The 57,671-nt window shown below is 36.7% G+C and carries 51 protein-coding genes, 1 pseudogene and 1 riboswitch (1 of these 53 running past the window's edge); of the genes and pseudogenes, 12 read left to right on the top strand and 40 right to left on the bottom strand.

The window, feature by feature from the left end:
- Window positions 1-488: 488 nt before the first annotated feature.
- The 6 genes from serS to IV36_RS05850 form a co-directional block, all read right to left on the bottom strand.
- Complete coding sequence (gene serS, locus IV36_RS05825) at window positions 489-1,757, bottom strand: serine--tRNA ligase (protein WP_056991243.1); 1,269 nt, start codon at window positions 1,755-1,757, stop codon at window positions 489-491.
- Window positions 1,758-2,055: 298 nt separating this feature from the next.
- Window positions 2,056-3,519 (bottom strand): amino acid permease, encoded by a 1,464-nt coding sequence (locus tag IV36_RS05830; protein ID WP_056991245.1) that lies wholly within the window; start codon window positions 3,517-3,519, stop codon window positions 2,056-2,058.
- A 141-nt stretch (window positions 3,520-3,660) separates the two neighbouring features.
- Window positions 3,661-3,838, bottom strand: a riboswitch (Lysine riboswitch).
- Between the two features lie 74 nt (window positions 3,839-3,912).
- Window positions 3,913-5,595 (bottom strand): acetolactate synthase AlsS, encoded by a 1,683-nt coding sequence (alsS, locus tag IV36_RS05835; protein WP_056991246.1) that lies wholly within the window; start codon window positions 5,593-5,595, stop codon window positions 3,913-3,915.
- Between the two features lie 247 nt (window positions 5,596-5,842).
- Window positions 5,843-6,361: an Rrf2 family transcriptional regulator gene (locus tag IV36_RS05840; RefSeq protein ID WP_003689176.1), complete on the bottom strand. Its 519-nt coding sequence runs from the start codon at window positions 6,359-6,361 to the stop codon at window positions 5,843-5,845.
- Window positions 6,339-6,893 (bottom strand): GNAT family N-acetyltransferase, encoded by a 555-nt coding sequence (locus IV36_RS05845; protein ID WP_056991248.1) that lies wholly within the window; start codon window positions 6,891-6,893, stop codon window positions 6,339-6,341. The genes IV36_RS05840 and IV36_RS05845 overlap by 23 nt, the downstream gene beginning before the upstream one ends.
- Before the next feature lie 31 nt (window positions 6,894-6,924).
- Window positions 6,925-7,596 carry a zinc-ribbon domain-containing protein gene (locus tag IV36_RS05850; protein ID WP_056991249.1) on the bottom strand — a complete coding sequence of 224 codons (672 nt, stop codon included), beginning with the start codon at window positions 7,594-7,596 and terminating at the stop codon, window positions 6,925-6,927.
- A gap of 328 nt (window positions 7,597-7,924) precedes the next feature.
- On the opposite strand from IV36_RS05850, the gene IV36_RS05855 reads away from it, so the two are divergent.
- Complete coding sequence (locus tag IV36_RS05855) at window positions 7,925-8,965, top strand: LCP family glycopolymer transferase (RefSeq protein ID WP_056991250.1); 1,041 nt, start codon at window positions 7,925-7,927, stop codon at window positions 8,963-8,965.
- 162 nt (window positions 8,966-9,127) lie between these two features.
- Here IV36_RS05855 and IV36_RS05860 read toward each other — a convergent pair whose 3' ends face one another.
- The 18 genes from IV36_RS05860 to IV36_RS05945 form a co-directional block, all read right to left on the bottom strand.
- The gene (locus IV36_RS05860; protein WP_056991252.1) at window positions 9,128-9,784 is read right to left on the bottom strand and encodes an ABC transporter ATP-binding protein; all 657 of its coding nucleotides are present in this window, start codon (window positions 9,782-9,784) and stop codon (window positions 9,128-9,130) included.
- A gap of 10 nt (window positions 9,785-9,794) precedes the next feature.
- Window positions 9,795-11,231 carry an ABC transporter permease gene (locus tag IV36_RS05865; protein WP_056991254.1) on the bottom strand — a complete coding sequence of 479 codons (1,437 nt, stop codon included), beginning with the start codon at window positions 11,229-11,231 and terminating at the stop codon, window positions 9,795-9,797.
- 390 nt (window positions 11,232-11,621) lie between these two features.
- The gene (locus tag IV36_RS05870) at window positions 11,622-12,056 is read right to left on the bottom strand and encodes a threonine/serine exporter family protein (RefSeq protein WP_056991256.1); all 435 of its coding nucleotides are present in this window, start codon (window positions 12,054-12,056) and stop codon (window positions 11,622-11,624) included.
- Between the two features lie 12 nt (window positions 12,057-12,068).
- A complete protein-coding gene (locus tag IV36_RS05875; RefSeq protein ID WP_056991323.1) occupies window positions 12,069-12,776 on the bottom strand; it encodes a threonine/serine exporter family protein in 708 nt (235 codons plus the stop codon).
- A gap of 89 nt (window positions 12,777-12,865) precedes the next feature.
- A complete protein-coding gene (locus IV36_RS05880; RefSeq protein ID WP_056991258.1) occupies window positions 12,866-14,035 on the bottom strand; it encodes an MDR family MFS transporter in 1,170 nt (389 codons plus the stop codon).
- 66 nt (window positions 14,036-14,101) lie between these two features.
- The gene (locus IV36_RS05885) at window positions 14,102-14,302 is read right to left on the bottom strand and encodes a cold-shock protein (RefSeq protein ID WP_003689193.1); all 201 of its coding nucleotides are present in this window, start codon (window positions 14,300-14,302) and stop codon (window positions 14,102-14,104) included.
- A gap of 164 nt (window positions 14,303-14,466) precedes the next feature.
- Entirely contained in the window at window positions 14,467-15,114 is a 648-nt protein-coding gene (locus IV36_RS05890) for a metal-dependent transcriptional regulator (protein ID WP_056991260.1), read from the bottom strand.
- 111 nt (window positions 15,115-15,225) lie between these two features.
- Complete coding sequence (locus tag IV36_RS05895) at window positions 15,226-16,095, bottom strand: RluA family pseudouridine synthase (RefSeq protein WP_056991261.1); 870 nt, start codon at window positions 16,093-16,095, stop codon at window positions 15,226-15,228.
- Window positions 16,096-16,106: 11 nt separating this feature from the next.
- Window positions 16,107-16,985: a hypothetical protein gene (locus IV36_RS05900; RefSeq protein WP_056991263.1), complete on the bottom strand. Its 879-nt coding sequence runs from the start codon at window positions 16,983-16,985 to the stop codon at window positions 16,107-16,109.
- 74 nt (window positions 16,986-17,059) lie between these two features.
- On the bottom strand, window positions 17,060-17,851 hold the full coding sequence (locus IV36_RS05905) for a hypothetical protein (protein ID WP_056991265.1): 792 nt from the start codon (window positions 17,849-17,851) through the stop codon (window positions 17,060-17,062).
- Complete coding sequence (locus IV36_RS05910; RefSeq protein WP_056991267.1) at window positions 17,848-18,714, bottom strand: ATP-binding cassette domain-containing protein; 867 nt, start codon at window positions 18,712-18,714, stop codon at window positions 17,848-17,850. The genes IV36_RS05905 and IV36_RS05910 overlap by 4 nt, the downstream gene beginning before the upstream one ends.
- Before the next feature lie 5 nt (window positions 18,715-18,719).
- On the bottom strand, window positions 18,720-19,082 hold the full coding sequence (locus tag IV36_RS05915) for a GntR family transcriptional regulator (RefSeq protein WP_187328433.1): 363 nt from the start codon (window positions 19,080-19,082) through the stop codon (window positions 18,720-18,722).
- A 60-nt stretch (window positions 19,083-19,142) separates the two neighbouring features.
- Window positions 19,143-20,936 (bottom strand): FtsX-like permease family protein, encoded by a 1,794-nt coding sequence (locus IV36_RS05920; protein ID WP_056991271.1) that lies wholly within the window; start codon window positions 20,934-20,936, stop codon window positions 19,143-19,145.
- A 17-nt stretch (window positions 20,937-20,953) separates the two neighbouring features.
- Window positions 20,954-21,712 (bottom strand): ABC transporter ATP-binding protein, encoded by a 759-nt coding sequence (locus tag IV36_RS05925; protein ID WP_056991273.1) that lies wholly within the window; start codon window positions 21,710-21,712, stop codon window positions 20,954-20,956.
- 317 nt (window positions 21,713-22,029) lie between these two features.
- A complete protein-coding gene (locus IV36_RS05930) occupies window positions 22,030-24,081 on the bottom strand; it encodes a methyl-accepting chemotaxis protein (RefSeq protein ID WP_056991275.1) in 2,052 nt (683 codons plus the stop codon).
- 110 nt (window positions 24,082-24,191) lie between these two features.
- Entirely contained in the window at window positions 24,192-25,412 is a 1,221-nt protein-coding gene (locus IV36_RS05935) for an ABC transporter permease (RefSeq protein ID WP_056991276.1), read from the bottom strand.
- A gap of 1 nt (window position 25,413) precedes the next feature.
- Window positions 25,414-26,301 (bottom strand): ABC transporter ATP-binding protein, encoded by an 888-nt coding sequence (locus IV36_RS05940; protein WP_056991278.1) that lies wholly within the window; start codon window positions 26,299-26,301, stop codon window positions 25,414-25,416.
- A 67-nt stretch (window positions 26,302-26,368) separates the two neighbouring features.
- Window positions 26,369-27,259 carry a LysR family transcriptional regulator gene (locus IV36_RS05945; RefSeq protein WP_056991280.1) on the bottom strand — a complete coding sequence of 297 codons (891 nt, stop codon included), beginning with the start codon at window positions 27,257-27,259 and terminating at the stop codon, window positions 26,369-26,371.
- 139 nt (window positions 27,260-27,398) lie between these two features.
- Between IV36_RS05945 and IV36_RS05950 the strand changes: the two genes are divergently transcribed.
- The 9 genes and pseudogenes from IV36_RS05950 (at window position 27,399) to IV36_RS05990 (ending at window position 37,138) form a co-directional block, all read left to right on the top strand.
- Window positions 27,399-29,018, top strand: coding sequence for a malolactic enzyme (locus IV36_RS05950; RefSeq protein ID WP_056991282.1), 1,620 nt, complete (start codon window positions 27,399-27,401; stop codon window positions 29,016-29,018).
- A pseudogene (locus IV36_RS05955) lies at window positions 28,993-30,450 on the top strand (anion permease). The gene IV36_RS05950 and the pseudogene IV36_RS05955 overlap by 26 nt, the downstream one beginning before the upstream one ends.
- 334 nt (window positions 30,451-30,784) lie before the next feature.
- Window positions 30,785-31,513 (top strand): 5-oxoprolinase subunit PxpB, encoded by a 729-nt coding sequence (pxpB, locus tag IV36_RS05960; RefSeq protein WP_056991284.1) that lies wholly within the window; start codon window positions 30,785-30,787, stop codon window positions 31,511-31,513.
- A gap of 12 nt (window positions 31,514-31,525) precedes the next feature.
- The gene (locus IV36_RS05965; protein ID WP_056991286.1) at window positions 31,526-32,536 is read left to right on the top strand and encodes a 5-oxoprolinase subunit C family protein; all 1,011 of its coding nucleotides are present in this window, start codon (window positions 31,526-31,528) and stop codon (window positions 32,534-32,536) included.
- Window positions 32,537-32,550: 14 nt separating this feature from the next.
- Window positions 32,551-32,970, top strand: coding sequence for an acetyl-CoA carboxylase biotin carboxyl carrier protein (gene accB, locus IV36_RS05970; RefSeq protein ID WP_056991287.1), 420 nt, complete (start codon window positions 32,551-32,553; stop codon window positions 32,968-32,970).
- 10 nt (window positions 32,971-32,980) lie between these two features.
- Window positions 32,981-34,300 carry an acetyl-CoA carboxylase biotin carboxylase subunit gene (locus IV36_RS05975; protein ID WP_056991289.1) on the top strand — a complete coding sequence of 440 codons (1,320 nt, stop codon included), beginning with the start codon at window positions 32,981-32,983 and terminating at the stop codon, window positions 34,298-34,300.
- Between the two features lie 15 nt (window positions 34,301-34,315).
- A complete protein-coding gene (locus IV36_RS05980; RefSeq protein WP_056991291.1) occupies window positions 34,316-35,116 on the top strand; it encodes a putative hydro-lyase in 801 nt (266 codons plus the stop codon).
- 12 nt (window positions 35,117-35,128) lie between these two features.
- A complete protein-coding gene (locus IV36_RS05985; RefSeq protein ID WP_056991293.1) occupies window positions 35,129-35,878 on the top strand; it encodes a LamB/YcsF family protein in 750 nt (249 codons plus the stop codon).
- Window positions 35,879-35,908: 30 nt separating this feature from the next.
- Window positions 35,909-37,138 (top strand): NRAMP family divalent metal transporter, encoded by a 1,230-nt coding sequence (locus IV36_RS05990; RefSeq protein ID WP_056991294.1) that lies wholly within the window; start codon window positions 35,909-35,911, stop codon window positions 37,136-37,138.
- A 118-nt stretch (window positions 37,139-37,256) separates the two neighbouring features.
- Here IV36_RS05990 and IV36_RS05995 read toward each other — a convergent pair whose 3' ends face one another.
- The 9 genes from IV36_RS05995 to celB form a co-directional block, all read right to left on the bottom strand.
- Entirely contained in the window at window positions 37,257-37,742 is a 486-nt protein-coding gene (locus IV36_RS05995) for a glutathione peroxidase (RefSeq protein WP_056991295.1), read from the bottom strand.
- 83 nt (window positions 37,743-37,825) lie between these two features.
- A complete protein-coding gene (locus IV36_RS06000; RefSeq protein WP_056991324.1) occupies window positions 37,826-38,431 on the bottom strand; it encodes a response regulator transcription factor in 606 nt (201 codons plus the stop codon).
- Window positions 38,424-39,476: a sensor histidine kinase gene (locus IV36_RS06005; RefSeq protein WP_056991297.1), complete on the bottom strand. Its 1,053-nt coding sequence runs from the start codon at window positions 39,474-39,476 to the stop codon at window positions 38,424-38,426. The genes IV36_RS06000 and IV36_RS06005 overlap by 8 nt, the downstream gene beginning before the upstream one ends.
- A gap of 49 nt (window positions 39,477-39,525) precedes the next feature.
- Entirely contained in the window at window positions 39,526-40,290 is a 765-nt protein-coding gene (locus IV36_RS06010; RefSeq protein WP_056991299.1) for an ABC transporter permease, read from the bottom strand.
- 2 nt (window positions 40,291-40,292) lie between these two features.
- On the bottom strand, window positions 40,293-41,180 hold the full coding sequence (locus tag IV36_RS06015; RefSeq protein WP_056991301.1) for an ABC transporter ATP-binding protein: 888 nt from the start codon (window positions 41,178-41,180) through the stop codon (window positions 40,293-40,295).
- 96 nt (window positions 41,181-41,276) lie between these two features.
- A complete protein-coding gene (locus tag IV36_RS06020) occupies window positions 41,277-41,744 on the bottom strand; it encodes a GNAT family N-acetyltransferase (protein ID WP_056991303.1) in 468 nt (155 codons plus the stop codon).
- 60 nt (window positions 41,745-41,804) lie between these two features.
- Window positions 41,805-42,125: a PTS lactose/cellobiose transporter subunit IIA gene (locus IV36_RS06025; RefSeq protein ID WP_003689229.1), complete on the bottom strand. Its 321-nt coding sequence runs from the start codon at window positions 42,123-42,125 to the stop codon at window positions 41,805-41,807.
- A gap of 16 nt (window positions 42,126-42,141) precedes the next feature.
- The gene (locus IV36_RS06030) at window positions 42,142-43,590 is read right to left on the bottom strand and encodes a 6-phospho-beta-glucosidase (protein ID WP_056991305.1); all 1,449 of its coding nucleotides are present in this window, start codon (window positions 43,588-43,590) and stop codon (window positions 42,142-42,144) included.
- 233 nt (window positions 43,591-43,823) lie between these two features.
- Window positions 43,824-45,170, bottom strand: coding sequence for a PTS cellobiose transporter subunit IIC (gene celB / locus IV36_RS06035; protein ID WP_056991306.1), 1,347 nt, complete (start codon window positions 45,168-45,170; stop codon window positions 43,824-43,826).
- Between the two features lie 518 nt (window positions 45,171-45,688).
- Between celB and IV36_RS06040 the strand changes: the two genes are divergently transcribed.
- Entirely contained in the window at window positions 45,689-46,426 is a 738-nt protein-coding gene (locus tag IV36_RS06040) for a MurR/RpiR family transcriptional regulator (protein WP_082623723.1), read from the top strand.
- 175 nt (window positions 46,427-46,601) lie between these two features.
- Here the strand turns inward: IV36_RS06040 and IV36_RS06045 are convergent, their stop codons facing one another.
- The 3 genes from IV36_RS06045 to IV36_RS06055 all read right to left on the bottom strand — a co-directional run bounded on the left by IV36_RS06045 (window position 46,602) and on the right by IV36_RS06055 (window position 51,176).
- Window positions 46,602-47,993: an amino acid permease gene (locus IV36_RS06045; protein WP_056991307.1), complete on the bottom strand. Its 1,392-nt coding sequence runs from the start codon at window positions 47,991-47,993 to the stop codon at window positions 46,602-46,604.
- 253 nt (window positions 47,994-48,246) lie between these two features.
- Window positions 48,247-49,737, bottom strand: coding sequence for an amidase (locus tag IV36_RS06050; RefSeq protein ID WP_056991308.1), 1,491 nt, complete (start codon window positions 49,735-49,737; stop codon window positions 48,247-48,249).
- A 47-nt stretch (window positions 49,738-49,784) separates the two neighbouring features.
- Entirely contained in the window at window positions 49,785-51,176 is a 1,392-nt protein-coding gene (locus IV36_RS06055; protein WP_056991309.1) for an MFS transporter, read from the bottom strand.
- Between the two features lie 280 nt (window positions 51,177-51,456).
- Between IV36_RS06055 and IV36_RS06060 the strand changes: the two genes are divergently transcribed.
- A complete protein-coding gene (locus IV36_RS06060; RefSeq protein ID WP_056991310.1) occupies window positions 51,457-51,954 on the top strand; it encodes a cysteine hydrolase family protein in 498 nt (165 codons plus the stop codon).
- 123 nt (window positions 51,955-52,077) lie between these two features.
- On the opposite strand, the gene IV36_RS06065 is transcribed toward IV36_RS06060, so the two are convergent.
- The 4 genes from IV36_RS06065 to IV36_RS06080 all read right to left on the bottom strand — a co-directional run.
- Window positions 52,078-53,277 carry an MFS transporter gene (locus IV36_RS06065; RefSeq protein WP_056991311.1) on the bottom strand — a complete coding sequence of 400 codons (1,200 nt, stop codon included), beginning with the start codon at window positions 53,275-53,277 and terminating at the stop codon, window positions 52,078-52,080.
- Window positions 53,278-53,545: 268 nt separating this feature from the next.
- The gene (locus tag IV36_RS06070) at window positions 53,546-54,475 is read right to left on the bottom strand and encodes a helix-turn-helix domain-containing protein (RefSeq protein ID WP_056991312.1); all 930 of its coding nucleotides are present in this window, start codon (window positions 54,473-54,475) and stop codon (window positions 53,546-53,548) included.
- Window positions 54,476-54,506: 31 nt separating this feature from the next.
- Entirely contained in the window at window positions 54,507-56,249 is a 1,743-nt protein-coding gene (locus IV36_RS06075) for an ABC transporter ATP-binding protein (protein ID WP_056991313.1), read from the bottom strand.
- A gap of 11 nt (window positions 56,250-56,260) precedes the next feature.
- Window positions 56,261-57,671, bottom strand: partial view of an ABC transporter ATP-binding protein gene (locus IV36_RS06080; protein WP_056991314.1) — the 3' portion only. It continues 338 nt past the right edge of the window; only the last 1,411 of its 1,749 coding nucleotides appear in the window; its start codon lies beyond the right edge, outside the window; it ends in the stop codon at window positions 56,261-56,263.

Genomic DNA, 57,671 nt, shown 5'->3' on the forward strand with positions numbered 1-57,671 from the left:
AAGAGACCCTACACATTTGATTTGTCGAAACTTTGTTCAGTTTTCAAAGGTCTACTTCTAGATATGACACAAGAAATTATTATACACACTATTCATTAAAATGTCAATAAGTTTTTAACTCAAATTGAATTTCAAAATTAATAATTTATTAAAATAACCTCACTATGTACATCCTTATCAAGAATAAAAAGACAAGCAATCTCCTTGACAACAATGAATATCATACCAACTATTTTATATTGCGTCAACAACTTTTTTTATTTTTATTCTCAACACTTTATATTACCAAATAACCTGTATCTTCTATATCATTAAAACCGTCACATCAAAAAGGAGTCAGGCCAAAAGATAGCTTTTGACCTGACTCCACTATTTTATTTAGGTAGACCATGTTCCATAAGTAAGGGTGTTCTACCTAGCCTCGAATTTCACCTGACTAAGCCACACTCCGTACTAGTTTAGTTTAGACGACAAATTCCAAATTACGTCTACTTAATAACCTCTAGTCCATTCATATATGGACGAAGTACTTCTGGTACGGTAACTGAGCCATCCTCATTTTGGCAGTTCTCTATAATCGCCGCCACCGTTCTTCCAACAGCAAGTCCCGAGCCATTCAAGGTATGCACAAATTTCAGCTTGCCGTCTTCATCACGATACTGAATATGTGCCCTTCGTGCCTGAAAGTCTTCACAATTAGAACAGCTTGAAATTTCACGATATACATGCTGTGAAGGCATCCAAACTTCAACATCATGAGTCATTGCTGCAGAAAAGCCCATGTCACCAGTTGAAAGTGTAATCACATGATATGGAAGTCCCAGTTTATCAAGAATATTGCCAGCATTTAAAGTCATTTTTTCTAATTCATCATAAGAATCCTCTGGTTTACAATACTTAACCATTTCAACTTTGTTAAATTGATGCAGTCTTATCAATCCCCTTGTATCTCGACCAGCACTACCGGCTTCTGACCTGAAAGATGGTGATAGTGCAGTAAAGTATACTGGTAAATCTTCATCTGGAATAACTTCATCACGATAATAATTTGTCAAAGGTACTTCGGCGGTAGGAATTAAAGTTAGATCCTGTCCTTCAATCTGAAAAACATCTTCTTTGAATTTTGGGAATTGTCCTGTGCCAAACATTGAAGCTCCATTTACCAAATAAGGTGGCAATACTTCCGTATAACCTTCCTTTGCATGCTCGTCTAACATGAAATTGTAAATAGCACGTTCCAGTCTAGCACCCCATCCTTTGTAATATAAGAATCGACTACCCGAAACTTTTGCTCCACGTTCAAAATCTAAAATTCCGAGTTTCTCTCCTATATCCCAATGTGCCTTTGGTTCAAAGGCAAACTTACGAGGTGTTCCAACAACTTTGATCTCTACATTAGCTGCTTCATCTGGTCCAACAGGAATCGTCGGGTTTGGTAAATTGGGTAGTCTCGCTGCCATATCAAGAACTTTGTCATTCACCACATTAAGCTGCTCATCAAGTTGTTTTATCTCATTACCAACTTCCTTCATTTCAGCAATAGCTGCCCCTGCATCTTCTTTATTTCTCTTCGCTTGAGCAATCGCTTGTGATACTTCATTTCTTTTTTGTTTCAGCGTTTCTGTCTTAACGACCAATTCACGACGAATCTTATCTTGTTCAAGCAGTTCATCAATTGTTTCAGGTTTAACATTGCGTGTTGCCAATCTTGTTTTGACTTCATCTTCATTGAGACGAATCATCTTAATATCTAACATTTGTGCTTCTCCTCCAATTTTTAATTAAAAAAGCCTTCCCATCCCATAATTGGGACGAAAAGACTTCATTCGCGGTACCACCCAAGTTCGATTTCAAAAAAAATCGCACTCAACTAAAATAACGGTCTCCCGTGCAGCATTACCTGCCCACATAACGAACGCTGGAATTTCGACTTCATGGTTCTCACCAACCACCATGTCTCTGAAAGTCTACTTATAGGCGTACTCAAATGTTTTCTGATATTCTCATATATTATCTGTAGACAATAGTAATATTTTTTCAATAGAATTGCAACTATTATTCAACTTTTTTACTTGCAATATCATGCGGTGTCAAATCAACTTCCTGTAGTGGAATCATTTTTGTATGATACTTGATCTTATAATAGAGAAATAGAATCAAAAACAACGGAATACTCATGTAACTGACACCGATTGCCTGCCAGTCCCAGTTAGCAAATGACTTTAAATCTTGTCCGATTATCACCAGTACACACAAAACGAAAGAAAGTAAAGGGCCAAACGGAAACCACTTTGCACGATATCTCAAATTATCCAATGACATTCCTTGCACCTTAAAGGCTTTTCTAAAGCGATAATGTGAAATCGCAATTCCAAGCCAAGCGATAAATCCCGTTAACCCACTCGCACTCAGTAAGAACGAATATATTCTAGTACCATACACACTTGCAAAAAAAGTCAGCAATCCAACTGCAGTTGTTCCCAACAATGCATAGAAGGGAACTCCTCGTGTATTTAATTTATTAAATATTCGCGGAGCATTACCATGATGTGCTAGTGAAAAAAGCATTCTTGTAGAAGCATACATACCTGAATTTGCAGCAGAAATTACTGAAGTAAGGATTACTGCATTCATCACACTTGCAGCAGAAGCTAATCCTGCTCGCTTAAAAACAAGCGTAAATGGACTAATTGCAATATCACTCGCACTTGAGCCTAATAGGTTAGAACTTGTATATGGTATCAAACAAGCAATTACAAAAATCGAAAGAATATAGAATAATAGAATTCTCCAAAATACTTGTTTAATCGCCTTGGGAATGCTCTTTTCAGGTGTAGCCGACTCACCAGCCGTAATCCCAATTAGTTCTGTTCCTTGAAATGAAAAACCCGCTACTACAAAGACACTTAACAGAGTTGGAATTCCTCCAACAAATGGTGCTTTATGATAGACAAAATTTTCAAGTCCTACAGCATGACCACCCATAATGCCAATTATCGTTAAAAAACCAACTACTAAGAAAATAATAACTGTAACTACCTTGATCAGTGACATCCAATACTCAGCCTCTCCAAATGACAAAACTGAAAAAGCATTAATGGCAAATATAATTAACAGAGCAACCATACTGAATATCCATGTAGGAATATGGGGAAACCAAAATTTCATCACTAAGGCAACTGTACTGACATCAACCGCCAGAGTGATTGCCCAATTGAACCAATAATTCCATCCCATTGCAAAGCCAAATGCAGGGTCGACAAATCTACTGGAATATGTTGCAAATGACCCTGTGACCGGCAAGTATGTTGCCATCTCACCTAGGCTAGTCATCAAAAAATAGACCATCACGCCTATACCTATGTAGGCTGCTAAAGCCCCACCAGGTCCTGCAGTACTAATTGCAGAGCCACTTGCAACAAACAGACCAGTTCCAATACTTCCACCAAGGGCAATCATCGATAAATGTCTTGTCTTCAGCGTACGACTAACTTTTCTCGTAACTTTTTTTGCTTCCATTCTTCCTCCTAAATTTTCAAGAGGCAACCAAGCATGTGCTCCAGTCAACTAGCTTTTTAAACATAAATACAACATAAATAAAAAAGTCTTACCGCTAACAGCAGCAAGACTTTTATAATTCATAAGTGTCAATAAAAAGTCATACTCGATAGCTCTCCGTGCAAACCTGCACGACAGTCCCCAACCTCTTAAGCTGAATCCCAACAACCAGCTGTTAAAGCAGCTAATCATTTCGGCAAAATCTCCTTTCACTGCAGCTCATCAACGCTTCAACATCTCACTGCAGTTACTGATATCATTTGCAACCTCTTTTCGATATGACTCAATTATACGCCGTCCCAAATAAAAGACAACACCTATTAAAAATAAGTGTTGCCCTTTCTAAACTAATAATTAATGAATTTGATCTTCTAAAATTTGTGTACCTAATTCGTGATTAAAGCTGTAGTCAACTGGAATATCGACCACAACTGGGCCCTTTGTTGCAAACGCCTTATCTAGAACTGCTTTGAGTTCACTTGCCCTTGTAACTTTCATCCCAGTAGCACCAAAGCTTTCAGCATACTTGGCAAAATCGACTGGCCCAAATTTTACACCAGCATCCTGCCCATACTTAAGCTCCTCTTGGAATTTAACCATATCGAAATTACCATCGTTCCAAATAATGTGCACAATATTTAAGTTAAGGCGAACCGCCGTTTCTAAATCTTGACTAGAAAATAAGAAACCACCATCACCAGAAACTGAGACAATTTGCGTATTTGGTCGAACTAGAGCTGCTGCAATTGCCCATGGCAAAGCAACACCTAGTGTCTGCATACCATTACTGAATAATAAATGACGAGGAGCATAACTTCTAAAATGACGCGCCATCCAAATATAGAAACTACCTACGTCAACGGTCACTGTCATATCATCAGTTATGTGGCTTTGCATCTCACGAATGACACTTAATGGATGATTTAAAATTTGATCGTTTTTAACTGCTGGAGCTTCATCACGTTCTTCAAGCTTAACATGCAAATCTGCCAAGTACTTGCGTGATGTTTTGGGAACCTCGTAGCCCTTCATGTATGGTAACAAGAAATCTAATGTTTGCTCAATATTACCAATTAGCTCGCGCTCAGGTTGGAAATTCTTATCTATTTGAGATTCGATTGTATCAATAACTACAATGTTTGCATCCCCAGTAGCATTCCAGTTTCTTGGTTCATATTCAATTGGATCATAACCAATTGCAACAACTAAGTCACTCTTTTTAAGTAAACGGTCACCTGGCTGATTGCGGAATAACCCAACACGACCAAAGAAATCATTCTCCATATCACGGGGAATAATTCCTGCTCCTTGGAATGTTTCAACAACTGGTAAGTGTGTCTCTGCAATCAATGCTCGAATTGCCTTTGTTGCCTCTGGAGACGACGCACGCATCCCAACAAGCAAAACAGGCATTTGAGCCGCCTTGATTCTTTGTGCGAGTAATGTAGACTCAACTGGACTCGCTGGTCCTAACTTGGGTGCAATCAACGGTTTGATTACCTTTGTATTCACTTCAGAGTCAACAACATCTTGAGGTACAGAAACGAACCCTGCTCCCTGTTTTCCTGCCTCTGCTTCACGATAAGCGTTAGCAACAACTTCAGAAATATTGTCAGGATCTTGCACTTCAGCACTATATTTTGTAATTGGTGCAAACAAAGCTGCATTGTCCATACTTTGATGTGTTAAGCGAAGTAAATCAGTTCTTTGAACCTGTCCTGAAATAGCTAAAACTGGATCTCCTTCAGCTGTTGCAGTAACAAGACCAGTTGCAAGGTTACTTGCACCAGGCCCTGAAGTCGTCAATACGACACCTGGTTTGCCAGTAATACGACCAATACCTGCAGCCATAAATGCAGCATTTTGCTCATGACGAGTTAAAATTAGTTTTGGTGCTTTTGAATTAGTTGGATGTTCAAGTCTTTCAAACACACGGTCAATTTTTGCACCAGGGATACCAAATACATATTCAACATCATGATTTGCAAGACTGTCAATTAATGCGTCGGCACCATAATATTTTTCCTTGTCTTCCATTGTAGTAAAACTCCTTCTCAATCAAATCATATTGACTTGTCTACATCACTAGTAAATGATGCTAGTAAATTCAAGAATTATGATAGCATTAGGGGCTGTTAAATACTAGTTTGTTTTTTTCTTGTGAATAAAATAATTATTATTTATGTAAGCAATTACTTGTACTTATGGAATTATATAGATTAAAAAAATATGCTTTGTTAAAAATGTAACTTTGAAAAAAACCGCACCCAATTACCCTTTTATCTCAATATTTAATATCCTTCAACAGGTCTCCCAGTTCTTGATTTTTTGTCACATCAGGATCATTCCAATCAACAAGCTTAAATTGTCGATTATCAAAAGTTTCTATGATGATATCGTAAACCGTTTTTTCACTTAAATATTCACACCATCGTTTATCAGCTTCTTGAAAAATTTCATCAATCACGTGTGTTGCTTCATGCGATATTGGCAAGAAGTCCTTAAAAACCAAGTCAAGAAAGCCTAATTCAGGATATGTCTTTATGTTTCCCTCAGTCGCATTCACAATTTGGAGCAAAGTTATCTCTTTTGGATCCTTTGCCAAAGAAAATCCGCCGCTATTTCCAGAAACAGATGTTATTAAACCTGCAACTACTAATTTACGCATTATTTTTTGCAAATAAGTTTGCGAACCCTTTATCCTTTCGTGAATCATCTGCGATGACAGTGGTATATCTCTTTTTTGAGTTGCTAAAAGTGCAATAATACACGCTGCCTGCTCAAAGCCCTTGGTTAACTGCATATTCAACTTCTCCTTTTCTTAAAATTTTTTCATAAGCTATTACTTTATCGTTCATTAGTTGTGTATCAAAATATGGAACATCAATGATTGAAGAGACTGAAAATCCTACCTTTTCCAGCACACGCTGTGATGCAATATTCTGGTTAGTGACGTATGCCTCAATTACATCTATCTCCATTTTGTTATTCTTAATCCATTCAACTAGCAATATCAGTGCTTCAGACATATAACCCTTATTCCAATACTTATTATTGAGAGCATACCCTATTGCCACTCGTTTTTCAGTTTGTTTCGCAAAATCAAGTCCCTGTTCATATAAACAAACATTTCCAATAACTTTACCAGTTTTCAGAATTATTACCCAAGCTAGATCATTATCAAGTTCAGCGTAGAAATCCTTAGCTGCCGAATAATTCCCGCTTTGAATAAAGCCAGCTGCTTGAGCGACCTCTTTTTGAGAGCTGTACTCATATAAATCATCAACATCACCAAGTTGAACATGCCTTAATAGTATTTTATTTCCACTGATCATCACTAATTCTCCGATACTGGATATAGTTTATCTACTGCTTCTTATTGAAAGTATAACTCATATCACGCTTTGATTGGGGTAAAATTAGTAGTAAAAGTAACAAAAAGTCTCCAAACCCAAACAAAAATTTCATAAGTATCAAGATTCCTGGTAAACTGCAGTCATGAAGACGCCTTATTTGAGCAGTTGTAATTGAAATATAAATCAAAGTCATCCACAGGCTTATTGCGATTCGTTCTGTCAAATCTACAACGGCAGGATTAATTTCATTCACAATTACAAGTACTTCACCCAACACCAAGCCAAATACCAATGACAGTGCAAACATGCCCGCAATTGACCACCAAAAGTCAGCTCTTCCCATTCTTTTTTGCAATACAAACATGTCTTTAATCATTAATTTCGTAGAAACAAAAATTCCGGGTTTTTCACTTTCATTCAGTGATAATTTTTTCTCCTTTGTCTCATCCGAATTTGGCCGTACTTTTTCCGCTGCTGCTTTTTCTGAAAAACTTTTTACATCAATAAAGGCTTGATCCTTCCCACAATATACGCAATAATTTGCATTAACTGGTATATCTTTTTTACAAAATTTACATTTTTTTGCTTCAAACCCATCTTCAAAAATTGCCTGTTTTGTTCCACAATGATTGCAATAATGTTCATTTTCCTCAATACTGTATCCGCAACTTTGACATTTCATTAATTAAACCACCTTGCCCCTTCTTTGGCATACACATCAATTAATTCGTTTGTTTCACCATTTTTAATTTTACTACAGTTTTTATTTCTTATATTTTTAAATATTAACAAAAGTATTATCTTCATACCAAATCTTACCAAACATACATCATTTACACATGCTTTCCAATCAATAAATTGTTTTTAAACCGATGTCAGTACTTATTTATTCGTAATTGTTTCATATTTACACCAATATAAGCCCTTTTCTTATTATTTTCTTAATTGGTCATAACTATTATTCTCTGTTAAAATTATAACTGTTAATTCATCAGAGGAGATGAAATATTGTGGTCAAAGAGCCAGAAGTAAAGCGCTCAGAAGTAAACAAAAGAAAAAGGCAAGCTGCTAAACCACGGAAACATAAATATTTTACGGCATTTCTATTTGTTTTCGTTGTTCTGCTTGGAATTTTCTTTCTGTATCTAGGACATCTCTATAAGGATGCCCAAAAAATGACGACCAAAATATACAGCTCAAGCAAGATAACAAAAGCTCGAAATACTCAAAATTTATTAAAAGAAGGTAAACCTATTTCCATTCTACTGATGGGAACAGATACTGGAGCTGTTGGCCGGAGTTTCAAGGGCAGGACTGATACCATGATTGTCCTAACATTAAATCCGCAAAAAAAGAAAATGACAATCGTTAGTCTTCCACGTGATGCCCTTGTTGCAGTGACAGGATATAAGCAATATTATCCCAGTAAGTTAAATTCAGCGTATGATTATGGCGGCTCCGGTACCGCAGTTAAAACCGTTCAAAATTATTTAAATATCCCCATTGACTTCTATGCAACAATTAACATGGGTGGACTTGAAAACATGGTCAACGCTGTTGGTGGCATTACTATCAAGCCTATCTTGACTTTTTCATACGATGGACATTCATTCGTTAAAAATAAAAAAACGCATATGAATGGCAGTGCAGCTCTTGCATACGTTAGAATGCGTCATTCTGATCCATTAGGAGATTATGGACGGCAACAAAGACAGCGCCAAGTCTTAACGAAAGTTGCTCAGAATGGGACAAAATTAAAATCTCTCTTGAAAGAACGTTTCTTCAAAGAGATTCAGAAACAGCTAAAAACAGATATTACATTCAACGACATGATAATGCTGGCACTTAAATATCGCGTTGCAACACGTAATATGACTTCAGATCACTTGCAAGGCGAGGCTGATTTGGTATCAGGCATATCCTTTGAAGCAGTTCCAGAAACTGAAAAGCAACGAATTACAAACTTGATTCGCTCTTCACTTAATCTTGAAACTGCAACAACTGGTAATACTTTACTAAATTCAAGTAGCATAAATACGACTGAAAAATAACATACTGCCGCATATAAAAGGGACTGGATCAAAAGCAGAATTTTGATCTAGTCCCTTTATTATTCCGTGTAACGTGTACTATGACTCACATTATCCGTTTGATTTTAAGCTAGTGCTCAAGTTTTATCACCTTATATCACACTTTATTTTTAATAATACACTCTAAACCTGTTCGAATTTCTTTTGGCGAAGTTCAATGATCGAATCACACTTTTGAGCAACATCAAATTCATGAGTTACGATAACCACACATTTATTTTGTTCATGCGCAATTTGTTTGAACAACTCCAGTACATCATTTGTACTATTTTCGTCAAGATTACCTGTTGGTTCATCGGCCACTACGAATCTTGAATCACAACACATCGTACGTGCAATTGCCACTCTTTGCTGCTGCCCACCAGATAATTTCGTTACCTTTCTTTTGGCATTATCTTCATCAATGCCAATCTTATCAAGTAAGGACAAAGCATACTTTTTATCACCTGCATGCTTGGCACCAGTAATTGCCATTGCACATAATAAATTATCAAGCGCAGACATGTATGTTAATAGATTATATGATTGAAATACCATCGAGACGCATTTTTTTCGATAGTTCATCAAACCAATCTTCTTCAGTTCTTCTCCTTCAAATTCAACCGTACCGCTTTTAGGAGTGTCAAGCCCAGCAATCAACGACAAGAATGTTGTTTTACCAGAACCGCTCTTTCCGATTATCGCGTACAGCTTTCCAGCATCAAATTGTAAATTAATATCTTCAAAGAGCTTTTCATCAGCATTGTCATACCAATATGCCAAATTTTTTGTTGTAATCATATTCTGCCTCCTATAATATCAAAATTTTCTTTGGTTCTAATCGTAAGACATTGACGGTTCCTGCTAAAATGGCAATCAGGATAATTATTAATCCGAAGCCAAACAACTCAAATATTGACATCATATTGACTGATACTTCTAAGTTAGATAAGCTACTCTGTTGACTTCCAACACTCTGGCCTTGTTGTGTAGCACCTCCACCGCCTGGCATACCACCTTGGGTTGGTGCGCCACCTTGGCTTTGGCCTTGACCACTGCTAACCGTCATCGTGCTTGTTGTAGAAGATGTAGATTGCGAGACGAGTTCCTTAGACATGTAATTTCCAACAAATCCTCCACCAATTACCGCAATAATCGTCGAGAATATTAAGACAACAAACATTTCTGTGAAGAATTGAGAAATAACTTTCCATCTCTTCTCACCCATTGAAAGCAAAACTCCGATTTCGTATCTTCTTTCCCGAATCATTAAAATAACAATCAATGCAAGAATAATTGTACCTGCAATACTTACTAACCATACAATCTTGTTGGCAAATGATTTAACATTGTTTAGCGGTGTCAACAATGATTGATAAGTGCTGTCATCAGTTGTCAGTGAAAATTTGCTTGTGCTAATCAGTTTTTTAGCTTGTTTAATGAATGTACTTGCTTTGGCAGGATTATTCATTGTAAAGGTTACTGATTCTGCTTTACCAGTCGTTCCCTTAACTTTATTGACGTATTGTGCCGACGTGTAAATTGTGTTGCCTGGATCAGATTGTCCCATTCCGCCTGTGCTGGCAGTATTGGATGCTTTATATATCCCAACAACTTTCAAAGTACGAACCTTATCGTTCGTATCTTTAACTTTAATTGTTGAACCGACTTTTAAACTATTGTCCTTTGCTAATTCTTTTTCAATAACAACATTATTAGTATCAGCATCGCTGACTGTTAATCCGCGTCCAGAAACCAACTTTGCACTGCTGCTCGATAGGATAGTTGAAGTACTTGAAACTCCAGAAAGTGTAATGTCACCTTGACTAGAACTTGAACTTTGTGACTTGCTGTTCCCACCCATTGATGGTCCCTGATTACTTGAAGATGTCGTTATTGCAGTAAATGATTTTGCATTTACAGTTGTGCTATTCGTGACATTATAGCTTTTAACATAACTAGACTTAGCTATCTTTTTAGCTGTAGCAATGCTGACGCTTGGTAAACTCAAAGTTGTCGGCTTAGACTTGCTCTTTCTTGTCTTCTTGAAAGCTTGTTCTCTGTTAGCGGTCAATGTAACCGTAGCATTTGAACTTTCTTTAGCTGTTGCAATTGCACTCTTTGCCGCGTTTTGAATAATGATCCCAGATAATACAAATAATAATATTGCTGACATTACTAAGAGAAGTAATATCGATCTGCCTTTTTTCTCTTTAATGTTGAGAAAAGCTCTTTTGATAAAATTCATTCTTTCGCCTCCATGTTTAAAGTGCCATAACACAATTTTTTGGCAGCTTCCTCCATTTTTTGTCTTATGCCTTACTAGTTGTTTCAGAAATTGTTTTCCTGCACTTCATTAATATTAATTGGAAGTTGTGAATAATTTTAGAATATTTCCCGACAAAAGATTCCATTAAATTTGTTAATATCGTGAACTTCTTTTTCCAAATAAAAAGGAAGTGCGACATAAGTCAATAAAATTTGAATACTAATACGAAATCACTCATTACACATATTTTGCTGTAAGTCATTCGCAATTAAACAAAGAACTTTGACTTATGGAACACCTCTATACGAAGTAAATAAAGGAGCTGGGTCAGAATATAGCCCTTGACCCGGCTCCCTTATAAGTTAACATTTAATGCTTTACAGTAATTCTAAAGTATGTTCTAGCGGCCAATTCTGAGACGAAAAATCCCATAGCAATTGCTCCAGCAATCATCGCAACTTGTACCAAATTACTAATTGCCGCCAAGTCATTCCCAACGGCAAAATTGCGCACAGCCTTGTATGCCTGCCCACCAGGAACCAGTGGAACAAGGCTTGGAATATTGAACAAAATCATTGGCATTTTTAACCTACGAGCCATAAAGATTGAACTAAGCCCTATCGCTAAAGCAGCCACCGCATTAGCCAGCATTGTCCCCCCATTGGCCATCTTAATCACCAGATAGGTCACCCAGCCTAAGACCCCTACCCAACCGCAAGAATTAAGTGCTCTATGTGGAATATTAACAATAATGCCAAAACCAATTGTTGCTAAATAACTACAAATTATCTGTATTATCATCATATTGCACTCTCCTCATAAGAAACGGAAAACAAAAGCAATTCCCATGCCTATTGCGCAAGCACTTAGAAGTGCCTCCATCGCACGGGCCATTCCACTAAGAAAATGCCCAGCAAATACATCCCGAACCGCGTTGGTGATTGGTACTCCAGGTACCAGCGGCATTACACCACCAATAGTAATCATCCCAATCCGTGACCCTAATTGCAGCCGAACAAATAAAACAGCTATAACTCCTATAAGAAAAGACGCCAAAAATTCACTAACAAACCTGATTTTAAGTCGGTTATTAATTAGATAATAACAGCTGTATCCAAGCCCCCCTGCAAAAGCTGTCGCAATTATATCACGCCAAGATCCGCCATACATTATCATCAGAGTTACACTCACAATCACGGCGGCTATCAGTTGTAACCAAAAAGAAAAAAACGGTGTTGAAATATTTAGTTTTACCAAGTTGTTGCGGAATTCGTTCAACGAGATTTGTCCGTCCTGAAAAGCTCTCGAATTCTGATTAACTAAAGAAACCTTCTCTAGATCAATCGTCCTCTTTTGAATAGGTTCGACCTGCGCAGCTGCTTGCTTTGGAATTGACATTAAAATTCCTGTAGTTGTTTCAAAAATCTTTGGATTATCAATTCCTGCATTACGTGCAATTCGTGTTAGCGTATCATCGACCCTAGCCATATCTGCACCATTTTCAATCATGATCTTTCCTGCCATTAAAATTGTTTCAATAATAAGATCGTTTTTAGTCACAAACTTCACAACCTTTTTGGGAGAATTATCTAATACAATTATAAAAATTGCAATTACTTTTTTAAATTAAAATAAGTAATTATTAGGCTGATGATTGTAAATACCAATACCAATAAAACTATTGTTTCAAACAATAATCCATATGAAAACATTTCAACTATCACACCGCCTAATAAAGGACCGACCGCATGACCGGTTGAAGCTGCAATACTAACAAATCCTTGATATTTTCCTCTTTCAGAATCGCTACTCAGGTTTGCAACGATTGCTGGAATAACTGGGAATGCAATTACTTCACCAAATGTTACTATTATCATTGAAATCATAAAATGTAGATAGTCTTTCGCAAAAATCAAAGATGCAAAAGCAATCACAAACATTACATAACCTAGATATACTTTCTTGAAATCATTTATTCCGTACCTTTTGTCAAGAAAACTGATAATTGGCTGTCCAACTACCACAATTATTCCATTAACTGTCCATAAGTAACTGTACTTATTTAATCCAATTCCTAATGTTTGCATGTAAACAGACAGATTTGACTGCCACTGTGCGTACCCCATTTGAATCATTAAATACGTTAGCAATATTCCGCTGATGATAAGAATACTCCTGTTTGCTGTCTTTTGAGATATTTCTCCTTCAACTGAGCTTTTGTCCTTCTCAATTTTGATATTTTCAAACACGTATTTTGTCGAAGCAATTACAAAGAAAACTATGTACAATAAAAGTGTCACAACGAAAATATATCTAATGTTTAATTTGACGATGAAACCTACGATTAATGTTCCTAATACAACCCCAATATTCGCCATAAAATACATCATGTTGAACACATAACTTGCTTCGTGGTTCTTAATGGACGCGGCTAAAGCATTAATAATCGTATTTGCAATCGCTCCAGCGAAACCATTAACAATCAATAGTACTGGATATGCCGGCCATTTATTGAAAAAGACCAATAATAACAGTGCAGCAATCGAAACCGTAATTGAAAATAGCATCCAAAAACGTCCACGGCCTTGGTCATATATGTACCCACCGATATAACTTCCACCAATCATAATTAGTGACTCTATAAATAAAACCATTCCTGCAAGTGCCAAGGATTTACCCAAATAGTCGTGCATATATACGGTTGTGAGCGGCCAAATGAAACTTGTTCCAGTACTTGAAATCAGGTTTCCAATTAGCAGCCATCTTAATTTTAAATTTTTCATCTCTCTCCTAACAAAAAAAACCGAAGCGAGACTGCTGTCTCGCTTCGGTTGCTTTTCGACTTTAAATTAGTCTTTTGTAACGTTAACTGCTTGTGGTCCGCGGTCGCTTTCTTCAACATCGAAAGTAACATGTTGGCCTTCATCTAAAGTTTTGAAACCGTCGCCTTGGATAGCTGAGAAATGAACGAATACATCGCTACCATCTTCGCGAGTAATAAAACCAAAACCTTTGTCTGCATTAAACCACTTTACTGTACCTTGTTCCATGAATAAACTCCTCCTTGTGCCTATCAGGCACTATCTAATAATAGTTGTAATTCTTGATCGGCACAAATGGGGAAAGTTATTTGAAACATTCTAACCACGGTAACCTATACAAAAATACACCCTTAGTATATCATGCCATCTTAAAAAAAGATAGTGCAGTATCACTATTTTACAAAAATATAGTGTGCTGCTTTAAAGCTAACGCTCATTTCCTGCCCTGTTTCTGTAATCATAATCTTAATTGGTCCTTCAAAAGGAGAATGTCCTATTATTTTTAGCTCATCACCAATTTGCAGTTCAATATCATCTAAGTAAGTCAATAAATCATGATTATCAATGAAACGTTCGATTTTCACTACTTCTCCATCTTTTGCTTCAGCCAAAACGTTGTGTCCATCTTCCTTATAATCACCATTTTTATTTGGAATCACGCCGCCATGCGGACAATGTGTCGGATGATTTAAGAAAGCATCTAAATGCTCCATTAAGTTCTCACTAGCAATATGCTCGAGTACTTCAGCATCAGAATGAACATCTTGTAATTTATAGCCCAGTGCAGATACCAGAAATGTCTCCCATAAGCGATGTCTTCGTACTAATTCTTCTGCAACCTTAATGCCCTCTTTAGTTAAAGAAATTCCTGCGTAAGGTGTATGTACAGCCAAGCCATCTTTAACTAATTTTGCCACCATTTCAGTGACAGACCCAGCCGCAACATTCAGGCTTAATGAAATCTGCTTATTTGAGACCTTTTTTTGAGTCCCACCCAATTCAAAAATGATTTTTAAATAGTCTTCTTTTTTTGGTGTCAAACAGTTCCACTCCTTTAGCACCTTATAATTATGTTAATGCACTCATGCTACATTATAGCAAAAAAAAATTACCCTGCCAAAATAATATAAATATTTCCTTATCAAAGTACACTATTTTTTCAAAGCTTGCCGCATATCTTCAGGCAAATCACACTCAATCTCAATATATTTTTGTGTGAATGGATCTAAAAATTTTAGTTTAAATGCATGCAATGCTTGTCTCGTTATCCTATCTAGATTACCAGCATACAATTCATCTCCGAGTAAAGAATGACCAATTGAGTTAAAGTGCACTCTAATCTGATGTGTTCTCCCTGTATGGAGCTTCACCAATACTAGTGAATTATCACTGGTACGTTCTCTCACCCAATATTCGGTAACAGCTTTTTTCCCTCCAGCCATAACTTCTCTGCGTATGTTGGAACCCTTCCTTCCAATCGGCCTATTAATAATTGCATGTTCTGATGACAAATGGCCCTCAACAATTGCTAAATAATATTTTTCAAAGTCTTTGCGATCAATCTTATCGATCATTCCTTGGGCGACTTTATTCTTGGCAATTAAAACAATCCCGCTCGTAAAACGATCAAGTCTTGTAATAATATGTGGTACTAGGTCATCCGAACCGGATTCAACTAAGTAGCCTTTTACATAATTGACAAGTGTTGTTTCTCGATTACTTGGCCCAGGAACAGTCGTCATCCCAGCTGTCTTATTAACAATCAGCCAATTCTTGTCCTCATATAATATTGTGAGTTTGCCTTGAGCCGCCACTATGTCATCATTATTTTCATTTGGTAGTTTCAAGGTTACCACCTGACCACAAGGCACTATTGTTGTTATTTTACTAAGCCTTTCACCAACCAATACTTCTCCTTTTCCACGTCTGATTTGACTCAAAAGACGTTGGCTTATTCCATTAGCCAGTAACAGTTTCTTAACAGTCTGCTTAGCTTCGTTATTTACCCATGTATAATTCATTAACTAAATTCCTATCTTATTATCTTTCTTAGTAATCCCAAAATGAGGAGCACAAAACCAATTGCAATTAACAGCAGCCCATAGCTTTGGATCTGTTCAAATGTAATTTGCAACAAGGTCCCAATCAATCCGCTAGCCTGGTCTGCCATACTTGCAATTTTGTTTGGAATTTCTGAATTTCCAATTAAAAAGGCTACTGCGGCCAACACAATACCACTCCATATTGCCGAAATACCCAAATAATATGCAATTCTAAAAATATTTCGATCGTGAATTATTAATAATAATGATAGAACAATAAATGAAATAATCCCAATGATGAATATCAGGCTATTTGTCTTTTTGACATTTGCAATTACCTTTGCCAGCTTTGCCGCTGGCGTTGCACTTATTTTGCTGGTAATATAAGAACTCATCCCACTCAAAAATGTATTCTGAGCAGACTGATAAACAGCATTATCGGTAGAAATACCGGCACTTTCAGCTTTTTTTGTAAGATTTTGCTCAATTTGTTTCTTAATCAACGCACTATCAATTATCTCGCTTTTCCCAGCATAAATATTACGTGTAACACTTGCTAAGTCTGTTTTAACTTGACTCTCAGTAACTAGATTAGATGTTAAAGAAGATGGTATATTATTTTGAGATGCTAAAGCAGCCACAACACTATTTAGAGTGGTTGTAGCCTGCTTGACATAAACTGTTTTAGTAACCTCTGAAACAGCTACCTTGACGTTCAGTATTGTATTTTTCAGTGCATATGTACCAGCAATCATCATCAATGCTATACCGATAAAAAATACTAAGTACCGGCTCACACTCTTTCCTGGTTCATTTGTATACCGTTCTTTTCCAGTACGTCTGTATGTTTGTCCTGGTTCAATCAACATAAAACACCAACCTTTTAAAGTTATCTAAAATCCTACTATCAGTATAACCCAAAAAATCAGATTAAAAACAACATCTACTCATTCTTAATCTTAAAGTGTTTCATTACAGCATAACTTCCAAGTAGACAGACTATACCCGTTAGTATGGCCACAACAAATGGCATAGTTGGATTCCAGTCCCCTACCTTTACATTAGTTCCACCATACCCAATAATAAAATGAAGAAAAGAGTCAGCATTTTTGATAGCATTTCGCATATGGTCATTTTGTGCGGCCATCGAAATCCAATTAATAAAGACCACGCCCATTACAAAAAGCCCAATAAAGATATACACTTTAGCCTTTTTAGTGAATAAACTGAAAATACTACCTACCATGATTGCACCAATCATTACAACCGATGTTGAAATTAAAATAAAGCATAACCCCATAAAAGAATTCATTGCTGTACTGCCAAAATACTTGCCATACACCTGCATATACAGAGAGTTTCCTTGCCATGAATGGTGTGTGTATGGATTTAAAAGTGCTACGACAATTGCGATTAACTGTCCCAAAATACTAATAGCTAAAAAGGAAAGTATTCTTGCCTTCCAAAATGTCTTGCGTGATATTCCATTTTGAATTAATAATTTAAAATCATTGTAAGGAAAAAGTGCAATTCCTGAAATAAGAATGGCAAGAATTGGACCTACTTCAGTGTTTTTTAAAGCATTATTTACAGAAAGATTCTCAACATTAAATCCATTAAATACCCAGGGGAAGAATAGTGACGAAAAGATTAACCAAACTAACATATAGCCAAGTTTTCTAAGTGTATTCTTAAAAAAATAATTGGTAACACTAATTTCTTTTTTTGTCATCATTTCTTAGTCTCCTCCATATTAGTAAGATTAACGAAGAGTTTTTGCAAATCCATCCTCTCAACAGAAACAGTATCTGGCAAGATCCGATTATCATCCAAATTACCATAAACATAATTTCCATGAATGCTTCCCAGATTCTCTTTACCTATTATGTTGAGACCACGACAATAATCATCAACATCTTTTTGTGGTCCGGCTATCAAGTATGCCTTTTTTAATACATCTTCGACATCACCATCAATCACGATCTCCCCATGACAAAGAATAAAGACATGTTCGAGCATATTCGTGATTTCTTCAATGATATGCGTTGAGATTATAAACGTTTTTTGTGTTTTGACATAATTGTCAAGTAGCTCACGATAGAAAAGTTCACGATGATTTGCATCCAACCCTAAAATAGGTTCGTCTAAAAAAATATATCTTGCGGGGACAGCCAAAGCAATAATCAACTTAAAAATACTTCGATAGCCTGTTGATAATTTACCGAATTTTTGCTTTACATCTAAGCCAAACTTGTTAGCTAACTCATTAGCATAATCATAATTGAATGAACCATAAAAAAGTTCCGTCAATTTGAAGATTCTCTCAATCTTCGCTCCTTCAGGATAAAGATTACGTTCACTCATCAAATAAATTTGGCCTAATGCCTCATCATGGTCAAAAACACTTTTACCATCCAATAATACATCGCCAGAATCCGAAAATATTCTGTTGGCCATGATACTTAGCAAAGTACTCTTCCCTGCACCATTTCGTCCAAGGAGGCCATATATCTTTCCAGGTTCTAATTCTAAACTAACATCGGATAAGATTTTCTTTTTATTAAAACTTTTTTGAATATTCTTAACTTCAATTCCCATATCAATCAAAACCCCCGTTTGATTAAATCTAGTAGTTCTTCCTTCGATATCTGTAACCTTTTAGCCTCATCAACAACTTGAACAATCTTATCTTGATAAAATAATTCCCGTCGTTTCCTTACAAGTTTTTCGTATGCACCTTGAGCAACAAACATCCCAATCCCGCGCTTTTTTTCAACCAAGCCGTCACTTACCAATAGATTAATTCCCTTAAGCACTGTTGCAGGATTGATATGAAAATCCCGCGAAATTTCAGTGGTCGAAGGAATCTGCTCTTCTTCGGCATAGTTTTTAGTAAAAATAGCTTCCTCAATCTGACTGGCGACCTGCAAATAGATTGGTTCCGTGCTGTTAAAATTAAATTGCATCTTTTTCACCTCATCATCATCAACCGTAAACTCAAGGATACTAACTTTAGTCATTAATTGTCAAATCTTCTTTAGTACAATCCTTTGATACATGAAGAGCACTATGAAATAGTATAGTAGATATAATACGGCAAATATCGTAAATGGCAGCCAAATACCATAGTATGGATTAATCAGTATCCCCTTAAACAAGTTCAAGCCAATTAAAACATGTACAACACCTACAACTGCCGGTAAAACGAACAATATTCCAATTTCCTTAGCAATTGCTCCTTGCAGTAATGACTTACGCACGCCCAATTTAGCCAACATCGAATACCTTCTGACATCTTCAAATGCACCTGAGAGAATTTTAAACATCAAGCAGCTTGCTAACATTGCCAAAAAAGCAATTCCAAGGAAGATTCCCATAAACTCTAGTCCTGAATAAAGTGGCTTTACCACATAAATTTTTGCATCATAGTTTCCCTGAATCGCATCTGTCCTATCTTTCTGTTTACTTTTTGCATATTCAAGATTTGAGATTTGCGAAAGAATACTCTGTGCATCAGGTGTATCTTTTGCTCTAAAGAATAAAGCAGTCTGTTGTTGCCCCTGAATTGCAGTAAATTTTTGTGCATCTACGAGCACGACCTGCCTGTTAGGCTGTATGCTCTCTGTAAATTTTTGCAATGGATAGCTGTCTTTTTTGAGTTCAGCAACACTTAACTTTGCATAACTTGAAGTAAAACTTTTGCTATTAAATTTAACAGTTTGAAATGGCTGTTTTTCAAACTGTGTTTCTTCGAAATAAACAGCATTTCCCGAAACCTTATATGAATAACTTGATTGCTGTTCAATGTCTAATTTTTTGATTAGGGTCCGTTGTTTCGAAGTTGGCTGGAATAGGCCAAAGGTATATGCAGATTGTGCTTCTGCCGTCTTGTCTGTAATATTATTGAAACCAATACCCGTTGTTATCGCACCGAGTGCTAGTGCCAATAGCATTGTAACTACTGTTAAAATTTTGGTATAGTCGTGTACTCGAAACTCTAGTTGTCCCAAAGTAAATCCATTTAAGTTTTTCTTTGCTAAGTTTGTTTTACGCAACAAACTAATTCCAACTGTCACAATCGAATTAAAGACAAAAAATGTTCCAAAGGTAATTGTAAATAAACTAATCGGAATGGTCTTACTCCCATATTTAACTGCATTTTGGATTACCCCATATCCAATCGTGAGCAAAATAATACCAATTAGAGCTTGGATAAACTGCATCCACATAGGAAGCTGTTTTTTTGCAGCTTTTTGCTGACTCTTTAATAATTTGAGTGCAGGTTTCCTTGTCATTAAGAAAGTATTGTAAATTGCTGCCAAGAAGAATAGACCAAGATATAGGATGAAGGTCCAAAGAATTGCTTTCCACCAAATGGGTGCATAATATCTTGCAGTTAAGCCTAAAGACTTTATAACGATATTTTGCATTCCTGTACTCAACACAATGCCAACAATAACACCAACGACTGTCGATAAAAAACCAATCAACATTGTTTCTATCCAAATTAATTGTCCAATTTTCCCCTTGCGTGCTCCCAACATCATGAATAATCCATAATCTCTTTGCCGCATACTTAACAAGAAATTGTTTGCATAGTTAATATATACAAGCGTGATCAACGTTAATAAGATAGAACCAAAGGCAAATATATATCCTATCATGCTGACTATTGCACCATTTTCTTTCAAGTATCTTCCATTCGTTGAGAGTGTCTCAAACAAATAAAAAATGGAGCTTGAAATTACCAATCCTGAAAAAAGTACTAAGTAATCTTTCCAACGATTTTTAATACCATTTACCGCTAACTTTTGTAGCATTAATTCTCCCCCCCACTCTATTGCTCAAACGTTCCTAAAAGGTCTAAGACCTCTTGGTAGAAATTACTCCGATTTTGATTATCTTCTCTGATTAGTTCACGTTCAATCCTGCCATCTTTAATAAAAATTATTCTTTTGCAAAAACTTGCTGAAAAGGCATCATGGGTAACCATCAAAATTGAAGTTCCCATATTTTTATTGACTTCTGACATAAGCTCCAATAATTCGCGGGCAGACTTTGAATCAAGTGCCCCTGTTGGTTCATCACCAAATAAAATTGCTGGATTATGTACCAAAGCTCGCGCGCACGCAACTCTTTGCTTTTGCCCACCGGAAAGTTCACTTGGATACTTTTTTAATAGCTCAAAGATACCAAGTTCACTAGCAACCTTTGTTATAATCGCATCAATCCTCTTAGCTGAGACTCCTTGTAAAGATAGCGGCAAGCCTATATTTTCTGCAGCAGTTAAATTCTCAAGAAGGTTAAAGTCCTGAAAGATGAATCCAATTCTACTAGCACGAAAATCAGCAAGTGCATTTCCTTTTAACTTTGCTATTTCTTCGCCCTTTATCTTTACTGAACCACTAGTTGGCTTGTCAAAAGTTGCAAGCATGTTCAAAAGAGTTGTTTTTCCTGAACCAGAAGCTCCCATGATTCCAACAAATTCTCCATCTTTGACACTAAAATTAACTGCTTTTAATGCTTCATATTGTTTTTCATTCTTTTTACCATATATTTTTCTCAGATTATTGACTTCGATAATTGTTTCTTGCATCCTTATCTCCTCCATTTTTGTTAATCGGTTAATCACTTGTGTAACTAACCATATCACTAACGAACTGTTGAGTCAATCAAAAAAAGGGATTAGGTCAAAAATTGAATTTTGATCTAATCCCTTATTGATTCTAAATAACCAAAGTATATTTCATAAATTAAGCAGTTAAAAACAACTAGCAGGCTCTTTGCTCATGAGCAAAGAGCCTGCCACATTCGAAATCTAGCGACTTTATTACATTTCCTGCCTTTTTTAATCACAAGAAAATTATAAAATCTACCGCAAAAAAGACGTAGTACTTCATCATAATGAATATCCTATTTTATGATTTTGAACTTCTCGGCCAAATTCGTTTTTAATTTCTTTGAACTGTTCTGTAATTCTGCAACATTACCTGTAAATTCTTCCATTGTTGCCAAAACCTCCTCGGAATTGGCTGAAACTTCCTCAGTTCCGGCAGCATTCTCTTCGGTCGAGGCAGAAATACTTTCTAAATTACTTAAAACACGAGTTTGAATCTCTTCAATACTCTTACTTGCAGTTTCTACATCTTCAATCTTCTTAGCAACATCCTTATTTTTGTTAAAGACTTGCCTTGATGAATCAATTGCTTCCTTTATCAGAGCTGATTGCTTCTCTCCACCCGCTAAAGATTCATTGGTCTGTTGTGCCATCTCTGCAGACTGCTCAGTGATCATTCCGATTATTTTTTCAATTTCATTTGTTGATTCTTTGGTCTGTTCTGAGAGTTTCCTAATCTCACTAGCGACAACTGAGAACCCCTTTCCGGCTTCCCCAGCACTTGCAGCCTCGATCGAGGCATTTAGAGCCAGCAAGTTCGTCTGCTGTGAAATCCCATTTATTACACTTATTATTTTATCAATATTCTTAACATCTTCATTCATTTCGTTCATTGCATGATTTAATTTCTTCATTCTTGCCAATTCCTGGTTCCAATTACTATCGACATTTCCTGCAGCTTTGATACTCTCGCTATTCAAATCAGATGCCTCTGTCGATTTTTGAGTCATCTCAGTTACATTTCCCCGTAATTCTTGTACAACCTTAGATAAGCCTTTTACCTGTTCCACACTCTTTCCAGTTTCTTGTGCCTGAACACTGGTCACTTCCGCGATTCCCGTGATCGTTTTTGAAACTTCTTCTGTTGCCGTTTCAGTCTGTTGTGCCAAAGTAAACAATGTATCCGACTTTTGAGCAACATTGTCGCCTTCTTGCTGGATTTTTACGATAAGTTCAGAAATCGAATTAACCATCTTATTAAAGCTTGCACTTAAAATTTGAATTTCATTCCCCGATTCATCAGGTTTTATCATGGACTTTGTAGCTCTGAATAATTTAGCATTATTTAATTTTTTGTTATCAATTATTTCCAGCTCTCCATTCCCAGCCTTTTCAAAGTAGTCTTTTAAGTCACGGAAAACTTGCTTGATTATTTTTGTTGTCATAATCGATATCACAATAACGGCGACAACCATGATTAATGAAATAACGATTGAATTTCTTACTAGTGCACCTAACTCCAGATTCAATTCACTTGCTTTTGTTTGCGCAACAGCAAAGGTTTGGTTGCTATCTCCCTTATCAAAATAAGCTTCTTGAATTTTTGACTGTCCCTTAGGAAGTACGCTACCCTTTGTCTTCGAAGAACCCACGACTGCCTTAAATAGAGCTGTCTTCTTAATATTTTTACCAATTAACTTTTTATTTTTTGAAGCAACTACAATGCCATCATCCGAAACTAGCATCACGTTACCAGTACGTCCAACCTTCGTATTTTCTATACCACTCTGGACGATGCTGTATGAAACATTGAAAGATAACACTCCCACCTGTCCATATTTATTTTTTATAACCTTAGATACACTTGTCGTATATTGATTTGTCTTAGCCGTAGCAGTTAAAAAAGGTTTTGAAAAAAAAGTTGCACCATTTTTTGTTATAGCTCCTTTAAACCATGGTCGAACTGTTGGATCGAAATTACTCGTCAACTTGTTACTGTTAGCTACAAAATCACCATTTTTCTCTGAGAAGATAGCGCCTTCAATTATCTTATTACTATCTTCAGCACTTCTGATACTTTCCTTAATGGCCTTTAAATCGAATTTTTCTTTAAAAGCCTTTTGCTTTGCAATTCCATCTAAGGCATCACTAGCTTGTTTCGTTAATTCTTTTCGTGTACTTATCGCAGTATTAACCGCACCAGTTTTACTGGCATCGTTTCTTTGCACTAATAAGCTATATGTATTAACATACGAGCTCAGCAACATAACCAAGATTGGTGTGATTGTTACAAAAATTAAGACCGCTGCACACACACGCCCGATACTTTTATTTTTTCCCTTTGTCATTACTGCATTCCCCTCCAAAATTTTAGGTTTTTAGTTCTATTGTTTTGAATCGGAAAAAAAGCAGGACATTTAAGTATGTCCTGCTTTTTATTGCAATAAATCTAAAATATTTATTTAATTTTACTTGCTCGTTTGAAACTGTTGATAATACCAACATCGTCCGTCTGTAAAATCAATCCTGAATATAACCTGCCAACATATATTGCTAAGCCAAAAGTCGCAGCTAACAATACGAGTAATGATAATCCCACTTGAATAAAGCTGACATCACTGTATATCAAACGCATTGGCATAAAGAACGATGAGATAAATGGAATGAAGGATGCGACTTTTACAATAATGTTATTCGCATTTTGGCCAAATACCAATGATCCGATAAATCCAACCAGGACAACATAGAGCACTGGCTGGACCGCCTTTGAAGTATCTTCGGGACGAACAACGAGTGCCCCGCATAATGCTGCCAAAATTGTAAAAATAATTACCCCCAACAAAACATAAATCAAATTAACTGATAACAGATTGCTTACTACTTTACCAATCATTGTATTATATTCTGCGAACATTTTTTTGGAAATTTCCATTTTTGGTAAAATCAGATACATGGCTCCCCCGCCAACCAGATAAATCAAAAGATGCGTTGCAATTACAGCAAAAGTTCCAAGTATTTTACCGTAAAAATATCTCTGAGCCGGCATACTAGAAAACACCATTTCCATAATTTTTGTTCCTTTTTCGGATGCAATATCTTGCGCTACAGTTGTCGTATAGGTAATCAAGATAAAATACATCAGAAAAATTGTAATTGTGAATGAAATGGTTTTGATTGTTTCGTCAGACTCTCCTTTTTTAGATACCTGCTGCTCTAAAATTGCTTGTCTTGCGAGTGCTTTTAGTTGTCCCGATGTCAGTTGTGCCTCTAGGACATTTAGATTCTGCTGATTTACCTGCAGTACTTGCTGAAAATGAGTTTTTTGTGTAATACTGAGTTTTTCTTTTCCAACATATTTGGCTGACAATTGACTATTTTTTTGATTGACTACCAAATAGCCCTTTATTTTTTCTTTTTTTAATGCATTTTGAGCACTCTTTTGTGAATGATACTTAAGTGTCATTTCGTCTTTATCATACCTTAGCTGTTTAGCTATTTTCTTATTAGTTGAAACAATTGCAATCTGATCACTGCTACTCTCACCAAGTGTACTGCTTAAATAGCCAAATCCAAATGAGATAAAGATAAATATAAAGGGTGATATTACAAGCAAAATGAAACTCCAGCTCTTAACCTGTCTTCTATACGTCTCCATAAGAACTAATAAAATCTGTTTCATCTCACTTACCCGCCTTCATTTTAAATATTTCATTCAATGTTGGCGGTTGCTGATCAAAGGTTTTTACATAATGTCCGCCCGTAACTTCATTAAATATTTCTTTACCGTATTTTTCATCTTCAATATCTAAGCGATACGTTCCAAACTTAGTTTTCTCCACAGCTGTCACATGGGCCAAGTTTTGGAGCTCCTCTTGCGTCATTTCAGTTTGTACAAAAATTCTGGTACTTCCGAAACTAAGACGCAGTGCTTGAATCTCACCATCTAAAACTACTTGTCCAGCGCTGATCATTACAAGTTTGTCACAAAGTTCCTCAACATTAGTCATGTCGTGATCAGAAAAAATAATTGTCGCACCTCGCTTTTTTTCAGCTAAAATGACTTCCTTTAATAAATCAGTATTAACCGGATCTAGACCGCTAAAAGGTTCATCCAAAATGATCAGCATTGGTTGATGGATTAGTGTACATATTAATTGTACCTTTTGCTGATTTCCTTTAGACAAGCTTTTTATTTTATCATCTATTTTCCCCTTAACCTCAAGCTTATCCATCCATTTAAGCAATTCTTTTCGTGTGACATTTGCAGCCATCCCCTTTAAGCTTGCCAAAAATCTAACTTGTTGAAAGACCGTCAGCTTCGGCATTAGGCTTCTTTCTTCTGGTAAGTAGCCGATACTCTTATATGTTTTATCCGTGATTTGAGTATCGTCAAATACTATTGAGCCGTCAGACTTAACAAAATTCAAAATACTATGAAAAATCGTTGTTTTTCCTGCCCCATTCTTGCCAATCAGTCCAGTAATCTCACCTGAATCCGCAGAAAAGTTAATATCTTTCAAAACCTGTTTATTCCCAAAGTTCTTACTTAATTGGGTTATTTTTAACATCTACTTGCCCCTTATCTTCTATAAATATTATGTATTCCTAACACTATACCGATATTTAACTTTTTTTTCACTCGTTTTTAATAAGTGTTTCCCTAATATTGTCTAGAATAGACTGTTGCAACTTATTGAAAACATGCGACCGCCGATAAGCAATACTCGTTACGAACATAGGAACATCTGTATCCAACAATTCAACTTTGACAATATCTTCACGCGTGGGATTCACAACTGCTGTCAAGAATCCTATTCCAACCCCATCAGCAATCAGGTTCATCAAACTGTGTGTGCCATTCGACCTGAAAACAATGTGTGGTCGAAAATAGTTACGTGCAGCGAGCAAATCAAATGCATGATTATGCACAAATCCATTTTTGAACAACACAAAATCTTCACCTCTTAGATCTTTGAACCACACTTTTTTTCTTTGTGCCAATGGATGGTTTCTAGCTACAAATATCTCAAAAGGTTGGCGATCAAATTCCTCTGTCATAATTAATTCATCACTTAATGGATCAATTGAACCCAGCAATGCCATATCAATTTCGCCATTTTGTAGTGCTTTCAAAGTTGTTCTTGAGCCATACTCCATTGTCTGAATCTTGTCTAATAAACCAACTTTTTTTAAATTTTTAGCAACTCTAGGAAAATAATTGTTTTCAATAATAGGTGGCAGTCCCATTGACAGCATTTTTAACCGACTACTCGTAATTTCTTTTTGAGCCAAATTATAATGCAGCAGCATCCTCTTAGCATGATTTAATAATTGCTCCCCACTATCAGTTATCATTAATCCTCCTTGCGCACGATGCCTGATAATTAAGCGTGAATTAACTTCTTCTTCCAATCTCTTTAGTGCAAAAGTGATTGTGGGCTGGCTAACTCCAAATTCTTGCGCAACTTTTGAAAAATTTTTAATTTCTGTCAGCCTTATAAAATATTCAAGATCCCTCGTGTTCATAAAAAGTTCCTCCTCCCCTTGATAAAGCAGCATTCTAAAACTCATTATAAGAAATTATTATTAAAAAAATATTTTTTGACTATAAAAAACCAATAGATCTATTCTATGTATATCTTAACAAAAGGAAGGTCTAAATAACATGGGAATGAATATTTTAAATGATCCGTTCAAAAACAAAGGTACAGCTTTTACATTAGAAGAACGTAAAGAACTCGGCTTAGAAGGTCTCTTGCCTCCATATGTTCAGACACTTGACCAACAAGTTGCTCAAACATATGCACAATTCCAAACAAAACCAACTGATCTTGAAAAGCGCATGTTTTTAATGGAAATTTTCAATGAAAATCATGTACTCTTCTACAAACTTTTTAGTGAACATGTAGTTGAATTCATGCCAATTGTCTACGATCCAACGATTGCAGATACCATTGAAAACTACAGTGAATTATACGTACAGTCTCAAAATGCTACTTTCTTATCCATCGATAATCTCGATGCTATTGAAAACTCACTTAAAAATGCCGCTAATGGCCGCAACATTAGATTGATTGTTGTGACTGATGCCGAAGGAATACTTGGTATTGGCGATTGGGGAACAAATGGCGTTGATATTGCCGTTGGTAAGTTGATGGTCTACACCGCAGCTGCCGGAATTGATCCTAGTCAAGTATTACCTGTTGTTTTAGATGCTGGTACAAACAATGACAAGCTTTTAAATGATCCACTTTATCTCGGTAATCATCATAGCCGTATCACCGGTGACAAGTATTACGAATTTGTTGATAAGTTTGTTGAATCTGCTGAACGCTTATTCCCAAATCTGTATCTTCACTTTGAAGATTTTGGTCGTGATAACGCTGCTAACTTGCTTAATAAATATAAAGACAAAATTACAACGTTCAATGATGATATTCAAGGTACAGGGATTATTACTCTTGCTGGAATTCTTGGTGCATTGAACATCTCCAAACAAAAAATGACTGATCAAATTTATCTTTGCTTTGGTGCTGGTACTGCAGGAGCTGGAATTACAAAACGAATTTATGATGAGTTTATTCAAGAAGGTCTAAGCGAGGAAGAAGCTCGTAAACATTTCTATATGGTCGACAAGCAAGGCCTGTTGTTCGATGATGATACAACTTTGACACCAGAACAAAAACCTTTTGCTCGTTCAAGGAGTGAATTTGATAATGCTGATGAATTAACAAACCTTTTGGCAGTCGTAAAAGCAGTTCATCCAACGATTCTTGTTGGTACATCTACACAGCCAGGTGCATTCACAGAAGATGTCGTTCGCGAAATGGCTGCTCACACTGAGAGACCTGTTATCTTCCCACTTTCTAACCCAACCAAACTAGCAGAAGCTAAGGCTCATGATTTGATTGAATGGACTGAAGGACGTGCACTTGTCGCTACTGGTATTCCAGCTCCTGATGTTGAATTCAATGGTGTATCATATCATATCGGTCAGGCAAATAATGCTCTCGTATATCCTGGGCTTGGACTAGGTGTGATTGCTTCAACTGCAACAGTATTGAATGACGAAATGATTTCAGCTGCTGCTCATTCACTAGGTGGTATCGTTGACCCTGAAGAGGCTGGAGCTGCTGTTTTACCTCCTGTTTCAAAACTTGATCGTTTTTCAACCACAGTTGCTCTCGCAGTTGCTGAGAGTGCCAAGATTCAAGGATTAACAAGAGAAAAAATAGATGATGTTGCTACTGCCATAAATGATGCCAAATGGGCACCTGAATACTAAGGAGGACTTAGGTATCTTGGCTACAAAAATAAATTATAAGAAGTTTATTATTCCCATCGTTGTAGCACTAGTTATTTGGTTAGCAACTCCTTTCCGTCCTGAGAGCGTCTCGATTGCCGCGTGGCATATGCTGGCAATATTTGTTGCTACCATCATTGGCTGTATCACACAACCACTACCAATTGGTGCAGTTGCAATTTTGGGATTTACTACAACCGTTATTACACATGAAGTTCCTATTGATACTGCAGTTGCAGGATTCGGTAATAACAGTATCTGGTTAATTGCAATGGCATTCTTCATTTCAAGAGGGTTCATCAAAACCGGATTAGGACGCAGAATTGCTCTCGGATTTGTAAGAATTTTTGGTAAAAAAACGCTTGGACTTGCATACTCATTAATTGGTGTTGATTTGATTCTTGCACCTGCTACACCAAGTAACACCGCCCGTGCAGGTGGCATCATGTACCCAATTATCAATTCTTTGTCTAGGTCCTTTGGTTCTGCTCCTGAGGATAATACTCAACGTAAAGTTGGATCATTTTTGACCTTTGCTGAATTTCACGGAAATATGATTACCGCCGCAATGTTCTTAACTGCAATGGCAGGCAATCCGTTAGCACAGTCTCTAGCAAAAAGTGCGCATATCAATATTTCCTGGATGGGATAGTTTATCGCTGCACTTGTTCCTGGAGTAATAAGCTTAATCCTTGTTCCGTTTATTATATACAAGCTTTATCCACCTGAAATAAAAGAGACTCCTAACGCTAAAAACTGGGCTGATGAACAGCTTGCAGAAATGGGTAAGATGTCCTTACCTGAAAAGTTTATGGCTGGAATATTCGTTATTGCCCTGATTCTTTGGGTTTTAGGCGACACATTAAATGTAGATGCGACTTTGACTGCATTTATTGCTCTTTCTCTTCTATTATTAACTGGTGTACTTAGCTGGAGTGATATCTTACAAGAAAAAGGTGCATGGAACACATTAACGTGGTTTTCTATACTGGTAATGATGGCTAATGAACTGAATGTACTTGGTTTTATTCCATGGCTAAGTAAGACTATTGCAAGTTGTGTACATGGCTTGTCATGGCCTCTTGTCTTGATTGTTCTAATCTTGTTCTATTTCTACTCACATTACCTCTTTGCAAGTGCAACAGCACATGTTAGTGCAATGTATTCTGCTTTGTTAGGTGTAGCTGTCGCTTCTGGTGTTCCACCCTTGTTGGCGGCACTATTCCTTGGTTTCTTTGGTAATCTATTTGCATCCACTACTCATTACAGTAATGGTCCAGCACCTATTCTTTTCTCAGCAGGATATGTTTCACAGAAAGATTGGTGGCGTCTGAATGCAATATTAGGTATCGTCTATCTGGTTGTTTGGCTCGGACTAGGCAGCTTATGGATGAAAATTTGTGGAATTTATTAGCATAATCTATTAGTTGATAAAATAATTCATTTAAGATAAAAAAGCGCAGATTGAGCAAAAAAGTTCAATTTGTGCTTTTTATTACCTAAAATATCTCAAATAATTTCTTCTTGCAAACTTATTATAAATAATATTTAATAAATAAATATTCACTTTATTTTTCAAAGAAAACTGCTACATACAGCTAATTAAATAATTAAAAACCCCGGTTTCTATAATTTAAATGAGGTTTTAGTTAAATTCTATTTAAAAAGTTCTCAATAACCGTTACTTTATTAAATATGAAGTTTATAAAAATTCGAAATTTATTTCAGCATAATTAGAGGTGTTAAAGGTGATAGCTTACAAATATGATTTTGTACCTGCGGGTGAACAGGCTCTCCATATTGCTTTCCCTGAACAGATTGACGTTTCAGAAAACCAATTGATCCAAGAGTTAGCTCAACAACTGCAGTCTCGCTTTATTTATGAAATCACAGATATTGTTCCTGCATATAGGACGTTAACCATCAGTTTTGACATCAGAAAAACAACTTATTACGAATTCAGCTCCAAGTTAAAGGTTTTTTTGACCCATTATGTTCCAGATACAAAAAATGATCACGGTCGTATATTTGAAGTTCCTGTTTGTTATGACCCCGAGTTTGGGATAGATCTCGAAGATGTTGCTGCTTTTGGGAATATAAGCGTCGAAGAATTAATCAAACTTCATTCGGCTAATAATTATTTTATTTATATGATGGGATTCCTGCCAGGATTTGCCTTTATGGGAAATGTTCCAGATCGAATTGCAATGCCTAGGCTTTCTGCTCCACGAGCTTCAATTGCTCCTGGAAGCGTAGCAATTGCAGGAAAGCAGGCCGGAATGTATCCTGTCGATTCACCAGGCGGTTGGCGAATTCTTGGTAGGACTCCAATTACACTTTATACTCCAAATAATCCACTGCCACCATTCCAAGCAGGGGATTGGATCAAGTTTTCTCAAATTGACCGAACTGATTATTCAGCGATAAAAGAACTTGATGCTCATGGTGAATATCAGCTTAAAATAATTTCAGAATGAAAGGAGAAAATTATGCCACATATTGAGATTATTAATTCAGGCTTGGCCGCAACTATCCAAGACCTTGGGCGTACCGGTCACCAAGCAAAAGGCATCCCTGTTTCAGGTGCTATTGATCAATATTCACATCGGTTAGCTAACATTCTGGTAAATAATTCTGAAAAATCCGCAACCTTAGAATTTAGTATTCTTGGACCTACCATAGAGTTCAATGTTGAAACATTCATTGCAATTACCGGTGGCGATTCTGCTCCTATACTCAATGATTCAAATATCAGCTTAAATACTACATATCCAGTAAAAAAAGGTGATATCTTAGCATTTCATCCCATGAAGAGCGGCCGTTTTGGCTATATTGCTTTTGCTGGTAATGGGCTTCAAGTTGAACCTATTCTTGGAAGCCGTTCTACTAATACAAGACTTAATCTCGGTGGATATCATGGACGAGCACTTGCAAAAGGAGATTGTTTAACCATCGACAACTGCTATCAAATGCCAAGTCTAGCAAACCGTAGCCTGCCTTGGAGCAAACCGACTGGAAATTCGATTCGTTTTATCAAGGGACCACAATGGAACCTATTTTCCGAAAGTGCAAAACAAGTGTTTAAAGATGGACCATTTACCATTTCAACACAAGCCGATCGCATGGGATTCAGATTAGATGGACCGACTCTTGAGATACCACAAAAAAACATGCTGTCTGAAGGTGCTGTTCTAGGAAATATCCAAATAACTAGGGCCGGTCAACCAATTGTTTTGTTAGCGGATCGCCAAACTGCAGGCGGTTATCCAGTAATTGCAACAATAATTGGTGCCGATCTTGGTAAATTTGTTCAATTTGCTTCAAACAGCCCACTTCTTTTTGAAGAAGTTTCACTCAAGAAAGCCACTGCCGCCCTTCGCAGCCAGTACCGTTTCTTGGGTGAACTGGCAGATTCCATTTATCAAAAAAGGTATCAATATCCTATTGGCCCTATTAGAAAAACAAGTAAAAAGATTGAAGAAATGATTTTCAATAGTTAAAGGAGACTTCTGTTATGGAAATACCAAGTTTGGATGAACTGATTAACAAATTTCAAGAGGCAGGTCTTACACATCTTGAGATTAAAAATGGCGAAGATAAAATTGTTTTGAAAAAGGAAATAACAGCCTCCTCTCCTATTAATTCAGTTGCAAGCGAACAAAAACCTGCAGTTAATGTAAAGCCTGCAGAAAGTAAGAAACTCACAATAAATGCTCCATTCGTTGGAACCTTCTACACATCACCAAGTCCACAAGAAGATTCCTTCGTCAAGGTTGGAGACAAAATTCAAAAGGGACAAGTCGTTGGCATCATAGAAGCTATGAAGATGATGACTGAAGTTAAGTCTGAGGTTGCTGGTACTATTACAGACATTCTAGTTGCTAATGAGAGTACCGTTGAATACAATACGCCCCTCATTGCACTTAAGAATTGAGGTGTTGGTTTTGAAAAAAGTTCTTGTTGCTAATCGTGGAGAGATTGCTGTTCGAATCATCCGCGCCTGTCATAATCTTGGTTTAAAGGCAGTAGCCGTATACTCCACTGCTGATAAAAATAGTTTACATGTTCAATTAGCGGATGAGGCTATCTGTATTGGACCAGCTGAACCAAATAAAAGTTATTTAAACATTCACGAAATAATCGCGGCTGCAGAGATCACCCAATCGGACGCTATTCATCCAGGATATGGTTTCTTATCCGAAAATGAAGAATTTGCTAAAAAATGCGAAGATGAAAAAATCACTTTTATTGGTCCTCAGTCACATGTGATTGCACTAATGGGTGAGAAATCTCGTGCACGTGAAACGATGTTGGCGGCGGATGTTCCTGTCGTTCCAGGAGGAGATACCGAATTTACTGACGTAATCAGTGGTTTAGCATATGCTAAAAAGATTGGCTTTCCAGTTATGCTAAAGGCAAGTGCCGGTGGTGGCGGTAAGGGAATGCGCGTGATTAAAAGTGCTGATCTCTTCGCCAAAGAATTTGGTTTGGCCCAAAGTGAGGCCCAACACGCCTTTAATGATAATCATATGTATCTTGAAAAATATCTCCCTCATCCACGTCATATTGAAGTTCAAATCATTGCTGATCAACAAGGCAATGTAACAGCAGTTGGTGAACGGGACTGCACCATCCAACAGCATCACCAAAAAGTAATTGAAGAAGCCCCTGCAATCGCATTGCCAGAAGAAACTCGGCAAAAAATGTTTGCTGTTTCTGTGAAGGCTGCAAAAAAAATTGGTTATATTGGTGCAGGAACGATGGAATTCTTATTAGATGACCCAGAACATTTTTATTTTATGGAGATGAACACTCGCATACAGGTTGAGCATCCCGTCAGTGAATTAACAAGTGGACTTGATCTTGTTGAATTGCAGTTGCTCGTTGCTCAGGGCAAATCTCTCCCTTTTAAGCAGGAACGTATCTCAGCAAATGGGTTTGCATTGGAATGTCGTATAAATGCTTTAACTGCAGGTAAAATATCGGGCTTACATCTTCCAGCTGGATATGGGATCCGTGTAGACACAGGTCTCTATCAGGGATATGTTGTTCCTCCTAACTATGACTCAATGATTGCTAAAATCATTACTTTTGCCCCCTCAAGGCAAAAGGCGATTACTTTAATGAAAAATGCACTTGATGAAACAGTCATCTCAGGTGTGAATACAAACCTTGATTTTCTAATGCAGTTATTAAATGAATCTGATTATGTTGGAAATAAGACCGATATTAATTGGTTGGATAAATTAACTACCACAATCTAATTTGGAGGTGTTCTCATGGATATACTAAAAGATATAGCATCATTATCACCAGTTGAAGTCCGTCATCTGATTCGCGCTGGAAAATTTACTAAACCCACTAGTGGATTAGCTTCAGGATATACCCAAGCAAATTTAGTAATCTTACCAAAGGTCTTGGCATATGACTTTCTATTGTTTGCTCAAAGGAATCCTCGTCCTTGTCCTATCTTGGAAGTTAGTGATGTAGGAAGCCGCGAGTTACATAAATTCGCCCAAGATATTGATCTAGCAAACGACTTTCCTCGTTACCGTATCTACCGAAACGGTATCTTTACCGATGAAGTCACCAGTGTTGCAGATTATTGGCAAGATGATCTAGTAAGTTTCTTAATTGGTTGCAGTTTTTCCTTTGAATCAGAGCTAATCGCCGCTGGAATCGAAATTCGTCATATAACTGAAGGCGTAAATGTTCCAATGTACAATACCTCCATTCCGCTTGAATCTGCAGGTGAATTTCATGGCAACATGGTTGTCAGTATGCGTCCAATCCCTGAAAACCAGGTAGTGACAGCCGTCAACGTAACTGCTGCCATGCCAAAGGTTCATGGTGCACCAATTCAAATTGGTGATCCTGAATCGATAGGTATTACAGATATTTCGAAACCGGATTATGGCGATCCTGTCACAATAAAGCCTGGAGAGATTCCTGTCTTTTGGCCGTGTGGTGTTACTCCACAGAATGCAATTATGCAGGTAAAACCAGAATTCGTAATTACCCATGCACCTGGTCATATGCTGGTAACAGATATCAAAAATACAGTACTAAAATATGAATAGGAGTTGATCTTAGTGACAAAAATTGATTTAAACAGTGATTTAGGTGAAAGCTTTGGTCGTTACAGTCTAGGCAAAGACAAAGAAATCATTCAACTTGTGACTTCTGTCAATATTGCTTGTGGATTCCATGCTAGTGATCCTGATGTGATGGCTAAGACAGTTGCTCTGGCCGAAGCAGCCGGTGTCGGTGTCGGTGCCCATCCGGGTTATCCAGATCTGCAAGGCTTTGGCAGACGAAAAATGCAGCTACAGCCCTCAGAGGTTGAACACTTAGTAACCTATCAGATTGGCGCACTTCAAGCTTTTACATCTTCCAAAAAGCTCCACCATGTTAAACCCCATGGTGCACTCTATAATATGGCAGCTAAGGACTATGAGCTCTCATTGGCAATCTGCCGAGCTATTAAGTCGGTTGACCCTGATCTCCCAATCTATGCCCTTGCAGGCAGCAAAACAGTTCAAGCTGCGGAAACAATTGGCATACGTTGTGCACAGGAAGTGTTCGGAGATAGAAACTATCTGCCCGATGGCAACCTGGTACCAAGGAGTGAAGCGAATGCCGTAATTACTGATCCAGCAAAAGTTGCTGATCATGTAATTGAAATGATAAAGAATAAGTCAGTAACTGCTATCGATGGTTCAACGGTTCCATTACAGGCTGATTCTATCTGTGTCCACGGTGATAATGCAGCAGCATTGACAATTGTTGCCAGCCTCCGTGAAACACTGCAGAATAATAACATTGCGCTTCAGGCTTTTTAAAGAAAACATACAGAGAGAAGGAATTGTAATATGATGAATAAATCAAAAGATTCTAACAACATGCCTGATTTAAATGGGCCTAAAGCTTCACCACGCAGTATTGCTATGGGTGCTGCATTCTTAATGGCCATGGCTGCCGTAGGGCCAGGGTTCTTAACACAAACTGCTACATTTACTGGTCAAATGGGAGCCGATTTTGGTTTTGCAATCCTGATTTGTATTATTTTTGATATTATCGTTCAAATGAATGTTTGGCGTATCATTGTCGTCAGTGGTAAAAAAGCACAAGTAATTGCAAATGAAATCTTCCCTGGCCTTGGATATGTACTTTCATTTCTTGTTGCGGTTGGTGGCCTCTTCTTCAATATTGGGAATGTTGGTGGAGCGGGACTTGGCCTCAACGTACTTTTCGGTATTTCACCCGAAAATGGTGCCGTAATTGCCGGCGCCCTTGCAATTATTATCTTTGTTGTCAAAAATGCTTTGACTGTTATGGATCGTACCGTTCAAGTCCTCGCTGTTGTTAAAGTTGCAATCCTACTTTACATTATATTCATCATGGCTGTACCTTATCAGTCAGCAGTTCAACATACTTTTATGCCTACAAAAGTTGATTTTTATTCTATTGTCACAATCGTTGGTGGAACTGTTGGTGGTTATATTTCATTTTCCGGTGGCCATCGCTTAATTGAAGGCGGCATGAAAGGCAAACAAAACATTAAGTACGTTAATGAAGGTGCCTTGACAGGAATTGGGATTGCCTCTGTTATCCGTGTACTGCTCTTCTTAGCCGGTCTTGCCGTTGTTGTGACAGGTTACAAGCTTGATCCTACTAATCCGGCAGCTTCAATCTTTAAGTATGCCGCAGGTAACTTTGGATATAAGTTCTTTGGCTTATTGCTCTTCGCAGCTGGAATGACTTCAATCCTTGGCTCGACATTTACATCAACTTCTTTCTTAGATTTTGCAGTCAAGTCGAAAAACGGGTTACAAAAATCACGTAAAGTACTAATAATCAGTTTTATTGTAATCTCAACTGTTATCTTTTATGTTGTTGGTAGTCCCGCAAAGGTTCTTGTCTTTGTTGGTGCTGCAAACGGATTTGTGCTTCCAATTGCATTAGCGATTCTCTTGATTGCAAGTGTCTCCAAAAAAATTGTTGGTGACTACAATCACCCAAAATGGTTAATCATTGCCGGTTGGTTCGTCGTTGCTTTCATGGCTTTCGCAAGTATCAAGACAGTTATCGGACTATTTTAAGGCAAATTAATATTGTTCTACAAAAAGGAAGACTGAGTCAAAATTTAACTTTTGATTCAGCCTTCCTTTTTGATTACATATGAATATATTCCACAAATCAAAATATCTTACTAATAAGTTATTCTGTATGTGGTAACGCCTCTTGAATTTCTTTTTCAAATGTCTTGGGTTTTGTCTTCGGAGCAAATCGCTGTAAGACTTTACCACTAGGATCCACTAAAAACTTAGTAAAATTCCATTTAATTGAATTTCCTAACTCGCCAGGTGCCTCTTTTTTCAGATATTGGAATAATGGAGCAGTTTCCTTTCCGTTTACCACAGTCAGTTCATGCATTGGAAATGACACTCCATACGTTGCTCGACACGCCTGTGCAGCTTCCTGTCCATTGGCAAGTTCCTGCTTAAATTGATTGGATGGGAAACCTAAAATAACCAAACCAGCATCTTTATACTTTTCATAAAGTTCTTCCAACTCTGCGAATTGTGGAGCCAACCCGCATTTTGTAGCCGTATTAACAACCAGCATTGTTTTTCCTTCATACTTTGAGAGCCGATACTTTTCTCCGTTTTCACGTGAGACTTCAAAATCATATATTGTAGCCATTTCTGTGTCATCTCCTTCTTACACTCAAGTATAGGCTTTAATTCTTATTTTGATAAGATATTAGATTGCTCTTCAATTGTCTTTCATAACCACTTATTACGTTGAGCCATTTTAATTGCCTCAATTCTATTATGTACCCCCAACTTGCTGAAGATCGCAGACAGATAATTACGTACTGTTCCTTCTGACAAGAAAAGTTGTTTCGCTATTTGTTTCGTTGTAATTCCCGATTCTGCTACTGCAAGAACTTCCATTTCTCTTGTACTAAGTGGATTATTTTCCACAGAAATCATGTTTACTACAAGCTCCGGTGCAAAAATAGTTTTGCCCTCAAATACATCTCTAATTGCCGTAATAAGTTCATCACTGGGACTATCCTTCAACAAGTATCCTGCGACATTTGCTGCAACTGCTTGTTCAAAATATGCCTTTTGTGCAAATGTAGTCAAAATAATAACCTTTTCATCCAATTTCTTTTTATTTACTCTTGAAGCAACTTCCAGTCCAGTCATTTTAGGCATTTCAATGTCTAAAATTGCAATATTTGGTTTTAGTATTTGCAGATCCTGCCACGCTTTCGCTCCATCAACAGCACTACCAACGACCTGAAAATCATCTTCTAAGTCTAATAATTGTGTTAACGCACTATTTAACAAGCTCTGATCTTCCGCTAAATATATTTTAATCATCGTCTTCATTCGCTTTCCTTTGGGTCAATATCACATGTGTACCATGATGATCATGATAGATCTCAAATTCTCCATTTGCTTGGTGCATTCGTTCGCGCATTCCGCTAATCCCATTGCCGCCTTCTCTTACAAATTTTTTCCCAACACCATCGTCAATTACTTCAACTTTGTATAGGTCCTCATTAGCAAAGAAAATCAATTGAACTTGATGCGCTTTGGCATGGTGTAAAATATTGCTGATTGCCTCAGTCAGAGCAATTCCAAACCTGGCCTGAATTTGTGTGGGCCAATTGATGGCTTCTGTCTCACCCTTTGTAAGCAGCAAAATATTCGCTGTCGCAAGATTTTTACCCTGTTCTAACAAAACTTCATTTAGGGATTGTTGGTGTAAATTATTAACAATTGAACGTACTAACTGTAAGTTCTGACGGCTGGTTTGTTCGATATCGTTTAACTCTGCAGATACCCTTTCCGAGTCCTTGGACAAAAGTTTTTTTGCTAATTCTGTTTTAATCGTGATCATTGAGAAACTCTGTCCTAGAGTATCATGTAGGTCACGTGCAATTCTTTCGCGTTCACCGCGCTGAATAATCGTCTCCAACCTGCGATTAGTTTGATTTAACTGATGCTGCTTGAATGATGAAGTTGCCATTATGTTGGCTATTATTGGTGATACTAATGGAAAAAGCAATCCCATTGCTGCACTATCCATCCAAAATGCTGGGTACCTTGTTTGGATTCTTGCCAAAGCTACTCCAATTATGAAATAGTAGGCCAACATAAAATATTTTTGGTACTTTCTTTGATAATGTATTAGTATCCACGGAACTTGCCATGCAGGAAAAATAATCAAATATAGATTAAAATTAAAAACTGCAAAAATTCCTGTCACTAATAATTCAAGTGGAATCGTAAGATAACGATAATCTCTTATCTCATTAACTATGATATACAGTATCAAAAATAGCCCTGATAATGCTAACCAATATACATCTTTAATGCTTTTAACTGGGATAAACTGGATCAGTGTATATGGTAAATACACTAGCTAAACATATGAAATCCAATCTATTTTTCTAATCTTGCTAAAGCCATTAAGCTTCACTATTTCTTAGCCCCTTTTTTTGCTGTATCTTTATAACTAATATTGTCATACACCCCATGAGTACTATCCACGTAATAATACCATAAAAGCCCTCTAAATCTAATTGATCATGAAGCATCGCTTTTCCCAATAAATTATTTGCAAAATAAGTTGGCATGACCTTGCCAATGCCTTGCAGCCAACTTGGCATAGTACTGATTGGCCACCATAATCCGCTAACTATTGATAGCGGAAAAACAACTAAATTGCAGGCAACACTCAAAGTTTCTTGTGTCTTAAAATATGACATCATTGTCCCCAATAACAGCATCGGAACTTGACCGACTAATACGATCAGCAAAATCATAAAATATTGTTTTAAGCTTAGATCAATATTGTTAAATATTCTCGCAAGCACACCCAAAACCATCACAGCACAAAGATTTAGCAGCATCGTGATTGTATATATAGAAATGTAATAATTCTTACTCCCAGATGGTGTCATTTGAAGCAACAAAATCAGGCCTTTATCACGATCATTTTTGAGAATTGTCGCTACACCGAAGATGGCACCAATTACTCCACTGTAGATTGTCATGCTACCCATATAGGTCATGTAAAATTGATGCATTTCTGGATTGCTTCCAACAACCATTACTTTCGTAAACAATAAATAAAATCCAGCAGGCATCAGCAATGTAAAAAACAAAAAAGATTTATTGCGAATTACCAATCTTAATGCATCAAATTTTAACTGTTTCATAATCTTTATCATCTTTACTGTTGCTCCTTATCTGTTGTCATCTGCAAGAATATTTTTTCCAATGTTTCATGTTCAACTGCTATATTTGAAACATCTGGATATTTTGACAATAACTGTTTGAGCGTATTGTCCCCATCAACTGTCTTAATTACAACCTGACTACTATTTTTTTCAATATTGATGATGCCAGTCAATTCCGCAAAAACACATTTTTCGTATTCACTGGTGAATGTAATTACTGTTTGTTTATGCCTGTCTTGTAATTCCTTCAGTGTTCCTTGAAAGATAAACTTTCCCTTTTGCAAAACAATTAAGCGACTGGCAACTTGTTGGATTTCTTCCAAATAGTGGCTAGTAATAATCATCGTCTTGCCCTGTTCTCTGAGCTTCTCAATCAGTTCCCAGAAAATATGTCTTGCCTGTGCATCCATTCCAACAGTTGGTTCATCCAAAAAAATCAAATCAGGATTGTTCAACACGGCTTGCGCAAATGTGACCCTGCGCATCAGTCCTCCTGATAACTCCTTCAAGAATTTATGTCGATGCTTTTTTAAGTCCAACTGTTCTAATATTTGTTCCAAAGGGATTGAATTGCTGTATTGCATCGCAACTTCTTCTAAGAATTCATCGACCCTGACACTTGACAGTACTAAATCACCTTGTAGCATTGATCCTATCTTTTTTCTTGCAACCAGTGAACCTGGCCGATTTCCAAAGACTTGTACATTATTTTTACTTGGCAGCAGGCCTAGTAAGATATTCAACAAGGTTGTCTTACCCGCACCATTTTCGCCAATTAGTCCAATAATTTCCCCTTTATTTATAGTCAAATTAATTTTTTTTAGGATTTCGGTTTCACCGTAACTAAAGTTCAAGTTTTTAACACTTATAATCTGTTTCATGATGCACCCCCATGTAATCCTATCTTAGAACGGGATAATAAAAATTCCCAGTCATGATTGTAATTGGCTGGGAATGACAAATGTCATAACTTTATATTATTTTCCGGTGAATTTAGCCATCAAGATAAATGGATACACGCCACCATTTGTTTCTTGATTGTGGTGGTTCACAACTTTGAAACCAAGCTTTTGATACAATTTCCGTGCACGAACGTTGAATTCTGCAACGTCAAATAAAACTTTTTGAGGGTTTTTTAACTGAATTACATAATTCAATATTGCGGTGGCAAAAGCAAAACCCTTTCCCTTGCCAATCAACTCTGGAGCCATTCCAAGACCAATCTCAATGGCCTCTTCGTCATTGGTATCCTCGACCGCAAAGAAGCCGACCAGTTTCCCCGCCTGGATAACTTGATAATAACTATCACCACGTGATTCTTCACTCAGTAGCTCTTGATAATCTTCTGGATCAGCCGTCATATCATAAAATTCATACTCACCTTGATAATGCCATTGTGCAATCAACAATGCATTTGGAGAGGTCAATCTTTCAATCTTAAACATCACTTATTCACCTCAAAAACGATTGTATCTTACACTTTAAAAAGCAGCAAGAAGTTTATTTTATTTATTTTCAGCAAGTTTACGATACACATCGACCAGCTCTCCGGCTAAATCTCGGAAAGTAATTGCATTCATAATGTGATCTTGTGCATGAACCATTAATAAATTAACTTCCGCATGTTCACCATTAGCTTCCGCAGTCAGCATCCCTGTTTGTGCATTATGAGCCTGTGCCATAAACTCATCTGCGGTTTTTAACTTCTTATCTGCTGTCTCAAAGTCACCTTCTTTAGCAGCCCTAATCGCTTCAAATGCTGCCCCTTTAGCATTCCCGCCATTTATGATTAAACCCATGATCGTTTCTTGTTGCTTTTCATCCATTCAAATCATCTCCGATTTATAGTTGTACTCCTTGTGATTCAATAACTGTTTTATACCAATAAAATGAATCTTTTCGACTCCTTTCCAACGTTCCTTCAGCTTTATCATTTTTGTCAACATAGATAAAACCATATCGTTTATCCATCTGACCACTTCCAGCTGAAACCAAATCAATACATCCCCATGGAGTGTATCCCATTAATTCAATTCCGTCTTTTTCAACAGCTAGCTTCATCTGCTGAATATGTTTCTTCAGATAATCGATTCGGTATTGGTCATGGATTGATCCATCTGCTTCAACTTTATCAATTGCGCCTAGACCATTCTCAACAATGAATTGAGGTACATGATAACGATCATTCATCCAATTCATTGCATAACGTAAACCTTCAGGATCAATCTGCCATCCCCAGTCTGATGCTGGAAGATATTCATTTCGTACTACGTCCTCCATTTCATCATAGCTATAGACCGAATCAGCATCGTCATGAGCTGAAACCGTAAATGACATATAATAACTAAATCCTAAATAATCAACTGTCCCAGCTTGAAGGACATCTAGATCTTCTAAAGTACGATCAATTTTCAAGTGATGTTCTGTTTGGTATTTTAATAGCCATTCAGGATACTTCCCAAGTACTTGCAGATCGCCTAACCAATAGCGCCACTGCATTGCACGTTGGGCTTTGAGAATGTCTTTAGGATCAGAAGTCGCAGGATAAAGAGGAATCATCGCAATCATAGCACCAATCTCAAAATCAGGATTGATTTTATGTCCTATCTGGACTGCCAAAGCACTTGCAACTGCTTCATAATGAGCTGCTTGGAACATCGTTTCCTCCACATTTTCTCCATCTCGTGGTACAATCCCCGAGTTAGTGAAAATTGAAAAACCACGCTTATAGTCCGTCTGATTATTGATTTCATTGAATGTCATCCAATATTTAACTTTGTTTTTGTAACGTTCGAAAACAACCTTTGCAAAGTTAACAAAATAGTCAATTACTTTTCTGTTACGCCATCCGCCATATTCTGTTACAAGATGATATGGCATCTCAAAATGTGAAAGTGTGATCACAGGTTCAATCCCATATTTCAGACATTCATCAAATAAATCATCGTAGAATTTCAATCCTTCCTCGTTTGGTTCTCTTTCATCACCATTTGGGAAAATTCTCGTCCAAGCAATAGATGTCCTAAAACACTTGAATCCCATTTCAGCAAAAAGTTTAATGTCTCCCTTGTATCGATGATAAAAATCAATTGCATCATGATTAGGATAATACTCCCCAGTAACAACTCCCTCCGTGATTTTTCGTTCAACCCCGTTAGCGCCATTGGTCATTACATCCGCAACACTGATTCCCTTACCACCTTCTTGCCAACCACCTTCCAATTGGTGTGCAGCTACTGCACCACCCCACAAGAAATTTTTTGATAACTTATAAGCATTTTCATTATCCAATTTGTACTCCTCCTTAAATAATTACACTCTTTGCTTCAGACACAAGTGAAAGCGTTTGATATTTATTGATAATTTATATTTTGAACCAACATTCTCAAAAAGGCCCTAGAGCCCCAAAAATAATGAGCCCCCCGAGGAGAGCCCATTATGGTTCATCATAATAATTCTCATTAACCAAAAGGGACTTCTTTGCAACTCATGACCTCGTTTTTTTAATTATCTACTAATTCTTATTATTCTTTCTGAGCTTGCTCTTGTTCTTGTTTTAACAAGACCTTATCATAATGCCTGATAAATGGATACCACACGATAAATGCAACTGCCGCACAAATGATTGCCAGTATTCCACCTTTCCAACTTGCCGTAGCTATAAATCCACCCAATCCGATTGGTGTAGGCCACGGCTGTTGAGCAATAATCTTATCTACCAAATGCGTAGTAACTGCAAAGTACCCAACTATCCCGGAAACTAATGGTGCACAAACGAACGGAATAAATAGCTGGACATTATAGACAATTGGTAATCCAAAAAGTATCGGTTCATTAATATTAAAGAAAGCGGGTACAATTTCTGCCTTCCCAATTTCTCGTAACTGAACTGATTTAGCTCTAGAAACCAACCATATAGTCATTCCTAAAGTTGCACCAGAACCACCAATAATAACAAAAGCATTCATTGGATCACCAGCGAAGAAATGGTCGGCCCCCAACTTATTAGATGCCATATTGGCTAGAACGATTGGAGTATAAAATGAACTCATGATTGTTGCACCATGGATTCCAAACCACCAAAGAAAATGAATTAAGAAAATAATTACCAAGAATCCCCACCATGTATCTGCGATATTGCTAACAAATGAGAATGGAATGTAGAGTACCTTGAAAATATCTGTTCCTACAAAAATAAGCAACATATTGAGTACTGAAACAACAATTGCAACACAGAATCCTGGAATCAAAGAACTGAATGAATTGGCCACACCAGCTGGGACTGCGGCTGGCATTTTAATAGCCCAGTTATGCTTTATAGTAAACCGATAAATCTGTACTGTGAGCCAACCAACAACTAAACCTGTGAAAATTCCGACAGCAGCTATCCTAGTAACACCAGAAGTTGAAACCGCATATCCTCCACCAATAATGTTTGTTTTGCTAAGAGATTGCACAAATTCAATAGAGCCGTTCTTCCACACCAACTGTGGGACAGTAATAAACATCGCCATCACAAACATGAACAAACTACTAAGTGGATTTAAATTAAGATGTTCTTCTTCTTGATAGATTTTGGTATAGCTATAAGTGAATGTTCCTGCAAAAACAAGAGCTAAAATTCCCATTGTTGAATTATAAATAACTTGGAAAATGTTCGTAAAATGCCCAACGGTATTAGCATATAACTCAGCAAACCCTGGTATTTGAAATGCTTGCGGCAAAATTTGTAAAATTAAAAATACAGCACCAATAATTGAAAATGCAATAACACTATAACCAGCATCCATAATTGCTCGGACAAAACGCGAACCAGCAAATTTACCAACCTTCTCCGTTACACTTTCTTTAAAAGAATCAGAAATTTTCATTAGATCAACGCCTCTTTTCACGAATTTTTCTATTTTCAATATAGTTAATCTGTAACATACATACTAATTACCTCTGGAGTTATATCAAGAAATTGAAATTATTATCAGGGCCAATCCGTACTCTTTAAAACTATTACTATTTCTTAACTAATAGTCCCCAGAATTCTTGTTCCATAATTACTTACATTTGCCAACAAGCTCATAAATCACACTAATTACCATTTTTCATCATCATTAACCATATTTCTTCTTGGAATTAATTATCCTAGCAACACTTTTTTATTTAACCCCTCCTAACTAAATTTATAATTTGATACACAACAACGCTTTTTATCTCACCTACCTTTACTCATTTCATCTACCAACTACATTTTACCGAAAAAGAATACTATTTGCTACAAATAAAAGAAAACGGTTACATTATACAGATAATGAAACATTTACTGTTTTTGTAATTTTTTAAATGTTATTGTATAATCCAGTTGTTACCCACTTTGAATAAAAGGTTGGATTATGAAATGATTGATTTAAAGGGATTTACCCCAACAGAAATTTTAATCTACAATTATTTGATTGCCCATCCCGATGAGGCGCTTAGCCTGAGCATTCGCCAATTGGGCAGTGTTATTCACGTTTCTTCTGCCTCTATCATTAGATGTATTAAAAAGATGGGTTATGATAGTTTCTATGAATTTAAGTACAATCTGAAACAGCAACAGATGAATTTGCAAACAAAGAAATTAGGGGCTGATTATGATACTAAAATTATTAATATAGCGAGCACTTTTTTTAGGCGTCCTCTTTTACAACAATATTCACATGAATTAGTATCTTTCAAAAAACTAATTTCCAGTGCAGACAGTGTCTTGTTCTTTGGTATTGGTACATCAGGAATCCTTGCTCAATATGGTGCTCGGCAATTTTCTAATTTTGGAATCAATTCTATTTATAATGTTGATCCTTTTTATCCTTTACCTCAAGGAAAGCATAATAGCAATACTAATCAGATTGCTATTATGCTTTCGGTTAGCGGTGAAACTCCTGAAATTGTTGACAGAGCTGTTAGCTTAAAGGCTGATAATTTTCACATTATATCCATTACAAATAACAATTACTCTACCTTAGCTAAGGTTTCTGAAATCAACTTTTCGTACAATGTTAAGCCTGAAGTCATCAAGGAAACATTAAATATTACCACTCAAATCCCAGTAATTTTTATTCTAGAATCACTTGCAAGAAATATTGAACAGAATTAACTAAGGTGCAATTAAAAAGTTCTGGCAGTCATCGGTTTTCGCTGATTTCCGCCAGAACTTTTTAGATTATTTTTAACATACTCATCTGAATCCCAAAACTATCTATCATCAGTGTTGACCAACATTATTCCCAATTTATTAGTGTATAATTTTTCCAAAAATACACTCAACTAGCCTACTTTGTTTCTCTCCTATTTCTATGCCGTACACTGTAAACGGTTGTTGCGAAAATCAAGACTGCTGCCCCAACAATCACTGAAACACGTGTATCTAGATTAATAAACATGAAGAAGACAATCACAACAAGCATTATGAGTGCAAAATAATTTGAAAACGGGTATAGCGGTAGTTTAAAGGGATGTTCTGCCATCAGCTGTGGGTTATTCTTGCGAAAGCGAAGTTCTGCCAACAAAATTACAAACCATGGTATCATGCCAGGAAGAACCGATGAACTAAAGACAATCACAAACATATCGGATGTTGACTTACTATATGCGCTTGCAATAATATCAATAACAAATCCAATTAAGATTCCGCTGGAAATCCCAAGAATGGCAATATTTGGCACGATTCTCTTAGACAAACGACCAAATATTTTGGGTGCATCCCCCTCATGTGCTAATTTAAAAAGCATTCTACTTGAAGAATAAATTCCCGAATTTGCACCCGACAAAGCCGCGGTCAAAACCACAAAGTTGATAATTGAAGCCGCAGCCGTAATACCTACTTTAGCAAATGTCGAAACAAATGGCGAACCAACTGAACTTAACTGGTTCCATGGATAGATTGTCACAATCACAAAAATTGCACCAACGTAAAAAATTAAGATTCTAAATAGGACAGACTTGACTGACTTAACAATCGCTTTTTGCGGATTAGCAACTTCCCCGGCCGAGATACCCAACAATTCAATTCCTTGGTAAGAACCAACGATAATTGACATTGAGAAGAAGAAACCTGTAAAACCACCGGTAAAGAAACCTCCATGACTCCACAAATTGCTGAGACCGATAGGGTGACCATTATTACCAAAGCCAAAAAAGATTACCATGAATCCTAAGATGATCATCATAATAATTGTAATCACCTTAATCATTGCAAACCAAAATTCTAATGAACCATACGCTTTAGCACTAGCAAGATTAGCTAATAGCAAAAATGCGATAATAATAATTCCAGAGAAAAATGGATTAATATTTGGCCACCAATACTTCAAATATTCGGTAGCAGCAACAACCTCTGACATTCCGACAACTATGTATTCAAAGACATTCGCCCATTTAGCAAGATAACCAGCTAGTGGATGTACATATTCCGTTGCATAGTCTGCGAAAGAACCAGTACCTGGATTAATGTAAATCATTTCACCCAAGGCGCGCATTACTATGTATAGAATCAGGCCAACAAACATGTATGCCAGCAAAACCGACGGTCCCGTCCATTTAATAGTTGAAGTTGCACCCATGAACAAACCGACCCCAATAGCCCCTCCAAGTGAAATCATTTCCATTTGTCCAGCGGTCATGGAACGCTTTAAATCAGGCGCATCATTTGATTCTTGTTTCATTATTTTCCCTCCAAAAAAACTGTGACAAAATGATTGTGATGTCACAGCATTGCACACTGTAAAACGAAAAATAAACTAGTAATTTCTTAGTTTCATCTTCGTCATACCTTAATATTTATTCTATTCATACAACACAACACGAATAATTATAGATAATTTAAATAACAAGCGCAACCTTTTAGGAAAATTAAGTCTATAAACTTTTAATTATTTTCCCCGAATAAAGCCCTATTACAGTATTTAATTTTCATTTTTAAAAATTTGTAGGATATAAAAATTTAAATTTATTGTTATTTTCAAATAGTTTCGCAATCTGCAATAATAATTGCTCTTGCCCCTTACCAGTCTCAAATTGAATCCCAAGAGGCAATCCCTCAGCCGTAACATGCGTGGGTAAACTTATTGCTGGATTCCCAGTCAAATTTGCTTGCTGCGTGAACGGTGAAAGAGTCAGCGCGGGTAACCATTGATCCCAAATTAATTGTTTTTGTTCCTTGGAACTTAACTCTTTGATCTGCTTCATTTTAAGTAAATTTGCCTTGCTAACTAGCGGGTCATCTATTTGAGGTGCTGCATAGGCTGTTGCTGGTGTCAAAATCACTGAGTATTTTTCATGCAGTAGTGACATTTGATAAGCAGCATTATCCCAACTATTTAAAGCTTTGCTATATTCAGCAGCAGAAAGATTTTTCCCCGTTTGGTATAATGCCCACGTTAATGGCTCCATGTCATTTATCGTTAATTCACGTCGCATAGATTGTTGTATCGAATCAAATACCGCAGCCGTTTCACCTTCATTCATTGCATAGTAGGCCTGCATCAAACGAACACCATCCGTTGGCAAATCAATTTCTTTAGTATTGAATCCTTGGTCAGTTAGAAAAGAAACAGCATTTTCTACTGCTTTTATTGCTTCTGCATCAACTGGTGTACCAACCGGTGATTTAGTTGTATAGCCAACAGTTACCTTATACGGCTCTAACCTAGGGCCATTTAGAAAACCATAAGTATTCATTGGTACTTGAAAAACTCCTGCAGGTTGAATAGTCTGTAACGAGTTAAGAAGGGCAGCTGTATCATCAACACTTCTAGTTAATGCAAAATTCACAGAAGCTCCTTGCCATGAACGCCAGTCAGTTGGTCCAACAGGTACTCGGCCACGTGTTGGTTTCAATCCAATAGTTCCAGACCAGGAAGCTGGTATTCTAATTGAACCCCCGCCATCATTGCCTGCTGCAAGCGGTAACATTCCATCTGCCACTACTGCACCCGCTCCTCCTGATGAGCCGCCTGCTTGATAATTTATATCCCAAGGATTACGTGTTAGCCCATAAATCTTAGAATCAGTAATATTCTTCAAACCAAATTCTGGAAAATTAGTTTGGCCAATAATGATAAAGCCGCTGCGCTGCAATGCTTTAACATAATTATTTGTCAGCTGCGCTTTATTATTCTTAAACATTATGTTCCCAAAAGTTTCTGGTTCTCCTCTAAGTGCCTGTCCTAATCCCTTAAGCAGCAACGGTACACCGAAAAAGGGTTGTCCTTTATCCTCTAGCTGGGAGACTTCTTTTAAAGCTGCTTCCTTCCTAGTTGAAATAACGGCATTTAGTTGAGAATTATCATTTGCTATCTTAGCTAATGTTATTTCAATTAATTCAGACGAACTAATTTTCTTTTTTCGAATTAACTTGGCTAGCTCTAGCGCAGGTTTTAATAGTAATTTTTGCTTGTCATCAACCATTTTAGACCTCCTTAGATTGTCTTAGTTTTAGTTACTAATTTTCTTTCTTAATTTGTTTTTGTATTCAAATTCAATAAATGATGAAATAAATAAAAGATAATCACTCCAAATATAACCAGCAAAATGAATGCCATCGTACTCCCCGCACTAATATTTTCTGCATGTGTATATCCTGCACGATTAACTGAATCCATTATCAAAGCCAAGACAGTAGTTCCAATTGCTCCTGTGACTTGCTGTCCTGTGTTATAAAGTGCATTCGCATCATTGCGAAACTTCTTATCAATATGTTTTAAACCGTAAGCTACCGAATTTCCAAAAGCCATTGAGCGACCAATTGCAAATACTAGATACGCTAAGGTTATGCCCCAAATGCCTAATTGTGAACCACCAAATGCAAGTCCAATAAGTGAAAATGTAAATAAGATATCACCTATGTATAATGGCATCTTGCCGCCAAATCGATCTAGCATCCATCCATAAATAGGCTGGCCAAAACAATTAAACATACTGCCTGGCAGGAGAATTAAGCCCCCAATTAATGATGTTGCCTGAAAAACTTCCTGCACATAATTGGGTAATAAGAAATTGATTCCAACATTTGAAAATTGCAACATAATGTATGGCAAAAAGCTAAACAAAAAGGCTTTTTCTTTAAAAACTGATAGTGAAAAAAGTGCCTTGGTTGCTGAACTTGAAAGCCTGACAAATATTCCCGTTAAAATTATGCTTGCAGCTGATAAAACAGCAAAAATAATATATGAATGCGAGCCAAGATCATTCAGTCCGATGATCAAGCAAATCAAAGCAGCCCCTAAAATCAAGAATCTCAGCCAGTCAAACGCATACTTTCCTTCGACTGGTGCATACTGCCTAATTCTTTTAGTACCCATTGCTAACAAGATAAGTGCTAATGGTAAGGTTAACCAAAATATCACACGCCAACTTGCAAAAGCTACAACTGCTCCACCAAAAGTCGGGCCTAATGCTGGTGCAACCAGTATAATCAAATTTGCTAAACCAATATATGTTCCAAGTTTTATTGCTGGAACAACGTCAAGAATAATATTAACCATTAATGGTGTACAAATCCCAACACAACCTGCTTGAATCACGCGGCCTGCTAATAACATCCAGAAATTAAACGCACTTCCGCAAATGATATCTCCTAGACTAAAAAGAATAACCGCTATAATAAATAACTGTCGATTTGTAAATCTCCGTTTCATATAAGCAGAAGTCAGCATGACCAACGCTGCCATCAATAGGTATCCGGATGTCACCCACTGAACTGTACTCAAAGACTCATTAAATTCGCGCATTAAAGCAGGAAATGTAACATTCATCGATGTTTCCGTCAATACCCCCATAAATGACATTAGCGCAACAATCGCAACAACGAACATAGGATTCTCTTGTTTTACTGCTGGTGCTTGCATTCTAATTCTCCCTTTAATAATTTATATTGTATTAAACTGTTCCATTAAATGTACACAGTTTAATGCGACCGTGATAATTATAGTGCAAAAATACGAAATACGGAAAATAAGTTTTCTATCCTAAAATTTTTCCTAGAAGGATTCAAACTCATTAGATAATTAACTATCTTCAAGAAACATGATATAGTCTCATAGTAAACTATGAATAAAATTTCTATCCCACTCTGAGCCAACTTAATGATCACTAAATCATTCAAAAAAATATAGGAGGAGACATCAAATGCCGCTAGCAGATGCTCTATTAACAATTGATTTTCAAAATGGCGTATGTAAAGGTCCGACACCAGTCGTTGATTTAGAAAATTGTATATATAAGATCAACAAAAGAATTGCACTATATCGACAATCTGAAAAACCAATTATCTTTGTTCAACATAATGATAATGAACTAGTAAAAGATCAACGAGACTGGTTAATTATAAATGAACTAAACACTAAAAATGACGATTACTATGTTCAAAAAAGACATGCCAATTCCTTTTACAAAACAACTTTAAAGACAATTTTAGATGAAAATACTGTTAATACAATAGAAATCTGTGGTGCCCAAACTGAATACTGCGTGGATACAACCATCAAAATGGCCCACGGTCTGGGTTATAAATTACAAATGGTCCGCGGTACTGCAACAACCATTGCTAATGATTACATGGACGCAAAAACAACCAATTTGTTTTATGAAAACATCTGGAATCACAGATTTCTAGAGTTTGTATAATTTTAGTTTTATATCCAGTATCGTTTGTAAATTTATATTATTTCTTACGACAAAAAGAGACCTCCTACTGTTCCAGGAGATCTCTTTTTGTTATGTCATCATGGCAGTCCATTATTTAGCCTATTAAATTCTTTTTTGCCTTGTAACCATCAGGAAAAATAAATAGGCAAGACACGCAAAACCGCCAAATAAGAAGAAAGGAAATTTAGGATCCAACTGATAAACAAATGATCCTAGTAACGGTGAAACAATTCCCGCAATACCTTGAATCATCGCAACAGTCCCAGCTACTGCACCCTGTTGACTTTCAGAAACAGCTAAGGAACATCCTGCAGATAATGAACTCATGCCTAAGCCTGCACCCGCACCAATAAGAATGTAACTAACAAAAATTAAATAATATGCACTCGTTATAGTTGCAAGAAGCAAACCAACAATCATCAGTGGTATCCCCACCATCATCATCGTCTTGGCTGTCCATTGTAACACTTTCATTTGAAGGACCTGAACAAGCATTAAAGCAATCCCAAGTACAAAAAATAATAGCGCTGCAGTTTGTGCACTTTGGGTAACCGTTTGTTCAAAAACATCATGTAAATATAGTGAAGTAATCAGTTGCAGTACAACAACTACTAACATAACTGCACATCCTGCTAGTAACCATCCTACCAACTCCAATGAAAAGAAATTTCTTTTTGATTTTTTTTGCTGCAATGTATTCGTTAATGCTTTTTCAGGAGACTTCATTCCCTGTTGTCGTGGTAAAGCAGCAACCATTACAAATGAAAAAATCAATAATCCTATGATAGTTAAGTAAAAAGGTGTATATAAGTTACCAATCGTGGAAACAGCACCACCAATAATTGGTCCTAGTACCATAGCAGGCCCCGTTGCAAATCCAAGTGAGGCCATATCTTTGGAACGATCCTGTGGTGACGAAATGTCAGCCATATATGCACTGGCAGCCGTAGGAGTAGTTGTCATGAATATTCCTAACAAAAATCTCGTTCCCATTAGACTATAAACCAGTACATTGACCGCTTTGCCAGTCGAAATAGATAAATGAAAGAGAAAAACGTATAGTATAAAAAAGATGCCCATTCCAGATAATCCAGTAATAATAACCATCCGACGGCCTAATTTATCACTGATTTTCCCCCAAACTGGAGCGAATAAAAGCATTGCAAAGGCTCCACATGAAATCATTACCCCAATTTGGCTGGGAATCATATGTGCTTTGGTCGAAATTGCAGACAAAATTGGCATAGTAACGTATATTCCTAAGTATGATACTAGTGTTGCTAAAAAAAGTTTGTTCTTCATGGCTAATTCTCCTCATGCTAATTTTTTTCACCAATTAACATTCTATACACAGCAGCTCTCTTTCTCTGCTCCAAGAGGACAAGAATAACCTTAAAAATATTTCATACTAATATCTTTCCGAAATGGCCGAGTAACATGGTTCCCTAATTTGTGTCGCAGTCACAATTCCTATTTGACACAACTAATCAAAAAAACTGACACCTGGAAAATACAATGCATTCCATGGTCAGTTCTACACTCAAATACTTCAATATATTCTCTACTCTCCTTAATATCGATACAAACTACGATATTTTGAAGGTGTTATCTTCTTATTCTTCTTAAACATTGCTGTAAATTTACTTGGATTCGTATAGCCAACTTCATTTGCAATTCGTGCCACATGATAATTCGTTTTCTTGAGTAACTCGCAAGCCTTTTCAATTCGTTTTTCTCTCAAATAAACATGAATTGATGCTCCATAAAATTCACGGTATCCTTTTTTCATCGCCGTAGTGGAAACTTCAAATTTGTGAGAGAGCATTTCTAAACTAAGTTGTTTTGTAAAATTTTGATCTAGATACTGCCGTAAGCGACGAATCTTATCTAATATTCCCACAGAAATGATTTCTTTGGGACAATTATTTTTTGCTATTGTCTTAGAAGAAAGATAAATCAGCAATTCGGCGACTTTCAAACGCAGATAGGTTATTGAGTGCTCCAAAGTTGGCGTACGGAGATCTTCAAAAAGTCTATCGATAAAAGCCGTCTTTAAAAAAACATAATCTCCATTTTTACGATAATTATCGCTAATTGTATCTAAATTGAATCTCCCTCCGGTCATTTGTACAAGTGTTTCTTCTTTTGCCTTTTTGTTGATTATAATTGTTACCCCACTGTATTGATGAGATGGAAAGAGATATTTCATATTTTGTTTTTCACGCCAATCAAGCTTTAAAAAACCAGGTTCAAAAAAAACATTCTGCTTATCTACAGTGGCGTAATCAACATGTCCGGTATAGCAATAATCCAAACGTAAGCTGCCAGCAACAACCTTTAATGGTGATTCAAATTTACCAAAATTATATTGATGAAAGAAGATTGAAACTCCCTCAAAAAGAGTAAGATAATCTGTTTGTAATACATCCTCCTTATTAACAAGAGACAGTGTCTTGGTTTCTTCATGTTCATCTTTCTTCCATCCTATTTGCTCTTTCATTTATCATCACCAACCTTTTACCTTACCCTTTTTATAGCTGCCACTCTTTTGCTTTCTCCTTGATTTCGACAAAATCACGATAAATTCCAGGCTGTTTCATCAGTTGCTGATGCTTCCCTTTTTGGACTATTTTTCCTGCATCCAAAACTACGATCTGATCTGCATTTTGAATAGTCGCCAATCGATGAGCGATTGTTATAATTGTTTTATGCGCAACCAAAGAAGTGATAGCCCTTTGTAAAACCTGCTCATTTTCAGGATCAATACTGGCCATTGCTTCATCTAAAATAATGATCGGTGCATCTTTCAAAATAGCTCTAGCTATAGATAAGCGCTGTTTCTGTCCTCCCGATAACGAATTACCACCCTCATCAAGTACCGTGTCATATTGTTGGGGCAATTGCATAATAAAATCATGACAACATGCCTTTTTACTTGCATCTACTATTTCGGCCATAGTTGCATTTTTCTTACCGAATAGAAGATTATTTTTAATCGTATCATGAAACAAGTACGGCTTTTGAAAAACGATACTTATATTCTTTATCAAACTACTATACGAGAATTCTTTTACTTCATGTCCCCCTATAAAGATTTGTCCTTCATCACAATCATAGAAGCGTGCAATCATCTTACAAAGAGTACTTTTCCCACTACCCGAAGGCCCAATAATTGCTGTAGTCTTATTCTCTGGAATAGTAAGTGAAATATCATGCAATACTTCTGGCTTGCCTTTATCATATCCAAAAGTAACATGCTTGAATTCAATTTCAAAGTTTTTGAGATTCATATCTGAGCCATCCGTATCAAGTAATGGCATTTTTTCCAATTGCTGTAAGTGATGCAGATTGTTATCAATTGCACCTAAAATATGTGTAGCATCTGTCATTTCCTTAATACCATTAAAAAGAATATAAGCAAAAAACATCAATGTCACAAAAAAGTCCAATGATAGTCGACCACTTTGCTGATTGGCTACACAAATTGCCATAACGGCAACAGTAGCAATATCTAACAGCAGTAACAATAAACAATTGAAAAAAGCAAACTTAGACTGTATCTTTAAACGGATTTGTTTGCTTTGTTTAAAAACAGATTTTAAACTATCCAAAACTGTACTTTCTTGCCCATATGTTTTGGCAACATTAATTCCTTTAACAAATTCAACTACACTGTTTGACATTCTTGTCTGAACCTGATTAGATACCTGTGAATTTTCTCGACTTCTTTTATTGATCAATTCTATTATTACCGTTCCTAAAATAAGTGCAATGAAGACGACGATTCCAATACGCATATCAACCACAAACATGAATAGACTCATCACGAAAAAATTAATATAACCATTTATAATTAAATCAATCATCTTCGTGCTTTGTAGTTCGAGCATTGACAATTCAGTTGTAACCGCGTTCAGCAGGCTACCAATATTATTTTTACTAAAATATCCCATAGAAGTTTTCTTCAATCTTTGCGCAATTTCAAGCCTTGATTTTGCGGCAATTTGAAATCCAATGCTTTCTTGTGATTTAGCTTTTAGATATAGAAATAAAAATCTTAACCCACAACATAGTGCAAGTACACAAAATAAAGAAAATGCAGTCTTGGCTGGTGAAACATCTTTATTTTCGTAGGTTGAAATTACTGCATGCGCGGCTATCCAAAAAGGAATAGCTGCAAACATTGAAGCGATGAAAGAGTACAAGAAACCACGATACAATTGTTTCTTGTAACCACTGCTCCATTGCATGATACCTTTAATAGTATTAAACATACTTTTCCCTCCTAGTGATTGTCAATGTGCCATCCTTCAGTTTGAGTATAGGAAGCCCATAACCGCTGATAAGTTGGACAGCTTTCCAATAACTCTGCATGCTTTCCATGCCCAACAATTTTTCCAGTATCTAAAACTATAATCTGATCTGCATTTTTGATTGTACCTAATCGATGCGCTACCATGATTACCGTCTTATTTTTTGTTAATTTTAATAATGACTCTTGAATCTGTTGTTCATTTTCAAGATCAATACTTGCAGTAGGTTCATCTAAAATAATGATGGGAGCATCCTTTAAAATTGCACGTGCAATAGAGAGCCGTTGTTGCTGTCCCCCAGAAAGCTGCCCGTTACCAAAAGAAATTTCAGTCTGAAAGCCTTGTGGTAACTTATTAATAAAGTCCATGCAGCGTGCTGCTCGTGCCGCTGCTCTAACTTCTTTTTCAGTCGCATTCGGATTTCCCATTCTAATATTATCAGCAATTGTTCCTTTAAAAATAAAACTATCCTGTGTAACATAGCTAATGATGCTGTTAAGTTGATGGAGCGTTAAGTCCTGCAATGCAACATTACCAATCATGATGCTTCCTGTTTGAATATCCCAAAATCTAGTCAACAACTGAAGCAGAGTTGATTTTCCACTTCCGGAAGGCCCCACAATGGCACAAAAACTATTATTTGGAATTTTTAGATTAATTCCAGTTAAGACAGGGGTGCTTGAGGTATAACTAAAATCAACGTTAGCAACTTCGACACTGTTATCAATAACTTGACCAATTTCTTTTTTATTAAAGACAAGCACCGGTAGTTCTAAAAACCTCTGCGTATCAATAACACTTTGCTTCATGGCACTAAAATCATTTGCAAATAAAGAAAGCTTATTCAACGGACTACTTAATCCAATTGCTAGTGATAGTCCCAACAATAACTGATTCAAATTCAGGCTTCCATCCAGATATAACCAAATTCCGACAGGTAAGACACCTAGAAGAGTAAATGGTAGTAATGCAAAAACTAAATTTTGTGTTTTCCATGCAGTTCTTAACCAGTCAAGAGTATAGTCTTTAAATCCTGTGACAGCGCTCGAAAACTTTCTGAAAGAAGAACCTGTCTGATTGAATGTCTTAATGACTTCGATTCCTTCAATATATTCCACCATAACATTGTTAACTTCATTGTTAGCTTGCATGTATGCCTGATATTTTGCTTCAAAGTTTCTCATTAATAAAAATAAAGGGATACTAGCTAATGGAATGGTTAATAAAGCCGAGAGTGCCAAACGAAAATCTAATATAAACAAATAAATTACTGTTACGATAATTAAAAGTATATTGGCCGAAAGTTCAGGGATCATGTGTGCTAACGGAATTTCGACTTCCTCTGTACGGTCAAGAATTGCGTTTTTAATACTACCAGCCGAA

Origin of the sequence: Liquorilactobacillus mali, assembly GCF_001437155.1 — a bacterium.
Taxonomy (GTDB): Bacteria; Bacillota; Bacilli; order Lactobacillales; family Lactobacillaceae; genus Liquorilactobacillus; species Liquorilactobacillus mali_A.

Excerpts from the sequence above, each read along its gene's own strand:
- IV36_RS06070 (WP_056991312.1), bottom strand. The coding sequence starts at position 54,475 with ATGAAAGAGCAAATAGGATGGAAGAAAGATGAACATGAAGAAACCAAG.
- IV36_RS05870 (WP_056991256.1), bottom strand. The coding sequence starts at position 12,056 with ATGATGATAATACAGATAATTTGTAGTTATTTAGCAACAATTGGTTTT.
- IV36_RS05840 (WP_003689176.1), bottom strand. The coding sequence starts at position 6,361 with ATGCAGTTAACCAAGGGCTTTGAGCAGGCAGCGTGTATTATTGCACTT.
- IV36_RS05940 (WP_056991278.1), bottom strand. The coding sequence starts at position 26,301 with ATGTTAAAAATAACCCAATTAAGTAAGAACTTTGGGAATAAACAGGTT.
- IV36_RS05875 (WP_056991323.1), bottom strand. The coding sequence starts at position 12,776 with ATGGCAGGAAAGATCATGATTGAAAATGGTGCAGATATGGCTAGGGTC.
- IV36_RS05900 (WP_056991263.1), bottom strand. The coding sequence starts at position 16,985 with ATGTTGATTGAACCAGGACAAACATACAGACGTACTGGAAAAGAACGG.
- alsS (WP_056991246.1), bottom strand. The coding sequence starts at position 5,595 with ATGGAAGACAAGGAAAAATATTATGGTGCCGACGCATTAATTGACAGT.
- IV36_RS05865 (WP_056991254.1), bottom strand. The coding sequence starts at position 11,231 with ATGAATTTTATCAAAAGAGCTTTTCTCAACATTAAAGAGAAAAAAGGC.
- accB (WP_056991287.1), top strand. The coding sequence starts at position 32,551 with ATGGAAATACCAAGTTTGGATGAACTGATTAACAAATTTCAAGAGGCA.
- IV36_RS06000 (WP_056991324.1), bottom strand. The coding sequence starts at position 38,431 with ATGATTAAAATATATTTAGCGGAAGATCAGAGCTTGTTAAATAGTGCG.
- IV36_RS06015 (WP_056991301.1), bottom strand. The coding sequence starts at position 41,180 with ATGAAACAGATTATAAGTGTTAAAAACTTGAACTTTAGTTACGGTGAA.
- IV36_RS05845 (WP_056991248.1), bottom strand. The coding sequence starts at position 6,893 with ATGATCAGTGGAAATAAAATACTATTAAGGCATGTTCAACTTGGTGAT.
- IV36_RS05980 (WP_056991291.1), top strand. The coding sequence starts at position 34,316 with ATGGATATACTAAAAGATATAGCATCATTATCACCAGTTGAAGTCCGT.
- IV36_RS05850 (WP_056991249.1), bottom strand. The coding sequence starts at position 7,596 with ATGAAATGTCAAAGTTGCGGATACAGTATTGAGGAAAATGAACATTAT.
- IV36_RS06055 (WP_056991309.1), bottom strand. The coding sequence starts at position 51,176 with ATGCAAGCACCAGCAGTAAAACAAGAGAATCCTATGTTCGTTGTTGCG.
- IV36_RS05965 (WP_056991286.1), top strand. The coding sequence starts at position 31,526 with ATGCCACATATTGAGATTATTAATTCAGGCTTGGCCGCAACTATCCAA.
- IV36_RS05880 (WP_056991258.1), bottom strand. The coding sequence starts at position 14,035 with ATGAAAAATTTAAAATTAAGATGGCTGCTAATTGGAAACCTGATTTCA.
- IV36_RS05920 (WP_056991271.1), bottom strand. The coding sequence starts at position 20,936 with ATGCTACAAAAGTTAGCGGTAAATGGTATTAAAAATCGTTGGAAAGAT.
- IV36_RS05930 (WP_056991275.1), bottom strand. The coding sequence starts at position 24,081 with ATGACAAAGGGAAAAAATAAAAGTATCGGGCGTGTGTGTGCAGCGGTC.
- IV36_RS06075 (WP_056991313.1), bottom strand. The coding sequence starts at position 56,249 with ATGTTTAATACTATTAAAGGTATCATGCAATGGAGCAGTGGTTACAAG.
- IV36_RS06060 (WP_056991310.1), top strand. The coding sequence starts at position 51,457 with ATGCCGCTAGCAGATGCTCTATTAACAATTGATTTTCAAAATGGCGTA.
- IV36_RS05935 (WP_056991276.1), bottom strand. The coding sequence starts at position 25,412 with ATGAAACAGATTTTATTAGTTCTTATGGAGACGTATAGAAGACAGGTT.
- IV36_RS06045 (WP_056991307.1), bottom strand. The coding sequence starts at position 47,993 with ATGAAACAAGAATCAAATGATGCGCCTGATTTAAAGCGTTCCATGACC.
- IV36_RS05995 (WP_056991295.1), bottom strand. The coding sequence starts at position 37,742 with ATGGCTACAATATATGATTTTGAAGTCTCACGTGAAAACGGAGAAAAG.
- IV36_RS05910 (WP_056991267.1), bottom strand. The coding sequence starts at position 18,714 with ATGGGAATTGAAGTTAAGAATATTCAAAAAAGTTTTAATAAAAAGAAA.
- IV36_RS06010 (WP_056991299.1), bottom strand. The coding sequence starts at position 40,290 with ATGATAAAGATTATGAAACAGTTAAAATTTGATGCATTAAGATTGGTA.
- IV36_RS05885 (WP_003689193.1), bottom strand. The coding sequence starts at position 14,302 with ATGGAACAAGGTACAGTAAAGTGGTTTAATGCAGACAAAGGTTTTGGT.
- IV36_RS06020 (WP_056991303.1), bottom strand. The coding sequence starts at position 41,744 with ATGTTTAAGATTGAAAGATTGACCTCTCCAAATGCATTGTTGATTGCA.
- IV36_RS06025 (WP_003689229.1), bottom strand. The coding sequence starts at position 42,125 with ATGGATGAAAAGCAACAAGAAACGATCATGGGTTTAATCATAAATGGC.
- IV36_RS06040 (WP_082623723.1), top strand. The coding sequence starts at position 45,689 with ATGATTGATTTAAAGGGATTTACCCCAACAGAAATTTTAATCTACAAT.
- IV36_RS05905 (WP_056991265.1), bottom strand. The coding sequence starts at position 17,851 with ATGATGACAAAAAAAGAAATTAGTGTTACCAATTATTTTTTTAAGAAT.
- IV36_RS05830 (WP_056991245.1), bottom strand. The coding sequence starts at position 3,519 with ATGGAAGCAAAAAAAGTTACGAGAAAAGTTAGTCGTACGCTGAAGACA.
- IV36_RS05915 (WP_187328433.1), bottom strand. The coding sequence starts at position 19,082 with ATGCAATTTAATTTTAACAGCACGGAACCAATCTATTTGCAGGTCGCC.
- IV36_RS05990 (WP_056991294.1), top strand. The coding sequence starts at position 35,909 with ATGATGAATAAATCAAAAGATTCTAACAACATGCCTGATTTAAATGGG.
- IV36_RS06065 (WP_056991311.1), bottom strand. The coding sequence starts at position 53,277 with ATGAAGAACAAACTTTTTTTAGCAACACTAGTATCATACTTAGGAATA.
- IV36_RS05925 (WP_056991273.1), bottom strand. The coding sequence starts at position 21,712 with ATGCAAGAAACAATTATCGAAGTCAATAATCTGAGAAAAATATATGGT.
- IV36_RS05860 (WP_056991252.1), bottom strand. The coding sequence starts at position 9,784 with ATGATTACAACAAAAAATTTGGCATATTGGTATGACAATGCTGATGAA.
- IV36_RS05945 (WP_056991280.1), bottom strand. The coding sequence starts at position 27,259 with ATGAACACGAGGGATCTTGAATATTTTATAAGGCTGACAGAAATTAAA.
- serS (WP_056991243.1), bottom strand. The coding sequence starts at position 1,757 with ATGTTAGATATTAAGATGATTCGTCTCAATGAAGATGAAGTCAAAACA.
- IV36_RS05950 (WP_056991282.1), top strand. The coding sequence starts at position 27,399 with ATGGGAATGAATATTTTAAATGATCCGTTCAAAAACAAAGGTACAGCT.
- IV36_RS06050 (WP_056991308.1), bottom strand. The coding sequence starts at position 49,737 with ATGGTTGATGACAAGCAAAAATTACTATTAAAACCTGCGCTAGAGCTA.
- celB (WP_056991306.1), bottom strand. The coding sequence starts at position 45,170 with ATGAAAATTTCTGATTCTTTTAAAGAAAGTGTAACGGAGAAGGTTGGT.
- IV36_RS05895 (WP_056991261.1), bottom strand. The coding sequence starts at position 16,095 with ATGAATTATACATGGGTAAATAACGAAGCTAAGCAGACTGTTAAGAAA.